We start from the raw sequence: 57671 nt of genomic DNA, 5'->3' as shown, positions 1-57671 counted from the left end.
TTTTGACGCGCTCGGTATTGACCATGTACTGGCGGTTACTGGAGATCCGGCGCGGTTCGGTGATTTGCCAGGCGCCAGTTCGGTGTATGATATGACCTCTTTTGAAATCATACGCATGATCAAGCAATTAAATGATGGTGTCGCATTTTCCGGTAAGCCACTGAAGCAGAAAGCTAATTTTGTGGTAGGTGCCGCATTTAATCCTAACGTCAAGCATTTGGGTAAAGCCGTACAGCGGTTGGAGAAGAAAATTGCCTCCGGAGCCGACTATGTTATGACTCAGCCCGTATACGACCACGAGTTGATTGCAGCCATCGCGGAAGCGACACGACATTTGGAAGTACCGATTTTTATCGGTATTATGCCGCTGGCTAGTGGGCGCAATGCAGAATACTTGCACAATGAAGTACCAGGCATTCAGTTATCCGATGAGGTGCGTGCACGTATGTCTGGTCTTGAGGGTCCGGAAGGACGAACAATGGGTGTGTCTATTGCCAAGGAGCTACTCAATACGGCAATGGAACATTTTAATGGTATCTATTTTATGACTCCATTTATGTTCTATGAAATGACAGCTGAACTGACTTCTTACGTATGGCAAAAATCAGGCCGCGCACAGGCCCCCTTGTTTCGACTATAATAATCAATTACAATAGTATAATGGATGTGATGCCGATGTCATTGAGTATGACCGGATACGGTCAAGCTATCCTTCATTATGAGGGCTATAAAGTGCGCTTGGAATTGAAATCGGTAAATCACCGCTATTGCGAAGTGATGATGAGAATTCCGCGCGAATGGACTCGTTACGAAGATGGCTTGAGAAGAACGGTTCAACAGCAGATTAAACGCGGTCGTATCGATGTCTTTATCCACAGGGAACGTGATGAAGAACAGATGCCCGCCGCGCGGTTAAATGACACTGTGGTGCAGGCTTACCTGCATGCAGCGGAGCAGCTGGCGGATCGTTATGGAGTGAAAGGAACGTTAGGGATAAGCGATATTCTTGCTTTGCCTGACGTTCTGGGTGAGCCTGGAGAGGCTTTCCATGGAGACGAAGAGGACTGGGAAGAGCAACTACAGCGAGCTTTGAATGAAGCTTTGCAAGGTTTACTGGAGATGAGAAGGCGAGAAGGCGGGCATTTGGCGCAAGATGTGAAATCCCGTATTTTACGTCTGGAATCCCTGCATCATGAAATGACGGTGCTGGCTCCTCATGTTGTGAGCGACTACCGTAACAGGCTGAAACACAGGCTTAAAGAGCTTCAGGACGGTTCATTTACGCTTGATGAACATAAGTTCGGAATGGAGATTGCGTTATTCGCGGATCGCAGCAATATTGATGAGGAACTTACCCGGCTTCAAAGTCACTTTGGGCAGTGCAAGGGGTTGCTGCTATCGGACGAGCCGGCCGGTCGCAAATTAGATTTTTTAATCCAGGAAATGAATAGAGAAGTCAACACGATCGGCTCCAAGGCTAATCATCTCAACTTGGTTAATTTGGTCGTTGAGATGAAAGCAGAGCTCGAGAAAATTCGTGAGCAGGCTGCAAATATTGAGTAGCTACCTGGTAGCGGCACGGCTGCAAGAGTCACATGTATAGGGGGAAAGACCTGAATATGGCAATCAAATTGATCAATATTGGTTTCGGCAATATCGTGTCGGCCAACCGAATTATCTCCATCGTCAGTCCGGAGTCTGCTCCGATCAAGCGGATTATACAGGAAGCCAGGGACCGTCATATGCTAATTGATGCTACCTATGGCCGCCGGACGCGGGCTGTTATTATTACAGACAGTGATCATGTAATCCTGTCTGCGGTGCAGCCGGAGACGGTCGCTCATCGCCTATCCACTAAAGATGATGACAATGACGAATAAAAATGGAGTGTACTATGGCTAAGGGATTATTATTTGTAATATCCGGACCTTCGGGTGTCGGTAAAGGGACGGTAGGCAACGCATTGCGTGACAAGCTACCAGAGATAACGTACTCCGTTTCTGCTACAACTCGAACACCTCGTTCGGGTGAACAGGATGGAGTGACCTATTTTTTTAAAACGCGTGAAGAATTTTTGGGTATGATTGAACGAGATGAAATGCTGGAGTATGCTGAGTATGTAGGGAACTATTATGGTACTCCACGTGATTTTGTAGATCAGACGCTTGCGCAGGGAAAAGATATTTTTCTGGAGATTGAAGTTCAGGGAGCGCTAAAGGTTAAAGAAAAATTTCCAGAAGGCATATTCATTTTTCTGCTTCCGCCTTCGCTAGATGAATTAAAGGATAGAATCAGGGGACGGGGCACAGAAACTCAAGCGACCATAGACCACCGTATGTCGGTAGCTGTGGATGAAATGAATCTGTTGCGTCACTATGATTATGCGGTTGTCAATGATGAGATTGATTTCGCTTGTAAACGAATAGAATCCATTATTATCGCCGAACATTGTAAGGTTCATCCTTAAACGAGGGCTTTACATATGCCAAGCGTACCTAAAGAGAAATAATACTGTATAAGCTGAGCTTGAAGGTGTACACTGGAGTTCAGCTTATACAGTCCCAAAACTACATGAAGAGGTGTCTATTCGTGCTGTATCCTTCCATTGATGAAATGATGAAAAAGGCAGATAGTAAGTATTCGTTGGTTGTAGCGGCTTCACGTCGTGCCAGACAGTTGCGCGAGGGTGAAAAGACGACTCTCAAGAATCCTAAATCCCACAAACAGGTTGGAGTGGCGTTGGAAGAGATTTACGCGGATCATCTGCGTCTTGAAAGCGGCGAAGACGAGTAAGAATTATACACAACTATTATAACCGGGCGCAATGCCAATTCCTTTGACAACCGCAAGGTTGTTATTTTTTTAGGTCAGGGGGAGTTAACGATGTTGAAGGGGAAAGTTATTATTCTTGGTATAACCGGTGGAATTGCTGCTTACAAAGGGGCTGCGTTATGTAGTAGGTTGACACAAAAGGGCGCCGATGTTCATGTGATTATGACAGCCTCTGCTAAGGAGTTTATTACCGAGCTTACACTGCAGTCGCTCTCTCGTAATCCGGTGTACAGTGATACGTTTGATGAAAGAGAGCCGTCCGTCGTATCCCATATTCATCTGGCAGATGCGGCTGATTTGGTGCTTGTTGCACCTGCAACTGCGAATATTATTGGAAAAATGGCGCATGGCCTTGCTGATGATATGTTGTCTACAACGTTGTTGGCTACAACAGCGCCTATTATGGTGGCACCTGCGATGAATGTACATATGTACACTCATCCGGCAGTCATGCAAAATATGGAGACGCTTGTATCACGTGGTGTGAAGATGATTGAGCCTGGTGAAGGATTACTGGCTTGCGGTTACGTTGGCAAAGGACGTTTGGAAGAGCCGGACACAATTGTGCAAACGATAGAGCACTTTTTTGATCAGCAAGCCCAGGAACAAAAAAACAACATTAAGTCTGAATCCCGATGGTTTGGTGGCGAATCTGTGGAGGCTCAAGTGCCTGAGTCACCTGTGAATGAGAATGAATCGGTGTTTTTAGGTAAAAAAGTCATTGTAACGGCTGGAGGCACGATCGAGCGAATTGATCCAGTGCGTTATATCACAAATGATTCATCTGGAAAAATGGGCTTCGCCATTGCAAAAGTGGCTCAAAAGATGGGGGCAGAGGTGCACTTGATTGCTGCCAATACCAGTGCGGAACCGCCTGCTGGTATTATGCTTGAAAGAGTCCAGTCGGCTGAAGACATGTACGCAGCTGTATTAAAACAATGGGAAACGAGCGATATGGTCGTTATGGCTGCTGCAGTTGCAGATTATCGACCACGTGAGATAGCACAGACCAAGATCAAGAAAAAAGATAGTGTATTTACGCTAGAGTTAGTGAAGAACGTCGATATTCTAGAATCACTCGGACGGAGTAAGAAACATCAATTTTTAATTGGCTTTGCAGCTGAAACTGAACATTTGGAGACGTATGCGAAAGATAAATTAGAACGTAAAAATTGTGATTTGATCGCGGCAAACGATGTAACTGTGAATGGTGCTGGTTTTGGCGTCGATACGAATGCTGTTCAAATTTATGACCGAAGCGGGATCGTTGAGCGTATTCCTGTACAGTCAAAGGAAGAAGTTGCGCGTAAGTTGCTTACTATAGCCGCGGGACGCATGGGTGGGGTGCTGCATTAATGGAGACGGGCAATTTAGTTGCCAAGGTCATTGTCGATGTACCTGCCAAGGATACGGACCGCACCTTCGATTATCTGATACCGGATTCAATGAGACCTTGGATTGAGCCGGGTAGTCGGGTAGCTGTGCCATTTGGCAAACGGACGGTGCAGGCTTTCGTCATCTCGGTAGTCCCAGCTGAGGAACCACCGAAATACAGGATGAGAGCGATTCAGGAGTTGCTGGATTTGGTGCCACCTTTATCTGCCGACCTAGTCGAACTGGGCAAGTGGATGAGTGAACGTTATGCTTGTAATCAAATTATGGCATTGCAAGTGATGATTCCTACCGCGCTCAAAGGCAAAGCAGAACGTTATATCTCAATTGCGGAACAGCATGAGTTAACGCATCCACAGCGTAGTATACAACCGAATCAGGGCGATGAGCTCGAATGGGCACTTCTGACCGACGATGGTATGAGTGATCCGACAGAGCGTCGGATTGTCAGCTTCATTCAGGAGAAGGAGCAAGTCCCGTTGCAGCAACTCAGTCGACGTTTCCCTGAGGAAGCGGAGGTTATTAAATCACTGTTACGCCGGGGTGTGCTTCAGGAAAGTCAAGTTATTAAAGACAAGCTTGGCAAAAAGACCATGAAATCCGTTGATCTGGCTATCGGCATAGACGAGGCATCAACGGTACTGGAGCAATTTTCTGCCAAAGCACAGCGTCAGCGGGAGGTACTTGCTTTTTTGCTGGAACGTAGCGAGTTTTTGCCTCTGTCGCTCAAGGAAGTCATGACCTCATTGAGTGTGTCTGCTGCAACGGTTAAGGCGCTGGAAGATAAGGGCTATGTGTTGCTGGAGGATGTCGAAGTGTTCCGCGACCCGTACCGGGGCAGACACTTCAAGCCTACAGAGCCACTCCCTCTCACAGCAGAGCAGCAGTCGGTGTATGAACGGATTATTCGCCAGCTGGACACGCGTGAGCAAGGAGCTTATTTGTTGCATGGAGTCACGGGGAGCGGTAAGACGGAAATTTATCTACAGACGATTCAACGTTGTATCGAGCAGAATCGGCAGGCCATTGTGCTGGTACCTGAAATATCGTTAACCCCACAAATGGTTGAGCGTTTTAAAGGTCGGTTTGGCGATCAGGTAGCAGTGATGCACAGTAGGTTGTCTGGAGGAGAACGGTACGATGAGTGGCGCAAAATACGCGAAGGCCGTGTGAAAGTGGCGATTGGTGCTCGCTCGGCAGTATTTGCGCCTTTTCGTGAGTTAGGTCTTATTATTATGGATGAGGAGCACGAAACGTCCTATAAGCAGGAAGAGACACCTAAATACCATGCGCGTGATGTCGCCATTCGCAGAGCCCATCAGCATGGGGCTGTCGTTATTCTCGGCTCGGCTACACCGTCGCTGGAAAGCTACTATGCGGCTCGCTCACAAAGCAACGACGAGTTTGCGCCGTTGCTACTTGAAATGCCAACTCGCGCATTGGGGAACACGTTACCCGAAGTACATATCATGGATATGCGTGAGGAACTGCGTGCTGGCAACCGCTCTATGTTTAGCCGTGCGTTGCATAATGGGATTGCAGAGCGGTTAGAGCGTAAGGAGCAGACGGTGCTCCTGTTGAATCGGCGTGGACACTCCACATTCGTCATGTGCCGTAGCTGTGGCTATGTGGCGGGCTGTCCGCATTGTGATATTTCGCTTACGTATCATCAGCGGTCGAACAATTTACGTTGTCATTACTGTGGTTATTCCGAGCCTGTGCCTCAGACTTGCCCTGAATGCGGTAGTGAGCATATTCGCTATTTCGGTACAGGTACCCAGCGAGTGGAAGAAGAGCTGGCGAAGCTATTCCCCGGTATACGTGTTGTTCGAATGGATGTTGATACAACGACAGAAAAAAATGCCCACGAAAAGCTCCTCAAGCAATTTCGTGATAAAAAAGCGGACGTGCTGCTCGGTACTCAAATGGTTGCCAAAGGCCTGGACTTTCCCGATGTGACACTGGTTGGTGTCATTACTGCGGATTCAGCTCTCAATTTACCGGATTTTCGGGCTGCGGAAAAGACATTTCAGCTGTTAACACAAGTAGCTGGACGTGCTGGGAGACATCAATTGCCAGGGGAAGTATTCGTACAATCCTATACTCCAGAGCATTATTCGGTGATTCACGCAAGTCGCCATGATTATGCTTCTTTTGTGAGGGAAGAATTGAAACACCGCCGCAATTTGCACTATCCACCATATTGCCGTCTTATTTTGGTAACCTTTTCTCATGAACAACTCCCGGTGCTGGTCCGGCTGGCAGAGAATTATTCAGCAACACTACAGGGACGGGCCAGACAACGAGGCTGGTTCGGGAATATGGATCGTCTTACATCGGATGTACTCGACATTTTGGGACCAGTAGCTTCACCCATTTCGAGAATCAAGAATAGATACCGATTTCAATGTATGATAAAATGGCGTGGAAATATCGACGCGATTAGTTTGGCTCAGCAAGTAGCTGATGAAATGGCCGAATCCGCACAGGCGCAAAAGTTGCTGATTAGTCTGGATGTTGATCCACAAATGCTTATGTAGAGCGTTGCCACAAAAGTTATTAGCACAATTAATGCGGACAAGTCGTCCGTACATAGGATAATGTAGCAGTCGCGTTTGTGATGAATACAGTTAAGCCTAAACGAAGGAAAAAGGATAAAGAGGAAGGTGTTCTGTTGTCATGTCAATTAGAATTATAGTGTTGGAGCCGGATGATGTATTGCACAAAGTAGCAAAGGAAGTTACTAAAATTACACCTAACGTGCAAAAGCTGCTCGACGATATGGCAGATACGATGTATGAAGCGGAGGGTGTAGGTCTTGCTGCTCCGCAAGTAGGTATTTTGAAGCGTCTCATCGTTGTAGATGCTGGAGATGAACATGGTTTGATTAAAATGATCAACCCAGAAATCGTGGCCGAAGAAGGGGAGGACTTGGGTCCAGAAGGCTGCCTGAGTATACCAGGGTTGAACGGGGATGTGCGTCGTGCCGAGAAAGTTACAGTCAAGGGACTGGACCGCGAGGGTAAGGCCATTACCGTTACAGCGACAGGATTGCTTTCTCGTGCTTTTCAGCATGAAATCGACCATTTAAATGGAATTTTGTTCACGGATATTGCAGAAAAAGTATATGAGGTTGCGCTGGAACAGCCAGGACCGAACCGTCAGATAGGAGAGTGAGGTTCGATGAGTCAAGACATTCGTATTATCTTTATGGGTACGCCTGAGTTTGCAGTGCCTTCGTTGAACATGTTACTGGATAATGGTTATAACGTGGTCGGTGTGATTACACAGCCCGATAAGCCACAGGGACGGAAAAAAATATTAACGCCTACACCAGTTAAGGAAGCGGCAGAAAAACGCGGATTACCTGTACTGCAACCGACCCGCCTGCGCCAGCCAGAAGCGGTGGCTCAGGTGGCGGAGCTGCGTCCTGATCTGATCGTAACCGCAGCCTATGGGCAAATTTTGCCAAAATCCGTACTAGACCTGCCTCGTTTCGGCTGCCTGAATGTGCATGGTTCGTTACTTCCCCGTTATCGGGGAGGTGCACCGATCCAGCGTGCGATTATTAACGGTGAGACCGTGACGGGTGTGACGCTGATGTATATGGCGGAAGGACTGGATACTGGCGATATGATATCGCGAGTTGAGGTTGCTATAGAGCCAGAGGATACCTCCGGTACGATTTTTGAGAAGCTAAGCGTAGCTGGAGCAAAGCTTTTGCAGGGCGAGCTGCCTAAATTGCTGGCAGGCCAATCAGACCGTACGCCGCAAAACGAGGACGAGGCGACCTATGCTCCGAATCTGAACCGCGACGATGAGCGTATTTCGTGGAGTGACAATGCACAGCAGATATACAACCGGATTCGCGGCCTTGTACCTTTTTCCGGCGCGTTTACGCTTTGGGAGGAAAATGTTTTTAAAATATGGGCTGCTGAGCAGCCTTTCATAAATAATGAAGTGAGTGGCTCAAATGCTCCAGCACCCGGAACGGTTCTTCAATTGACCGCTCGTGGCATTGAGGTGCAGACAGGCGAGGGAACTCTTTGGCTGACTCAGGTTCAACCGGCTGGCAAAAAGGTTATGGATGCCGGAACCTTTGCGCGCGGCGGACAGATGAAGCCAGGCACGGTGCTCGGATGAGCGGGAGTCACTCCCGTCAGGGAGGCAAAGGCAAGGGAGTGGGTGCCAGATCCGGCAATACTCGCAAACAGACGGCGCGGGAAGTTGCACTTGATGTGTTGACCGGTGTGGAGCAAGAGGGTGCGTATAGCAATCTTGAGTTAAATCGTCGACTTCAGCAGGCAGGTTTATCTGCAAGTGACGCTGGTCTGGCGACTGAACTTGTATACGGTACAGTCGCACGCCGAAATACACTTGATTATTTTTTGAATAAATTTGTTCAAAAAGGAACGGCCAAGCTTCAGGCTTGGGTACGTTCGTTGCTGCGGATGAGTGTGTATCAGGTGGTGTATCTGGATCGAGTTCCGGATCATGCAGTCGTTAGTGAAGCGGTGACCATTGCCAAGCGTCGTGGGCATCAGGGGATTTCCGGTATGGTCAACGGCGTGCTCCGCAGCATGCTGCGTGAGCCGGACAAGCTGCGTATTCCTGACGATTTGTCACCAGAGGAACGGATTTCATTAGAACATTCTCATCCACAGTGGCTGGTTAAGCGTTGGATTAAGCAATACGGTGCAGATACTGCTGAGGCTATCTGTCAGGCTAATAATGAGCCCCCTGCGGTCAGCGTACGGGTGAATACGACAATGACCAGCCGTGATCAGCTGCTGGACGAGATGCGCTCAAAAGGACTTGATGCCGTTCCTTCGGCAGTTAGTCCCTATGGGATTGTTGTTCGTAGCGGTGGCAATATGGCGCTTACCTCGTGGTATACGGACGGCTCGCTGTCCGTACAGGATGAAAGCTCTATGCTCGTTGCCGAAGCAGTTGCTCCTGAGCCCGGTATGCTGGTACTGGATTGCTGTGCCGCTCCAGGCGGCAAAACAGCTCATATGGCTGAGCTGATGAAGGATCGCGGTCGGATCGTTGCAAATGATCTGCATGCCCATAAGCATCAATTAATCCGTGAACAGGCTAAACGACTTGGCCTGGATGCCGTGGAAACAGTCACTGGTGATGCGCTAGAACTGAAGGAACGATATGCCCCAGCTTCTTTTGACCGTATTTTGCTGGATGCACCATGCTCTGGCTTTGGAGTAATTCGTCGTAAACCGGACCTGCGTTGGAGCAAAACTGCGCAGGATGTTCGCGACATTACACAGCTTCAGCATGAGCTGCTGGATAGTGTGGCGGGACTGTTGAAGCCAGGTGGCATTCTGGTATACAGTACATGCACGATTGAGCCGGACGAAAATGAAGGACAATTGACTCGGTTTTTAAGCGAACATTCGGAGTATGAATTGGCAGAGGGTCATTCCTTCCCGGACGTGAGCCGCGAAATGGATAGTATACAGGGAGGCTCGGTACAGCTGTTACCGCAGCATTTCCACAGCGACGGATTTTATATCGCGCGCCTACGTCGGGTGAAATAGCGCGGAAGAGAATTCCATGCAGCTGCCCACCAGCATTTCCACATTCCGCCGGAACATTTCCGGCGGTTTTTTGCATGAAGACGAAAAATTTTTACCCCCTCAGGGATTTGTGCTAAAATAGGAAGAATGAAAAATACGATCTGCGATCAAACAGAACTTAATGAAGAAGGAACGGGTGCAAACATTGATGAAACCTTTTATATATGATTTAACTTTGGAGGAGCTTCAGGACTGGGCCAAGAACAATGGCGAGCCTGCTTTTCGTGGAGGACAAATTTTTGACTGGCTGTATGTGAAGCGGGTCAATGATTTCAGCGAGATGACGAATTTGCCCAAGGCGCTGAGAGAGAAGCTTGAGGAGCAATTTAGTTTTGTGACGCTTAGTGAAATTACAAAGTTGGAATCAAAGGACGGTACAGTAAAATTCCTGTTCGGTTTGCATGATGATCATGCCATTGAAACGGTCATTATGAGACACAATTACGGAAACAGTATTTGTGTAACGACACAAGTGGGTTGCCGAATTGGTTGTACTTTCTGCGCTTCGACGCTTGGAGGCCTCAAACGGAACCTGACAGCTGGTGAAATTACTGCACAGGTAGTACAGGCTCAGAAAATTTTGGATAAAACGAATGAACGAGTGAGCAGCATCGTGATTATGGGCTCGGGCGAGCCTTTTGAAAACTATGAAGCGACCATGACGTTTTTGCGTACAATGGTTCATGAAAAAGGTCTGAACATTGGTCAACGTCATATCACAGTGTCGACCAGCGGTATTGTACCGAATATTTATAAATTTGCCGACGAGGATACCCAGATTAATCTGGCAATATCCATTCATGCGCCTAATGATGCACTTCGGTCGAAGCTAATGCCTGTAAATCGGCGTTATCCCTTTAAGGATGTTATGGATTCTCTACGTTACTATCTTGCTAAGACGGGGCGGAGAATTTCGTTTGAATATGCCCTGATTGGTGGGGTAAACGATCAGGCAGAACATGCTGAAGAGCTAGCGGATGTGTTAAAGGACATGCTGTGTCACGTTAATTTGATTCCAGTCAACCATGTGCCTGAGCGCAAGTATGTGCGCACATCGCGTAGCGATATTTTTAATTTTCAACGTATTCTTGCCGAAAAAGGCGTCAATGTGACGATCCGGCGTGAACAGGGTCACGATATTGCCGCTGCCTGCGGTCAGTTGCGTGCAAAGCATATGGAGTTGGGGTGAAACCATTTGATCAAAACAGTTCATGTCAGCCATGTCGGACGTGTACGTTCGGTGAATGAGGATTCTGCCTGGATCAGGCACTTAGAGCAAGGCTATATTCTTGGGATTGTTGCCGATGGTATGGGGGGGCATTTGGCCGGTGATACGGCCAGCCGCCTTGCGGTAGAGACACTTGCCGCTGATTTGGCGACGCTGGAGAGCGGATTATCCGCACATTCTTTGACGGCGGCGCTCAGCGACGCTATTTTGCATGCCAATGAAGTCATCTTCCAGACGGCTGCACGCGATGAGAAGTATCATAATATGGGAACGACAGTTGTTGCGGTTTTACTATACGACGCATCCGGAATTATCGGACATATCGGTGACAGTCGCGCCTATGTCATATCCAAAGGAGCGGTACGTCAGCTTACAGAAGACCATACTTTGGTTAACGAGCTGTTCAAAAACGGTCAGATCAGTAAGGAAGAACGGGAGAACCATCCTCGTCGCAATGTACTGACACGGGCGCTGGGCACTGATTCCGAGGTGAAAGTGGATATTGACTCCATTACGCTGGAAAAAGGCGATGTACTGTTACTGTGTAGCGACGGATTAAGCAATCTGGTAACGGAAGAACAAATCAGTAAAGTAGTAGGTGCCGCAGAGAATCCTTTGGAGGAGCGTGCGGATCGTCTGCTACATCTGGCGTTGCTTGCCGGAGGAGACGATAACATTACTGTAGCTTTGTTTGAATTGCCCGATGACACGGTTTCATTGAATGAAAAGGGGTGTGACGCATGATCGGGCACCTGCTAGGGGGAAGATACGAAATTATTGAGCGTATCGGTGGCGGCGGTATGGCTCTGGTGTACAAGGCTCAAGACATTTTGCTGAATCGCAATGTCGCAGTTAAAGTGTTGCGCCAGCAATTTGTTCATGACGAGGAATTTATTCGCCGGTTTCGGCGTGAGGCGCAGTCTGCGGCTTCGCTTTCGCATTCGAATGTGGTCAGTATTTATGATGTCGGCCAAGAGGATGAAATCCATTATATTGTAATGGAGTGCATCGAAGGTAAAAATTTGAATGAGATTATTAAAGAACGTGCGCCATTGCAAGTGGATGAAGCAGTACGGATTGCTTCCCAGATTTGTGATGCGCTGGAGCATGCTCACCAAAATCAGATCATTCACCGAGACATCAAGCCTCATAATATATTAATTGGACGTAATGGACGGGTTAAGGTAACCGATTTTGGGATTGCTAGAGCTGTTACGTCAACGACCATTACCCAGACGGGTTCTGTTGTAGGTTCTGTTCATTATTTTTCACCTGAGCATGCAAAGGGTGTCGTCACCGGCGAAAAATCGGACTTATATTCTTTAGGTATTGTCTTATATCAAATGCTGACGGCGCAGCTCCCTTTCCTCGGAGAAAGTCCAATTAGTGTAGCGCTCAAGCATTTGCAAGAGGAGTTTGAGGAACCGCGTAAAATTAATCCGTTGATTCCGCAAAGTGTGGAAAATGTCATTCTAAAATCCATGCGCAAAAATCCAGAAGAGCGTTATCAATCGGCAGATGAAATGCTAAAAGATTTGGAAACCTGTTTGCTGCCGGGACGGCGTAATGAATCCAAGCTGGAGTTTACACATTTGGATGATGAGGATCAAACACGGGTTATTCCGGCTATTAAGCCTCAACAATTAGGGATGTCTTCTAGCGGGGAAGATGTACCTGCCCAACCGCGTGAGTCTGAACAGCTTCCGAGCAAGCAATCGTCCAAGAAAAATAGAAAAAAAGCGATTTTGTGGGTAACACTAGTGTTGGTGTTACTTCTGTGCATGGGCGGAGTGGTGTACTATGTGCAAAGTGTACTTGTCGTGCCTGAGGTAAAAGTACCAGGTGTATTGACACAAACAGAAGACCAAGCGAAGGTTAATCTCAGTAAAGCGGGTTTACTCATTGAGGAGCCAATCCAGCATGAATACAAAGAGGGGATCGCGCCTGGAATTGTATTTTATCAAAGCTATCCTGCAGATTCTTTAGTCAAGGAAGGAACCAAGATTAGTCTGAAAGTCGGGATTGCCAAGCCGCTCACCCCAATGCCGGATGTAAAAGGCCAAAGCTACGAGAATGCTGTTAAGCTGCTGACCGCCCAGCAAATTAAGGAGACGCAGATTCAGCAAAATGAGCAGTTCAGTGATCAGGCCGTTGGGACCGTCCTTAGTCAGACTCCAGCTGCAAATGAGCCATTTGATAAGGATTCAGTCCAAGTTGTGCTCACAGTCAGCAAGGGCGCTGACACTGTAAAAATGCCAAGTCTCGTAGGGAAAACGCAGAACCAAGCGGAAAATGAGGTCAAAAAGGCAGGGCTGAAGGTTGGCTCGATTAAAGAAGAATTTAGCTATGAGCAGGAAAAAGGAAGAGTAACCAAACAATGGCCGTCCGAGGCAGGCAGTGAGTTGCCACCAAATACGGAAATTACGTTTTATGTAAGCACTGGTTACCCGCCAGAAGCGATTACGCTGCCATTTAATGTGCCTGTTGCACCGAAGGAAGAGGGTAAAAACAGCAAAATTCGTATTACTTATACGGATGCACGTGGAGAAAATCAGGAATGGGGAAGCCGTACAATTAATACGACACAGGTGTTCACTATCAACCTGCTAATGGCTCCGAACAAAGACAGTGTTGTCTCAGTATTTAGAGATGGTGACTTTATTGATACGTATCCGGTCTCTTATATTGATGCGAAAAATGGAACAGTGACGATGCCTCAAATTGCCCCACCTGCTGGAACTTCACCAACGGATACACCTGATGGTAATTCCTCGCAAAATGGAAGTGGAAACGGCGAGGAAGGTGATAACGGGGGATCTTCTAATGATAGTGGTGACGGTGGAGGCGACTCGAACAATCAGGAGGGCACAGGAGGTAATGGTGACCCTTCCGCCTTTGTTCCTGGAATGAATTCCACGGGGGCTACGCGCAGTGAGTTGGCAGTTAGCCATAAAAACAACCAAGGTCACGCTTCCCACAAAAAGAAGGAAAAAGTGATTGAGGCTGTTCAGCATCAGTAAACGTGCAATAGGAGATGCTTAACCTGCTATACGCAATAAAACTTAAACATTATGAAGGAGGACATCTTACACATGCCTGAAGGTCTGATCGTCAAGGCGCTTAGCGGATATTATTATGTCTCCAGCCTGGATCAGGATGGGCGTCCGGTATCTGGCGAAGCTACGGTACAATGCAGAGCACGCGGCATTTTTAAGAAAAAAGAGATCACGCCTCTTGTCGGTGATCGGGTCGTTTACGAACTGACTGAGAACGGGGAAGGTATGGTCAAGGAGATTAGAAAGCGTACAACGGAGCTGATTCGTCCTCCGGTAGCTAATACCACGCTTGCTGTGCTGCTGTTTTCCTTACGTGAGCCGGATTTAAACCTGCCTTTACTGGATAAATTTTTAGTCCATATTGAGCACGCCGGGCTGGATACGATTATCTGTCTGACTAAGCGCGATTTGTATGAAGGCAGCCCTTCAGAGGATGACACCGTGCTGACCGTTCAGGAAATGTACCGGAAGATCGGTTATGAAGTGCTCGTAACCAGTGCCCGTACCGGAGAAGGAACGGTTGAGCTTAAGAAGCTGTTGGCTGGTCAAATCAGCGTGTTTTCCGGGCAGTCAGGTGTAGGGAAGTCTTCCATGCTTAATGCTTTGGAGCCTGGGTTAACGCTCGAGACGAGCGCCATAAGCATTAAGCTGGGCCGAGGAAGACATACGACTCGTCATGTAGAGCTTATTCCTTTAGACAACGGAGGGTTTGTAGCAGATACGCCGGGGTTTAGCCAGTTGGATTTTCTGGAGCTGGGTGTGGATGAACTATCTCCCTGTTTTCGTGAATTCCAGCAGTATGCGGAAGGATGTAAATTTCGGGGGTGTACCCATATTCACGAGCCTGGCTGTAAAGTAAGAGAGGCCCTGGAAGAAGGACATATTTCACAGGGACGGTATGATAGCTATTTGCAGTTCTATCAGGAATTAAAAGAAAAAAAACGGAGGTACTAAGTTTATGTTAAAAATAGCACCGTCGATTTTATCCGCTGATTTTGCTCGCTTGGGCAGTGAAGTTGCGGAAGCTGCGGCAGGAGGGGCAGACTGGATTCATGTGGATGTAATGGATGGGCATTTTGTATCCAATATTACATTGGGGCCACCTATCGTTCAGGCTATTCGTCCGCATACGACTCTTCCCTTGGATGTTCATCTGATGATTGAGCATCCTGAACGTTATATTGGCGATTTCGTAAAAGCAGGAGCCGATATCATCACTGTTCATGCTGAGGCGTGTGTTCATTTGCATGGTGTCCTTCACTTGATCAAGCAGCAAGGCGCTCTGGCTGGAGTGGCTCTCAATCCGGGTACTTCACCATACGCGATCAAGGAAGTGCTGCCAAATGTAGATATGATTCTAGTGATGACGGTCAATCCTGGCTTTGGAGGACAGTCCTTCATTCCAGAGACGTTGAATAAAATCAGACAAATCCGTGCTTGGTTGAACGAATTGGGTCGTCCAGACGTACATATCGAGGTAGACGGAGGTATTGCGGAGGAGACGGCACCAGCCGTATTTGAAGCGGGGGCTAACGTGCTGGTGGCTGGTAGTGCGGTATTCGGCAGAGCAGACCGCGCAGCGGCTATTGCTACGATTCGGGACAGTGCAGCTCGTTTGTCCAAGTGAAGCTGACCGAAGCATTGTGGATGACTGTCGCGAGCATGGCGACGGGGTTGACCCTTAGCTGTTTCTCGCTTGTGAAGGCTCCTTGGAATGCCGTTCTTTCACTTTTGGCTGTTCTAGTTGTGCTGTTTTATTTTCGTAAAAATGAACGGCGTGGTTTACGAATAGGTTTTGTGGTGTGCAGCGTACTTTATTATATCCTGTTTATTTTCATACTCTCAGCATATCTCTATGTTCGCGGACTTGTCTGATGGTATAGCCTGGGATGGTTGTGCATAAATATGGTTACATGAGCGGGATTCTCATGTAGCCTTTTTTTGTGGGGTAACAACCCTTGACAGGTTGCATAAACTACAGAGAACGGATGCAGGAGGATGATGGGGAGGGTGAGGCATGAAGTTTTACACAATCAAGCTGCCAAAATTTCTGGGTGGATTCGTTAAAGCCATTTTGAATACATTCCAGAAAAACTGAATTCAACGTAATGTAAACACAGGATGCAGGATGAAAGCTAGAGGTACACAGGGCACGCTTCCCGGGCATAACAGATAGGTAGCTCGGTAGTAAAAGATAAGAACGCACGGGAAGGTGCCTGACATTTTGTTCTCCTGAACTAGGCGGATATTACTTTTCGAATAACCAAAAAAGCACCCGTTTAAAACGAGGTGCCTTTTGTTTATAACGATATTTTTTTACGACTACACGCGAGTCACTTTACCGGCTTTCAATGCACGAGTGCTGACATAAACGCGTTTCGGTTTACCGTTAACGAGAATGCGAACTTTTTGTACGTTGACGCCCCAAGTACGGCGATTACGGTTGTTAGCGTGAGATACGTGGTTACCGCTGCCAGGCTTTTTGCCTGTTACAGAACATTTACGAGACATGATTCCACCTCCTATTCTGAAAATAACCAAATTCCATATGGAACGGGTCTCTCTTCAGGCCGACTGGGTCAGCCGGACTTTGTAAGTCACTAACCTGAACAAAACAATACTTAAATATAATATCATAGTCAAAAAAGCTCCGTCAACTGATTCAAAAACTTTATTTATTTCTCTTTCGCATTATAGTACAATATGGGATAGTTATTGTTGCGATTATTTTGTATTTAAATGGAATGTGAATTCTTATTCCAGTCATGCCGGCGGTTCAGAGGCGGGACTATAGTTATCATTCCAGCCGATGATTTATTGTGGGGCAGTTGACTGGTTTTTCATTGTATATGACCTGTAGAAGAACGACCAGACGTGAGTACAAGAGCTTATGAAAGTGTGACATTCGTATTCGTCGTCTGGCTTTAGTATAATTTAATTGAACCTGTAGGCACAGTTGAATAAGGTGTGGTGAAGGTTGATAGTAAAACAAGTGTATTAAGCTAGGAAGGGGAATTCTCTTGAGTAATCGTTCTTTGAATGGAACAGATTTTACCGCAATGGTTTTAGCCGGGGCGGAACAATTACAGCAGCATGCGGAACATGTCAATTCACTAAATGTATTCCCGGTGCCAGACGGTGATACGGGAACCAACATGAATTTGACGATGAGCGCGGGCGTAACGGAATTAAAGAGGGGGGATTCTTCCTCCATCGGTGTCATGTCCGGCATATTATCCAAAGGTTTGCTGATGGGAGCCCGCGGCAATTCAGGGGTTATCCTGTCTCAGTTGTTTCGTGGCTTCAGCCGTTACGCTGCCCCATACGAGGAATTGAATACCCTTCAGTTCGCATCGGCATTGCAGAGCGGGGTGGATGCGGCCTACAAGGCGGTGGTTAAGCCGGTGGAGGGTACAATTCTTACCGTGGCGAAGGAAGCGGCCAGGCATGCTGTGTTTTTCTCGCGCCGGACGAACGATATCACGGAACTGATGGAAGAAGTGCTTGCCAAAGCGAAGGAAACGCTTGCCATGACGCAGGACATGCTCCCTGTACTGAAGCAAGTAGGAGTTGTAGATTCGGGTGGGCAAGGTCTTGTGTATATTTATGAAGGCTTTATGCAGCATCTTGGAAGCGGCTTGGTGACGTCTCCAATTGCAAAAAGTGATAATGCACGCCAGGTTTTTGCTCCTCACGTATCGGAGAGACCTACTGCTCCTGCAGTTGTTCCTTCCCCAGATGCGCCGATTTCTGCGCAAGCGAAGCTCGAAACGGATAATATTGAATTTTTGTATGATATGGAGTTTTTTATTAATCGACAACTGGGCGATGCGCAAGGTACCTATTTTGATGAGGAAGCCTTCCGGAAAGCGTTATCTGTAGATGGTGATTCTATTATCGTGATTTCAGACGATGACGTCATCAAGGTTCACGTGCATTCTAAGGCTCCTGGTGAAGTACTGAATTTGGCACTGCGTTACGGAGAAATTACACAGATTCGTATTTTAAATATGCGCGAGCAGCATCGTGATTTGTTGTCTGCGGGTATGGATGTTGCTCCTGAGCCTGAGTGGTTTGCTGAAATACCAACAGAGCCTGTACGTGAGGAAGAGCCGTCTGAGCCTCCCGCTCATGAACTGGCATCCTTTGGTTTTATAGCTGTGGCTTCCGGTGAAGGAATTGCTGATATTTTCAGAAGTTTAGGCGTCGATGTTGTCCTTGCTGGCGGCCAAACAATGAATCCGAGCACAGAGGACTTCGTTAATGCGGCCCGCTCGATTGCGGCTCAACATATTTTTATTCTTCCGAATAATTCCAATATTATTTTGGCGGCAGAACAAGCACGTGAACTGCTAGAGATGGAACGTTTGGTGTCGGTTATTCCGAGCAAAACAATTCCTCAGGGCATTGTGGCAGCATTTGCCTTCCAGGAGGAAGAGGCTTTTGAGGTAAATCAGGACAATATGCGTGACGCAGTCACCCGGGTGAAGTCTGGGCAAGTGACCTACGCGGTACGGGATACGACGCTTGATGATCTGCATATTACAGCAGGGCACTACATCGGTATTCAGGATTCCAAGATTGTTGCGACCGAGGAACACTTAATGGCAACGTCCCGTCTTTTGCTAGCGAAAATGCTGGTGAATGGCGATGAAATTGTTACGATTCTTACAGGTTCGGACGCGAATCAACAAGACACAGATCAGCTTGTTGCATGGATTGAAGAAAATTATGCGGATGCTGAAGTGGAAGTTCATGAAGGTGGTCAGCCGATTTATCCTTATTTGTTCTCAGTGGAAACCTGATGTGCTTTTGCGCGTCCATGGAAGTCCACTACAAAAGGAGGTCTGACTGATGAGTAGTACCATCATTTTGACGGATAGCACGGCTGATATTCCACCGGAATTAGCAGACCGTCTCGGTATAGTCGTTGTACCACTGACAGTGATGTTCGGCAGCACAACTTACCTGGACGGCATTGAGATGTCAGCGGCGCAGTTTTACAGCGAACTGGTACGGGCTGATGAGCTGCCTACGACTTCACAGCCTTCACCAGCCCGTTTTTTGGAGACATACACGACACTATTGGAGCAATACCCTGAGAGCCAGATTATCTCTATCCATTTATCCTCGGGTGTGAGCGGAACGTATCAGTCTGCTCTGCTGGGCAAATCCATGCTGGAGAAGCATGAACATAGAGTGACTGTGGTGGATTCCAAATCAGCTTCATACGGATACGGTATGCTAGTGGTTTATGCGGCGGAGCTGGCGGCAGCCGGGCACTCCCCGGCTGATATTGTTCGGGCTGTGGAACGTCGTGGAGAGCGCCGTTGTTTGTATTTCCTGGTGGATACCCTGCAATACTTACAAAAAGGCGGACGTATTGGTAAGGCAGCGGCAATGGTGGGCACGTTGCTTAACATTAAGCCGATACTTTCGATTGACAAAGAAGGCATTATTTATTCAGTTGATAAGGCGAGAGGGCATAAAAAAGCGACAGCGAGAATTATTGAACTACTGGAGCGGGACTTAAAAGGCCAAAAAATTAATATTGCTGTGGGCCATACGGCAGATCGCTCAGTGGCAGAAGCGTTCGTGGCTCAGCTGGCAGAGCATTTTGAGCTAGGAGATCGAATATATACTGAACTTGGCGCTGTGATTGGGACCCATGTAGGGCCAGGAACGATTGGCATTTTTGTGTGGCCGGCCGGAGATGAGAGGTAATATGCTGCAATTGGATCAAATACCTTTAAAACAAATACATGGCGTGAGTGCTCTCAAAGAGGGAGAGCTTCACGCTTTTGGCATTTTTAACATACAGGATATGCTGGAGTATTATCCGTTTCGGTATGAAGATTACCGACTGCGCTCGCTAAGCGAAGTGAAGGACGGAGATAAGATTACGGTACAAGCCAAAATTATGGGCATTCCAGTGCTTCAGCGTTACGGGCGCAAATCAAGGTTGACTTGTAAATTGATGGCCGAGGATTGGATGTTTACCGCAACGTGGTTTAATCGGCATTTCATGAAGGAACAGCTAACCTCAGGTCGTGAAATTGTGGTGACTGGTAAATGGGACCTCAAACGTATGCAGATGACTGTTGCAGATTCTGAGTTTCCTGATAAAGGAGTAGCCCGCTCGGGGACACTTCAACCGGTGTACTCTATAGGCGGCAAGATCACCCAAAGCTGGATGCGAAAAATAATGAACCAGACGCTCCAGCAGTTTGGTGAAATGATCCCCGAAATATTGCCTGAGTTGCTTGTACGCAAATATAGTATGATGCCGCGCAAGCAGGCTATTGCGGGTATACACCAGCCTCAGGACAACCGCGAGGGGCAAGAGGCTCGTCGGCGGATGGTGTATGAGGAACTGTTTTTATTTCAGCTGAAAATGCTGGCATTCCGGGCGTTAAATCGCGGTCGTGCGGACGGGGTGGTACATACGGTGGATAACGCCACGATTCGTGAATTTGTAAGGGCTTTGCCTTTTGAATTAACGGATGCACAGAAGAAGGTAGAGCTTGAAATACTGCACGATCTACGCTCACCTAATTGTATGAACCGTCTGCTTCAGGGGGATGTTGGGTCAGGTAAAACAGTTGTTGCTGCCATCGGTTTATTTGCCACAGTACGTTCCGGTTTTCAGGGAGCGCTGATGGTGCCAACCGAAATATTGGCCGAGCAGCACATGCGATCGCTTCACAAGCTGTTTGAGCCCTTTGGAATCAGCGTTGGTCTACTGACTGGGAGTACAACCGGGAAGAAGCGTAAGGAACTGCTAGCTGCTCTCCAAATGGGTCTGCTGGACATTGTAGTAGGCACCCATGCTCTCATTCAGGAGGATGTATATTTTCGTCAGCTTGGGCTTGTTGTAACGGATGAGCAGCATAGATTCGGAGTGAACCAGCGAAGTGTACTGCGTCGCAAAGGCTATAATCCCGATGTGCTGACGATGACGGCCACACCGATCCCTCGTACGCTGGCCATCACTGCGTTTGGCGATATGGATGTTTCTACGTTGTCAGAGCGGCCGAAGGGGCGTATTCCAATTTCCACCTATTGGGTGAAGCACGAACTGATGGATCGGGTACTTGGTTTTATTTCCCGCGAGGTAGACCAGGGACGGCAGGCTTATCTGATTTGTCCGTTGATTGAAGAGTCGGAGAAGCTAGACGTACAGAATGCCATCGATTTGCATATTCAAATGCAGCAGGCTTTTCCACATTACCGCGTTGGGCTATTACATGGACGAATGACTCCCGCAGAAAAGGAAGAAGTTATGCGTTCTTTCTATGCGAATGAAATTCAGTTGCTCGTTTCAACGACGGTTGTGGAGGTAGGGGTAGACGTTCCCAATGCGACGCTAATGATCATTATGGATGCGGATCGTTTTGGACTATCCCAGTTACATCAATTACGTGGACGAGTCGGACGGGGTGCACATGCCTCGTATTGCGTATTGATCGCTGACCCTAAGTCGGAGGTTGGTCAGGAGCGGATGAAGGTTATGACCGATACGGACGATGGTTTTGAGGTGGCTAGACGCGATCTGGATTTGAGGGGGCCGGGTGACTTTTTTGGTACCAAGCAGAGTGGGCTACCCGAGTTTCGTTTAGCAGATATGGTAGCGGATTTTGAGGTGCTGGAAAAGGCGCGTGAGGATGCAACTGATCTAATCAAGGATGCGTCCTTTTGGACATCTCCGCAGTATGAAGCATTGCGCGGTTATTTGCAAAAAGAGCAGATTTTTCAGGGGGATCTCATCGACTAATCCACCATGAATTATGAGATTGTTTTAAACGTTTTAAACAGATAGGCACAATGGACAGGCTGGCCGTCATATATTTGGGAATGACCGAATGATATGGGAGGTGTGGCAACATTGAGCTATCAGCAATATGGAATCAGTCCGCAACTGGTGGAGCGGATTAAGTTGAAAATGAAGAATCGTGCGCTCAAGGAGCGGGTTAAGCAGCAGATTGAAGGTGTGACTAAAGCGGACCTGCAAAATAAAGCTAAGGTGCGTCATCTTGTGAAGTCCACTTCTGCTATTTTAAACGAGCGTTTGACGGCTGCGCAGGAGGAGCAATTGACCGCCTTCGTATTGGCACAAAAAATTGATCCGTCCAATACATTTCATCTAATCAAGCTGTGGGGAATGTTCCGTTGATTGCTATTTGAAGAGGTGCTTCAAAGCGTTCTCCATGTTTTTTTGTGAAGCACAGATAAAAAAAGGATTGCCTGATATCAGGCGATCCTTTTTGGTTTGTTTTAGTTCATTCCCCGGGCAATAGCTAGTGTGCACTTATCATGAGACTTTTTATTTGTAATGACCGCCAATTTTGATAGAGCGTTCCATGGCCTGCCCGGCATCTGTTAACGATGATGCTCGCATGATGATGGACTGACCATACCGATCCTTTAAAGTGTCCGTCACCTTTTCCAAAGCACGGGATCGCTCCTGATCCTCAAATAAATCCAACTGATATAGTTGATCATCCACCAATCCGCTTAAAGTAACCCCTGCGCGCTTCACGGGCATATGATTCCAAAAAGTATAAAAGATTTTTTTAACGGTTTCATATACTTTTTGGGTATGGTTTGTAGGATCGGGTATCTTCATTTGTCGGGAGAACCCAGTTGGTGCCTCGTAGGGACTGCATATACAATGAACAGTCACAACTGAGCCCATATATCCTTTGCGGCGGGCGTCCCGACACACCTCTTCTGTTAGTTCAAGCAGGATGGTTTCCACTTCCGCAGGCTGGAGATAGTCGCGGGGAAGAGTCATCATATGACCGATGGATTTGGGAGGTGTATTAAATGTTTCCGGCTTGACCGGGCTGTGATCGATCCCGTTAGCAGTTCGCCATATCACCTCTGCCTGAATATCGGACTGCTTGCCGAAATGAGACCGGAATCTGTCCTGTAGCCGGGGTAAGGGGGTACGTGCGATATCTCCAATGGTGTGTAGTCCAAGCTTCTCCAAATGCCGTTCCATACGCGAACCAATGCCGAACATAAGACGTACTGGATGAGGCCACAGCAACGCTGCAATATCGGATGTAGGCAACAAGAAAATGCCACTGTCATTTTTTTTAGCCCATATATCTGTCGCGGTTTTAGCCAGCATTTTGTTGGAGCTGATGCCAATTCGAATCCATACTCCTGTTTGTGCCAGTACCTTTTGCTGAATTTCACTTGCAATACTCACCGGATCTCCGAACAGAGAGAGACTTCCGCTCATATCCAGAAACTGTTCATCAATGCTGAAAACTTCAACCAAATCTGTATATTCATTATAGATTTCTGTTATTTTTAATGAGACATCGATATAATGCTGCATACGCGGGCGTACAATGATAAGGTCAGGACATTTTTTCACCGCTTCTCCCAGACGTTCTGCTGTAGATATACCGTATTTTTTGGCCAGCGGACATGCAGCTAAAATAATGCCTGAACGAAGTGCAGGGTCACCGGCCACAACGAGTGGCTTATGTTGGTATTTGGGATCATCTGCTTTTTCGATGCTGGTATAAAAACTTTGGCAGTCCGATAAGAATATGGTTCTATTTCTGCGTTCCTTCAAAAATTCGACCTCCTCTCCTGATAGGTGTTGATCATCCTACCAAAATATTCTTGAATGTATACTCTTATAGTAGTATTATATACAGAACAAGTGTTCCTAATACAAATGTATTTTTTGGAACGTTAGAGTTTACGTAAAACCTAACATGGCGTATCATAATATCTTGAGCAAAAACAAGTTGGAAATGAATGAATATTGAGGGGAGAAAACCATTTTTATGAACCCAAAACGTCGACCATCATCTCAAAAACGCAGTAGGTGGCGTATTTTTGGCAGAGTTTTGCTAATTAATATCAAGTGGTTCTCGTTTGCGGGTGTACTTGGAGTGCTATTTGCTGGAGGTCTTATATCCGGCTATGTAGCGGCACTGGTTCATGATGAACCTGTACGATCACGTCAGTTGATATATGAAAAGGTAAATGAGAACGCTCTGACCAGCTTTGTATTTTTTAATGATCAGGTAACTCCGGTTGGAAGAATGCGCATGGAGGAGGATCGACAGCTCGTTGATCTGAAGGATGTCCCTCAGTCGATTGTGGACGCCCTCATTTCAACGGAAGACAGCCAATTTTATGAGCACCGTGGTGTGGATTTAAAGGGAACAGCTCGTGCCGTTAAGCAGAAGCTTTTGAATGAAAACCGCCAAACAGGCGGCAGCACACTGACGCAGCAGGTAGCCCGAAGGGTTTTTCTCAGTCTGGATAAGACGGACAGCCGCAAGGTGAAGGAAATGCTGCTAGCATTGCGTATGGAACGGTTTATGGGCAAGGATAAAATATTAACGGCTTACTTAAACAAAATGCCTTTTGGTAATGGTTCCGCTGGTTACAATTTATATGGAATCAAGTCTGCTTCGTTAGGAATTTTCAATGTAAGTGATCTACATAAGCTTCATATTGCTCAGGCGGCTTATTTGGCAGGTCTCCCGCAACTGCCATCTGTTTATTCCGCTTTTGATGGTAAAGGGAACTTTGATGAAGAAGGCTTCAATAAAGCGATGGAGCGTCAGCGTGTCGTGTTGGGAAGAATGCTGGCAACAGGTAAACTTACGCTATCCGAATATAATGAGGCGCTTCAATTTGATGTGAAAGCCACTCTTGCGCCACATCGCGAAAAAAGTTATAACACATTCCCTTATTTGATGCTGGAGACAGAGCGGGAAGCCGCCCAATTGTTAGCGCTCCAGCAAAATCCGGATATCACGCCAGCCGAAATTTCCAAGCCTGAGCATGCCGAGCTTCTTCAAAATACGCGAGAAGAGTTGCAAAGGTCCGGATATCGAATTTATACAACGATAAATAAGAAAATTTATAATAATATGCGGCAGATTGCAGCCAATCCACAAAACTTTTCTCCATACAGTAAGAAGAAGGGATTAGAGCAGATTGCAGCAATCATGATAGATCATAAAACAGGGGCCATACTTGGTATGATCGAGGGCAGAGATTTTAATACCGAGCAAATGAACTATGCAACTCAAATGACACGTCAGCCCGGTTCTGCCATGAAGCCTATTGCTGCTTATTTACCTGCTTTGGAAAAGGGCTACACTCAGCCAGCCGGTCTTATTGATGATTCACAAATCATACTGAAAGACGGACGTAAAGGTTATCATATTCCTAAAAATTATAACAGACGGTACGAGGGGCTTATGACAGCCCGTGAAGCACTCAATCGGTCAATCAACATCCCTGCGCTGAGGCTGTTCCTATATGAAGTTAAAATTTCTAACGCTTGGAATTTTGTGCGTTCTCTTGGAATTACGACGATTCAGCCGCAGGATGAACATGCTCAGACAGGGGTTTTGGGTGGACTAAGTAAAGGGGTATCCGTCGAGGAACTGACCGCAGCATATGGAACGATTCCCAATATGGGTGTATATAATGCACCTCATCTGATCAGCAAAATTACGGATGCCAACGGGAAGATCGTATATGAATTTAAACCGCAGACGAGACGTGTATATTCGCAGCAAACCGCATTTTTGATGACGGATATGCTCAAAACGGTTATATCAGATCCGAGGGGAACTGGCAAACGTCTGCAAAATGCTTTTAAAAGCTATGGTGACATTGATATCGCCGGTAAAACCGGTACGACACAAAACTTTGGTGATGTGTGGTTTATGGGGTATACACCTGACGTTACACTAGGCGTCTGGGCTGGTTACCGCCAACAGGTTAATACACTATCTCAAGAAGGCCATTCCAGAGCACAGTCAGTGTGGGCACTGATCATGAATGAGGCGGTCAAGGACCAGCCTGAGCTTTTTAAGAATAAGCACTTTATACAGCCGGAAGGTGTTGTAAGAGTTACGGTTTCTAGCCTTACAGGTAAGCTACCAGGGCGTTATTCCCGTCAATCGGGTCAACTCGTGACTGACTGGTTTAATCAAAAATATGTGCCTACCGAGGTTGGAAGAGAACAGATTCCGCGTTCTGCTAGACCAGTGGTCCCATCCAAACCAGATATCAAGGAAAAAGCAGTCCCAGAGGTTGAGGTCCCTGCAATAGATCAAGAGAAAATTCCACCAGAGGAAACGGATCCTGCTATTCCTGACGCAGACACAGAGGTAGATATGCCTGATGAGAACAACGATGTGCCATCAACAGATACTTCGCAACCTTCTGTTGAAAATGAACAGGAGACTCCTTCTGAATCGGAAAGCCAGAGTGAGACTCCAAAAAACCAATCTGATGAAGTTACTTATCCAGAAATAATATCTGATCAACCCAAAAACTAAGCGACAGGAACGGTTTAGTTTAAAATGCCGTTCCCAACAATGTCTACAGTGACCTGCGGATGAAAACGAACATTGGGGTATTCTTCATTCCAATCTACACTTTTCCATACTACTGGATGATGAGCGATCAACTGTCTGTCTACGCCAAAGGCATCACATCCATTTTCCTGATTGCTTTGAGGATCATCTACAGTCTCTAGCGTTTGCGACAACACGCCTTCAGGAGTGAGATCATAAGCCGATGCATTTGCCAATCGGGCATCCTTCAAATTGTTCTGATCCCAGCAGCCTGTTATAAACATGAGTAGAGCCAGCATTCCAAGCGCTCTGCTCTTTTTTATGTTTCAGGTCCCTCCTTTTTTTTGAAGAGATAGGATAGAATTAGCAGCAGAAAAAGGGAACACATTAGGGGGAAATAAGTAAAATTATTGGGCGTAGAATCAATTCCTAGTTATTATTTGATGATATGCGCCAGCTCTAATGGCAAAATAGCTGGATGAAAAGTAATCGTCGCAATGTAAATGGCAAGCAGCGTAAAAGCGATTAAAAAGCTCGTCATTCGAATCGTTCTTAGAAATGAACTAATAATCCAACGAGCGTGATAATCGTCTGGGCTTTGGTAAAATGCAGAAAAAGAGATGGGAGCTATTAGAGTAGTTGGGCTACCATCAGCCAAAATCGCAATCCGTCCCTCCATTAGATTGGCGGTCACACGATCCGGTCGTTCCGTCTGAGCTATTGAGGGAAGAGAATAAGAATTGTCCTCCTTAAATTCTTGAATAAAACCGGCAGGGAGCCGCCATATCGGAGGAGATTGCTTTAATTCTCGTTTTCACTGCTTTCACCAGCTCAGGATTAGCCAAGTCTTGAACATAGACAATAACGATTTTAGTTCGGGATTTTAGATCCCACATAAAGTAGCGTACAACCAGTGACGGGGTGACAATTTGTTTGCGAATCAGATTCAGATTGATGGATAACTGCTCAAACATTTCTGCTTAATTCAACGGAAGCTGCGTCATGTCCAGCCAAGAGAGCACCTCCTTTTGGATGAGATAGGCATAATGTGTGCCAAATGGACTGAGTTTATCCATGATCTGGTGACTTATCCATTCTTGAATCACCAGATTACAAGGAGGCTTAATCTTGCGTCGGATCAATTCCTAGATAGTGTCCCAGTTTCCGCCGGACCTCGCTGCGAGCAAAGGATGAAAGCATGAAAAATCGCCTTTGATAGCCACGGCATACATACAAAACCTCTACGCCTTCATGATTTCGGATTTCGCTGTAAATTTTAATTCCTAGTGTTTTCATTCGCGCTTTTGTCTCTGCTAATTGAACAGCTACGCGCTGTTGTACTCCAGTCAGGCTACGAACATACAAATCGGGCATTTTTAGAGGAGAGGTATTTATAATACGAATGTCTCGTTCCAGCACATCCAGAACAAGAGTTAAAAGTACACACATCTTGACCAGCCCTGTGTCTTCTTCAGAAGGTAAAGGAGCTTTGCTCTTGTGGTTCAGTATCTTTTGGCTTGGCATAAAAATCTCCTTTACTCCGAGTAAGAATACAATATATAATCAGTATATAGAACGTATGTTCTATTTATACCTCGTCATAGGAATTTTTCCATGGTTAAAGCAATCATCAATTATTGGATAAAGTGATGGGGAGCGATACCCATGTGCCATTATGTAAAGAATCTTACGTTTATCGCCAATGACAGTCAAACAGAGTTTATGTTAAGCTAATGGATAAAAACTTACATAAAAGGGGAGATCGTTCTGACTGCGGTCAGCCTTTACTATTTAACTTAAGAAAGTGGAGAAAGAAGGTATACATATTGTCACGTTCGTTATATGCAGCTTTATTACTGTTGAGCCTCATTTGGGGCGGTTCGTTTATGTTTATCAAGGTGTTGTTGCTACATCAGGTAGGGCCGTGGACTATTGTATTTCTCAGGTCCAGCTTTGGGCTTATTTTTATTGTCTTGTTAATGATACTTATGCGCAGGCCGTTTAAAATCAAAAGCATTCCGTGGAAATCGGTTACTCTGGTAGCTTCGGTCAACATGGTCTTGCCATGGACATTGATCGGTTTTAGCGAGACCAGAATAGCTAGCAGCATGGCTTCTGTATTGAATGCTACCACGCCCATATGGACCATGTTGGTGGGGCTTGTTTTTTTCGGAGCTATTTTTCATCGAATGCAGTGGTTAGGAATGGGTCTCGCTTTTGTAGGAATTATTATTTTATTGGGTATTAATCCTGCATCTATTATTTCTGTTGATCCTGTGGGTTTTGGGTGTATGCTGCTTGCGACTCTTTGCTACGGATTTGGAACACAGCTCTCCAAACGTTTTCTTTCCAATCTTTCCATGTATCAGGCTACCTTTGCGACACTGCTTGGTGCGGCGGTAGGGGGTGGCATTATGATGGCAATGGTGGAGAGACCTGATTTGTCGATTGTTTCTGATTCAGGTGTATTGGGTTCTCTTATAGGACTGGGAGTTTTGGGATCAGGAGTAGCATATATTTTGTTCAACTACATGATTTTGCGGGGGAGTGCGGAATTTGCTTCTTCGGTGACGTATTTTGTACCAGTAAGTGCCATTGTATGGGGCTTTTTGCTCTTGAATGAACATATCGGCTGGAACGTTCTAACCGGGCTGGTCCTTATACTTGGAGGAGTGTTTATGGCCAATCAGCGTAGAACCGCCAAATTAAGTGGATAATAATCTAAACAAAAATAAAATACGATTTGGGTTATATTAAATGTACATTCGCCAAACCTTCGGTATAATGCGTTAATTCACACATACAATAAAGCATGCTCACACATAAAATAAAATATGGTGCAGCAAAAAGCAAGCTGTTTAGCAGGTGACAAGGTGTGGTATAATAAATTATAGAATTATATGTACCACAGAAATGTCGGAGTTTTATTCCACAAAAGAAAGGATCAGGATACCATGTGTCCCCGAAGGATACTTCCCCAAAGGACGATTTGGAAACGATTTGATCTGTCTTATACTTAGCTTTTCCGCGGAGTAACGTCAAGTTGCGAAAGCCAACTCTGCGGAAGAGGGGATTGTACATGCGAAGGACCAAGTCCTCCAGGCACATCTTACCTGGTAGTTTCCGTAAGAGTGGGTTCATCCACATCAAACTTACGAGAAACCGAGGGAGCCTGTATGAGGAAAACTTACGAATCTATCGTGAACAATGGAGCATTGAGACAGATTGCTGTCATGTTGCTCGGAACATGCATTTTAGCTTTTACGTACTATCACATTAATGCCCAAAATCATTTGTCAGAAGGCGGATTTGCAGGCTTGGCCCTGCTGGGACATTACGCGTTTGGCATATCTCCAGCATGGAGTATGTTGCTGCTTGATATTCCCGTCATATTGCTGGCATGGGTACTGAAGGGCAAAAGATTTATGCTGCTTGCGTTAATCGGAGCCGTCGCTTTTTCACTGTTTTATGCAGGATTTGAGAAGTATTCGACTCTGGTTATAGATCTACATGGAAATCTGCTGATAGCTGCTCTACTTTGTGGGGTGCTTACAGGTTTGGGAGCCGGAATCGTACTGCGATTCGGTGGAGCAACCGGGGGCGATGATATCTTATCTCTGCTGATCAGTGAGTGGCGCGGGTGGAAAATCGGCAACGTGTTTATTGTCAGTGACATCATCGTACTGGGATTATCACTCTTGTATCTGCCTATGAAGGAAACAATGTTTACAATACTGGCTGTGTGGCTTGCCGGAAAAATAATTACATGGACGACCACGTTCCAACTGCACCGACCTGTGAAAAAGGTACTGCCAGCGGCTATTCCCGCTAAAAAGGTAGTTGCCAAAACAGTGCCGGTCGTCCACAGCCTTCGTCAATAAGGAAAGGGTGTTACGTTAGGAGAGAAATCTTCTTACGTAACACCCTTTCGCTGTATTCAGCTTCTATCAGGAAGGTTTTAAAGTAGACTGAATGCGTCCGTTTTATATTTTTTCTACTGTTTCTCATCTTGCTCGGCTGGATGATTATCGTTCCATTCCTCGGCTTTGGAAGTGGCAATCGCAATCGAGCGACCTTCTTCGTAGCCGTCACGGAGTAGAGCGTTAGCAATATCAACGGCTTTTTCTCGCACACGAGGTTCCAGGTTTTTCATGGATGGAGGGTAATCATGTTTGTTCCAAGGCATAGTTGCACACTCCTTATAGCAGATGATGTACTATGTATTACCCGTTGTAGGATTAAACAAACGGAAATCAAAGAAATGAATATATTGTAAAATGTATCTTGAGAAAAAGCGTATAATGGTGTGCAGAATACCAGAAAAAGGAGTGAAGCATTTGCTTGCCTGGGGTTTTGTTTTTTTGCTGACTATCATCATTCATACTACAGATAGCTTGTCCTATGCTCTGCGGCTTGGTGGTTTGCGAGCGCGTCGGATTGGATTAGCGTTAACCGTTGCGGGAATGCTGCTGTTGGTTTCACGCACCTCTAACATGGCGCAGGGGCCTTTACTCGGAGGGATGGTCGATCAGGCTAAAGCTGCAGCACAAGTGGGCGGAACGGATATTAGACTGGAACTATATATGCATGGGGTACTGCTGGCAGCAACCGTTGGAACCATACTTGCTATATTACTGTATCCAACAGTGGTACGCATGTCAGCCAGATGGATTGTGCATTTGGAGCATACCGGATCTATTCCGGCTTTGGTGCGTCATTTAATGCTGCGAAGTCGCTGGAAACATGCAGGCTACTACATAAAACGTCCCACCTGGTCCATGCTTACTTCACTGATTAGCGGAGCGATACCCAAGCGTCTAATTATTCTGAATATAACCGTTACTGCGATCTATACAACAGGAGTAGTATCTGCTTTATATGCTTCATTCCTGTGGCCTGCTCAAGGTACAGCAATGTCAATGTCGTCAGGTCTAATCAATGGCGTTGCAACGGTATTATTGACCTTGTTAATTGATCCAAGATTGGCGGTACTGTCGGAGAAAACGCTACGAGGGGAGCTACCCTTAACTCGGATGAACAGTATGTACGGCTGGATGATCATGTCGCGTTTGGCAGGTACTTTATTAGCTCAGCTATTGCTAGTACCGCTAGCAATTTGGCTAGGATGGGTAATGAGTTAATTGCTAGCTTTCGTAATGATGTGCTGCTGCCATATCCCAAAAAAGGGCTGACCCGTGATCATCTATTAAAGATAGATCGCGGGCCAGCTCCAATGATTTTATGGATACTTACTGTTCAAATAATGACTTATATGCTCCGTATCCTTCACGTTCCAAGTCTTCTTGAGGCACGAAGCGGAGCGCGGCGGAATTGATGCAATAACGCAGACCATCTGGACCTGGACCATCATCGAATACATGCCCTAAATGGGAGTCAGCTTCGCGACTTCGCACCTCGGTACGGATCATAAAATGGCTGAGATCGGTTTTTTCTTTGACATTATAGCTGCGCAGCGGACGGGTAAAGCTGGGCCAACCGCAACCTGCATCATATTTGTCCAATGAACTGAACAAGGGCTCTCCTGATACGATATCTACGTAAATGCCTTCACCCTCATGATCCCAAAACTCATTTTGAAAAGGACGCTCGGTCGCGTTTTTTTGTGTTACTTCGTATTGAATAGGCGTCAGCCGATCTTTAAGATCGGATTTATCAATCTTGCCAGACCAATTTTGTTCGATAAAATCTTCACGTCCCGAACCTTTGCGGTAGCGTTTGTAATGAGCGGGGTTTTTCTTATGGTAGTCCTGATGATATTCTTCTGCTTCATAAAAAGTGGTCGCAGGCAGGATCGGTGTAGCAATGGGCTTGTCGAAGCGGCCACTTTGAGCCAAAGCTTTTTTAGAAGCTTCTGCCTTGATTCGCTGCTCTTCATTATGATAGAAAATAACCGTTTGGTAAGATGAACCTCTATCGTGAAACTGTCCACCTTCATCCGTCGGATCAATCTGCTGCCAGAATAGCTCCAACAGTTTTTCATACGGGAAAACTTGTGGATCGAATGTAATCTGTACGGCTTCCACATGCCCCGTTGTTTCAGAGCATACCTCTTCATAGGTAGGATTTTCGGTATGTCCCCCTGTGTAACCAGATCTAACCTTAAAAATACCGGGTAATTCCTCAAAAGGGGAAACCATGCACCAGAAGCAGCCACCTGCAAAAGTTGCTTTTTCTACCGTGTGTGGATTGTTGGTGCTCATATTTGTCACTCCAATCTGAGAATGTTTAATTAGTTGTTATTTAAATAGCTTACAATTAAATTATATACGAGATTTTTGCAAAATCCAACGAAACGTCAGAAACCAAACGGCAGTGTAACTGGCTCTGTCCTCAAAATCGCCATGAAACATCCTACAGAAACGGTAGCAAACTGTCGCATTAAATTCTATTGATGCGTTGAAGCCTTTTTCGGTAGAGTATAAAGCCGCCGCCCACCAATGCAGTATATAGCACCAAAATGAGCAAACCAGTGATTGGGTGTTCTGCAAAGCTGCCGCCAGCATAAGCATACACCGCAATTGCGGGAAGCTTGCCAATAGCTGTACCTAGGATAAAGCTCCAGAACGGAAACCCCGCTACTCCAGCGTATACATTTACCGCTGCCTGGGGGATGACCGGAATCAGGCGAGCCAGCAGAACAGCAGCAAAAGGCTCCCTTTCCATGACCCGATTGAAGCGCTCCAATGCAGGAACCCGCTTCAAATAGGCTCGTCCTTTGTCACGAAACAGGGTACGTACTGCAATGAAAACGACCAGTGCAGCCATGGTAGTGCCTAGCCAGCAAATCAGAGCACCTTGCCAAGGACCTGCGGCATAAGCAATAGAAGCGATAATCAGCTTGTAAGGCACAAACGGTATTAACGCGAATAAAAATGCGAGCAGTAGCAGAACTGGAAAGGAGGTTTGCTTGTCCGCCCAGGCGAGCCAATCATATCTGTAGATAAACGCGATGCAAAGCAGCGAAACATAAGCAGCGGCAAGTAGCCATTTTTTCATTTACATACCTCTTTCAATATCCCTGTACGGCTTATCGCTTATACAGAAAAAAATAGGGTTCACATTCCTAATAATGTGTGCTATACTGCCACTAACAGAATAGTTCCCAAAGGGGAGTAGCTCAACGAGTAAAGTCGTCATTACGGGATTTTTAATCCCCGGCTTTATTGGCAACGTAATGTTGTAAGCGAGACCTTTGCCAGGATTTTAGGAATCCGGGTAAATGGTCTTTTTTTGATGCCAAATTTGGGTCAAGCGCCGTTTCCGGATTCCGTGAAATGGCGCTTTTTTAGTATAAAGCGCTGAACTATGTACAGTATAACAAATAAATAAAAAAGGTGGGAGAAACGTATGGATTTGTTGTCAATTGAGTTTTTAACCGCATTAGTATCCATCATTATCATTGATCTGGTGCTAGCTGGTGACAATGCGATCGTAATCGGTTTGGCGGCTCGCAATGTTGATAAGGCCAATCAAAAGAAGGTCATTATTTGGGGGACGGTCGGAGCGGTCATCATTCGTGTGATTGCTACGGTGCTGGTCACGTATTTATTGCAAATTTATGGATTGCGTTTGATTGGGGGACTCGCACTTATCTATATCGCCTATAAGCTACTGGTCGAAGAGAAGAAGCATGAAATTTCAGCCACGAATCAAATGTGGGCAGCGATCCGCACCATTATTATCGCGGATACGATGATGGGGCTCGACAATGTACTTGCTGTAGCGGGCGCAGCTCATGGAAATATGCTACTCGTTATATTGGGTCTTGCAATCTCTGTTCCAATCATGGTGTGGGGAAGTACGATTATCTTGAAGCTGACAGAACGTTACCCAGTAGTTATTACGATTGGGGCTGCTGTACTTGCTTATACTGCTGCCAAAATGGTGGTGGCGGAACCGTTGATTGCACACTGGTTTATGAACGGGGTCGTTAAATACGGCTTTGAGGTTCTGGTTGTGGTTCTGGTTGTAGCCATTGGGATGCGTGTTAAAAAAATCAAAAGTGAAAAAACAAGAAAGCAAGTGCAGCACGCCTAAGCTAACTTACATTGAGGTAAACTTAGCTGAAGCTGAATGTTCATGCCATAAAGGCTGTTCCGTTATTGTCCAACTGGACCCGGAGCAGTCTCTTTTCTTTACTTGTCAGCAGACTTCCATGTAAACTAGACAACAGATGAATGAGTGATTAGAGGTGGGAATGATATGGACAAGCAAACGAAGACAAGGGTAGCCATTGCGGGACTGGGTGGTATTGCTCGTAAAGTATATTTGCCGTTACTGGCTGCACACCAAGGTGTAGACATTGTAGGTGTCATGAACCGTTCACAGGAGCCGGTAAGTTCCGTCATGGAGCAATATAGGTTGCCTAAAGGAACGACAGATGTGAAGGAGATGCTGGCATGGGAACCGGAAGCTGTATTTATACATGCCGCGACCGAAGCTCATTTTGATCTGGTTATGGCGTGTATTGAAAAAGGGATTGCCGTGTATGTGGATAAACCGTTGTCCTATGATGTTCGTCAGAATCTGGAAATGACCGCTTTTGCGGAAGCACAGGCCGTGCTGCTGGCGGTGGGATTTAATCGGCGTTTTGCCCCGCATTATGTTGCTGCTAAGGCTTGGTTAGAGGAAGCGGGTGGATTCAGTCAATGTGCGGCTATTAAACATCGTACTGGATATGATCGAAGACCGGCGGCACAGACGGTTTATGATGATTTAATTCATATGCTTGACTTGCTTTTGTGGCTGGGTGGCGATGATTATGAACTGCTGCATAGTAGTCTGAATACGACGAGTGAAGGATATATGGATGCTGCGTTCGGGACTGTACGTTTGGGAAATGCCACCGGAAGCTACAGTATGAGTAGACAGGCAGGAGCTGACATAGAAAAACTGGAGCTTCACGGGGCAGGACGGTCTGTTGAAGTAATAAATATGGAACAGGCTGTTTTTATGCAAAAAAATCATTCACCATTAACGCAAGCTTTTGGAAGCTGGGATACGATTTTGGAAAGACGAGGATTCACAGGAGTCGTGAATCATTTTCTGGAGCATATTCATCGTCCGGAGGAGTGTGCTGTACGAGCTGGAAAAGTATTGGAAAGCCATATGCTGGCTGACGAACTGATCAACCGTTTGAGTGATTAATATGGAACGTCCGAACATGATCTTAACAGTCCAGACAGACATCAAGAATTAGGTTGAAGGAGAAATGAATGAATGGAAGAAGATAATCGTGGTAAACAGCTAGAAGAAGCCATCATCGAAAATTATAAGCAAGAAGAAGATATGATGATTCTTGTATTTGCGCAATGGTGTATCAATCACGGGTTGGAGCCAGAGGAATTATATCGTGTAGCGTATCCGCATCAGGATAGCAACGAGCGTCTGCTACGAGTACGCAAATTGACTGTATCGCGTGAAGAAGCGGGTGATATTCCGCTGGATACAGTATTAGGGGTACTATCCATGTTCGGAAATGAGGACTTGGCGATGGTCGTATCCGAGGCGGCTGCCAGCCTTCCGTCGGAACGGAAATAGGGCTAGCCAGAATAAAGGATATACTGTTATCATTTATGGCATCATGGACTCACTATATTTACTTAAGACATTGTTGATGGGGAGGTAAGCTGACGATGGAAGATATACCTGTGCCAAGCACCTGCAAAGGTTGTGAAAGAGATATCTCGATATCGGAAGAGCAAATTACCAGAATTCTAACCAACATGAGACCCAAAATGGAATGTGTAAACGATGAAGTGTACGAAGCCAGACTGTTGGCCTGCTCACAATGTGAAGAGTTAATGTCCGGACATACGTGTGGTATCAGCGGAAGTATTGTTCGTGTACGTGCTTTGGCGGCAGCTCAAAATTGTCCCAGTTACCATGGTTCACGGTGGATAGGAACAGCCTAAAAGATACAATGCTCAGGCTCGGCTGAACCTGGATTACGGGTTAAAGTAGTCATACCTTGGTCTGCCTTAATGGCAGGCTTTTTGGTTTGATTGGACCTTTTCTTAACGATTGACAAAAAGTAGACAATAAAATATATTAAACACGTGAAATATTTTTGTTTAATTATTAATATTTATATTAATATTTACTAAAAGTAATGATGCGTAAAAATTAAGATCGAAAGAAAATCGGTGGTATGAGTGGTATTTAGACCAAAATGAAAGCGCAAACATTTGTGCGGGTGTTCCAACAATCTTAATATTTTTGGGGAGGGTTTGTTGTGAAGGGTTCTATTGTTGTTAATACCGATTGGAAACAAGGCATTATTAATAAAAACATTTATGGACAATTTGCTGAGCATCTTGGACGTTGCATTTATGAAGGCATATGGGTTGGAGAGGACTCACCGATTCCGAACACAAACGGAATTCGTAATGATGTGGTGGAAGCGCTGAAAAAGCTGAATATTCCTGTGCTGCGCTGGCCGGGAGGCTGTTTTGCCGATGAATATCATTGGAAAGATGGTATCGGACCCAAAGGAAATCGTAAGAGAATGGTAAATACGCATTGGGGCGGTGTGGTTGAAAATAATCATTTTGGCACACATGAGTTTTTTCAATTGTGCGAGCTGTTAGATGCAGAGCCTTATATTTGTGGAAATGTCGGCAGTGGTACAGTTCAGGAAATGTCGGAATGGGTAGAGTACATGACCTTCGATGGAGAGTCCCCAATGGCTGCATGGCGTCAGGAAAACGGTCGTGAGAAACCATGGAAGCTCAAATATTTTGGAGTGGGTAACGAAAACTGGGGTTGTGGCGGTAACATGCGCCCAGAATATTATGCCGACCTGTATCGCCGCTATCAGACATATGTCCGTAACTATGGCGAGAACCGCATTTATCGGATTGCAGGTGGGGCGAATGTGGACGATTATCGTTGGACCGAAGTGTTGATGCGTGAAGCTGGGCATCTTATGGACGGTTTGAGCCTGCATAACTATACGATCCCGGGAAACTGGGAAGGGAAACGGCAAGCACTCGGCTTTGATGAAGCGGAATGGTTCGAGACGATGAAAAAATCACTGCACATGGATGAATTGATTACTCGTCATTCTGCTATTATGGACCAATATGATCCTGACAAAAGGGTCGGACTGATTGTCGATGAATGGGGAACTTGGTTCCTGACTGAGCCAGGGACCAATCCGGGCTTCCTGTATCAGCAAAATACGATGCGCGATGCGCTGGTAGCTGGGCTGCATCTACACATTTTCCATAATCACCATGACCGAGTACAGATGACGAATATTGCTCAAATGGTCAATGTTTTACAAGCAATGGTTCTGACCGAAGGTCCTGCTATGCTGTTGACGCCGACATACCATATATTTGAAATGTTTAAGGTGCATCAGGATGCGCAAGCACTGGCTGTTCATGTAAAGGTAGGCGATTATGAATATGACGGGGATTCCATTCCGCAAGTAAGCGTGTCCGCCTCCAAGGCGCAGGATGGTAATATTCATATCAGCTTTTGCAACGTCCATCCGGGCGTGTCGGCAAACTTGAATTTGGAGCTAAGAGGACTGGAAGAGGTTAAAAAGATCAGTGGTGTTGTCCTTGCCAACGACGATATGCAGGCACATAATACGTTTGATCAGCCAGAGCGTGTGAAAAAGGAAGCTTTCACATCCTATCAGCTTCAAGGTCAGCATTTGGATGTTACACTGCCACCAATGTCAGTAGTGATGCTTACAATTGCTCCGTAAAAAAGCTGGGTCGCAGTATGTTAGCAGTATCCACTATTATTGGTTATGAACAAAGAGAGCGTTCAGGTGAACGCTCTCAGATTGTCGAGAAACCCCGTCATTTTGAGACGTGGGTTTCTTTTTTACATCATAATGCTTTGGTCTCTGGAGAAGCAGGGGGGGTTACCCCTGTTTCTCCAGGCGATCTAGGTGGATCGCCATCTTCTTCATGTTCTGCACGGCTGCCGTCATAAGGGCTTGTTCCCTGACGTTTGGAAGACCGCGCAAACGGCAATAGCGAAACCCATGGAGCTCTTTGGCATCCGCGAAGCTTCGCTCAATCGTCTCTTTTCGTTTGCGGTACAGCTTTTTACCAGATGGGCTCAGCCGGTTGCTCCGTACCCACTCTTTGCTGTCTTCCCAGACATGCCGAGTCACCACTTTGCGGTGGTTTCGAGACTGGGTACACTGACTTAGCAGTGGGCAATGCTGGCACTGAGCTGGGTCAGAGGCATACTGCCGGTATCCCTTACGGTCCGTCGTTCGGTAGGGCAGTTCCTGTTGGGCTGGGCATCTATACGCATTGCGTTTGGCATCGTATTCAAACTTCCATTTCGGAAACAGTCCTTGTCTGGGATGGAATCTTCGGTGAGCAATCACGGCAAAAATCTTTCGGTTCTGCAAACCTCGGCAAATCGGCGTTGTTAAATAACCTGAATCTAGTGCAACAGCTTCTACTTGAAAACCAAAACGTTCTCTTTGGCGATCCAAACGGGACAAATAGGGGACAGAATCATGTACATTCCCTGGTGTCACATGCACGTCCGTAATCAGATTGTACTTCATATCCACCGTGCGGTGGTCCAGATAGAAGAAGCCTTCGGGCTTGCCATCACGGATCATATAGCCGCTGTCCGGGTCTGTTTTGCTCACTTTAATTTCTTTTTCTTCGTTCACTTCCTCTCGGGATTTTAAGGCTTTTTTCCGTGGTTTCTCCGGTCATCCTTCACCGCTTCGTTCAGCTCGTCCATATAGTCTTTAGTATTCTGCAACACTTGTTCTTTGGTGTACTGGTGCCTGTTAGCATTGGCTTTGACGTGTGTGGAATCGGTGACGAGAACACGCCCACCCACCATTCGATGAGAGATCGCCTGCAGCACAATTTCATCGAAGATATCTTGAAAGATCGTGGTGTCTTTAAAGCGAGTGCGACGATTCCAGCTAATCGTCGTATGGTCCGGAACTTTATCCGTTAAGCCCAACCCCAGAAACCAACGATAAGCTAGGTTCGTCTGAATTTCTCGCTCAAGTTGCCGTTCTGAGCGAATGCCATAGAAATAACCGAGAAAGATCATTTTAAACAATACGGTAGGATCAATGGCAGGACGCCCGTTGTCTGCACAATACAGTGGTCGAACTTTATCATCGATAAACGAAAAATCGATATACTTATCTACTTTGCGGAGCAAGTGATCTTGAGGAACCAGATCTTCGATGGAAACAAATTCGTAGGATTGTTGTTTTTCGCGGTTGGAGCGTAGCATATCAACACCATCCGTTCTACAATAGTTACCTATATTATACAACATTAACGCGGTGTCGTCTTAAACAAAATTAACATAAAATAGGCTGTCGAGACTTTCTCGACAGCCTGAGAGCGTTCAGGTGAACGCTCTCTTTGTCCTACAATTGCTCGCGGTGAATCACCCTGAATTCTTTGGGCGACATACCGAAGCGGGAACGAAATACACGGTGAAAATACGTGTAATTTGCAAATCCTGACGATTCGGCGGCTTGTTCCAGTGACATGGGACTGAAAATGATTCGTTCTCTCGCCATGTTAAGCCTGATGTCCAGCGTGTACTGCATAATGCTCGTATCGAATGTTTCCTTAAACAGATGTACTGCTCGGGATACGCTGATACCGACGTGTGAAGACACGTCATCCAGCTTGAAGTTAGAGGATGCATTTTCTTCAATATAATTTTTAATCTGATACGCAAGATAGTTATGATGGGTAGCGATAGGATGATCGGATAGCATACGGTCAAACTCCAAACATAAAATGCGCATGTAATAACCTGATATTTCCGGGTAAGGATTAGAAATACGTCGCTGCTCCATCACAAGCTGACGAAATAGACCAAGCAGGGCTTCTGTGAGCTGAACCTTAATTCTGTTGGGTCGTTTATGATGGTTCCACCACTCATCTACCCAGGAACCACCGAAAAAAATGTGATAATCTCCGCTTTCCACGACCAGCTCTCCCATGGGATTCAACTCACTATGAATATCCAGTTCATAAGGCTCGGTAGGATTGAATAACAGTAGGTCACCTGCCTCAATCCGTGTCATTTCCCCGTTAATGCGGGCTTGGCAACGTCCATCTGTTTGCAAACGGAATAAATAATTTTTGATCCCCTCAGGCTGGTTCGAATAAAAGGGCTTTCGATGGAAGGAATAGCCTGCGGTAAGAACCTGACAAGGCTCGACGATAGACATGATGATGACTCCTTTGGGCATATGGCTGTTTCAAATATTGACCAGATTGTTCATGTTTTAATCATATTATTCATTTTAAACGAAACAGAAATAGAATACTATGTGAACTGTAAAGCTTACATGTTAGATGAGAAAGTACATGTTGGAGGCCAAGGAGTGTGACGACGTGGAACGAATGAAGGCCGGGATTATCGGATGCGGTACTATTAGCTCGGTATATCTTGAAAATCTCCAAAAGAGCCCACTCATTGAAGTGGTGGCCATCGCTGATTTACTGGATGAGAGGGCAAAGGAGAGGGCCGATAAATTCAACATTGAAAACGCATACAAATCGGATGAATTACTGCGCCAGCCTGAAATTGAGCTTGTATTTAATCTGACCGTGCCTGGCAGCCACGTATGGTCAGATATAGCGATACTAGAGGCAGGCAAGCATGTGTACAGTGAAAAGCCTTTGGCGCATTGAAATTCACGGACCATCGTGCCAATGCTGAGCTGGCCTACCATGTGTTAGAAGCCATGCATGCTTTTCAGCACTCATCATTGGAAGGCAATACATTACGCTGGTAAGTACGTTCAAGCCGGACGAGGATGTGTATTATGGAACAGATATAATGGTTCCTAACTTAAAGAGGTGAAGGGTAATGGCTAAAGTAGGATTGCAATTGTACACCGTAAGGGAAGAGCTTGAACAGGATTTTGAAGGTACATTGCGCAAGGTAGCTGAGCTTGGCTATAAAGGAGTAGAATTTCATACCTTTTTCGGACGCAATGCCAAGGATGTCAGAGCGCTCTTGGATGAACTGAATCTGGAAGTTGTCGGAACTCATGTACAATATTCTCGCTTGCTGGATCATTTGGATGAGGAGATTTCATACCACAAAGAATTGGGCAATAAGTACCTAATCGTTCCTTATTTAACCGAAGAACAGCGGGAGTGGGATGAACTTTTTGCTAATTTAAATCGTATTGGTGAAAAAGTGAAGGAACAGGGTTTGATACTGGCTTATCATAATCATGATTTTGAATTAACAGAAAAGATCAATGATCGCCCAGTATTCGATGCTTTATATGATGCAGTTTCCGATGATTTGTTACAGGTCGAAATGGATACTTGTTGGGTATACTACGGGGGCTATGATCCAGTGGAATACATCGGACGTTATAATGGACGCCTGCCTATCATTCACTTAAAGGATATGGCACGTGACGAGCAGCAAAAAGCAGTGACTGTAGAGCTTGGCAAAGGCGAAGTGCAGCTTCAGGCCATTACAGACGCCGCTATTCAGGCAGGTGTGGATTGGGTCGTCGTGGAACAGGATTTCTGCTCAAACCCTCCAATCGAAAGCATTGAAACCAGCATTAAATGGCTCCAACAATACGCAGCTCAGGGAGGAAATATTCATGTCTAAAACACTTAAAATCGGGATTATTGGTTGTGGAGGCATTGCCAACGGCAAACACTTGCCGAGTCTTGCCAAGCAGAAGCGTGCGGAGATCGTTGCATTTTGTGACATCATTCAGGAGCGCGCTGAAGAGGCAGCAGAAAAGTTTGGTGTTGATGGCTCGCAAGTTTATAGCGATTACCGTAAGCTGTTAGAAAATAAGGACATTGAAGTCGTACATGTATGTACACCTAACGACTCGCACTCGGAAATTACCGTAGCGGCGCTTGAGGCAGGTAAGCATGTGCTGTGTGAAAAGCCGATGGCTAAAACTGCTGAGCAAGCACGGGAGATGCTTGATGCGGCCAACCGCACAGGTAAGAAGCTGTCCATAGCGTATCAAAACCGTTATCGTGATGACAGTTTGTACCTGAAGCAATTAGTCGAGCAAGGAGAGCTTGGAGAAATTTATCTGGGCAAAGCCATTGCTCTACGCCGTCGCGCGGTTCCGACTTGGGGAGTATTCTTGGATGAAGAGAAGCAGGGCGGTGGTCCTCTTATTGATATTGGCACGCATGCACTAGACCTGACACTCTGGCTGATGGATAATTACAAGCCTAAAAGCGTACTAGGTTCAACTTTCCATAAGCTAGGGGATCGTAAAGATGCGGCAAATGCCTTTGGGCCTTGGAACCCTGAGGAATTTAAGGTAGAGGACTCAGCTTTTGGTTTTATTACGATGCAAAATGGAGCTACGATTGTACTGGAATCCAGCTGGGCATTGAACGTTGTAGAGTTTGGCGAAGCGAAGACACTGTTATGCGGTACCGAAGGCGGAGCCGATATGCAGGATGGATTGCGCATTAACGGAGAAAAGAACAGCCGTTTGTTTGATACGAAAATAGATCTGGATGCAGGTGGTGTTGCCTTTTACTCTGGAGAGACGGAAAATGAAGCAGACCGCGAAGCCCGCCTGTGGATCGAATCTATTCTGGACGACAAAGAACCTCTTGTGAAGCCGGAACAGGCACTGGTTGTTACTGAAATTTTGGAAGCTATCTATGAATCGGCACGTACGGGAAAAGCTGTCTATTTTGACTAAGCCGTAATTATCCCGAATAGACCATCGTTATAATGAAAGCAGCTTTTTTCACATATGATACAGGGGGGATTTCTTTTGAAACTTGGAGTATTTATGGTGTTGTTCGGTGGCCGTTCGCTGGAGGAAGCGTTGGATTATGTGGCTTCTCAAGGATTGGATGCTGTAGAAATCGGTACAGGCGGCAACCCGGGGGATAAGCATTGTAAGCCGGATGAATTGCTGGAGAATGATGCAGCGCTCAAAAATTTTAAAAAGGCAGTAGAGTCCCGCGGACTAACGATTAGCGCACTTAGCTGTCACGGCAATCCTCTTCATCCGCAAAAGCATTTGGCCCAGGCTGATCATGATACGTTTCTTAAAACCGTTCGATTGGCAGAAAAGCTGGAAGTTCCAGTTGTGAACACTTTCTCCGGCTGTCCGGGAGATCATGAGGATGCGAAATATCCAAACTGGCCTGTGGCTCCGTGGCCTAATGATTTTCAAGAAGTGTTGAAGTGGCAATGGGAGAATAAAATTATTCCTTACTGGACCGAGACGGGGAAATTTGCAGCAGATCATCATGTTAAAATTGGATTGGAGCTACACGGAGGCTTCTCCGTTCATACACCAGCGACCTTGCTTCGTTTACGTGAAGCTGCGGGAGAGGTTATTGGTGCTAATCTCGATCCGAGCCATATGTGGTGGCAGGGAATTGACCCTGTGCAGGCAGTTCAAATTTTGGGCCGAGAGGGAGCTATTCACCACTTTCATGCCAAGGATACGACGATTGATCCGATTAATGTAAATAAATATGGACTTACCGATATGCAGGAATATACGAAAATGCTAGATCGCGCTTGGCAGTTCCGTACTGTGGGTTATGGACATGATGTAAAAACCTGGGCAGATATTATCAGTGCTCTGCGCCTGGTGGGATACGATCATGTAGTGAGTATTGAGCATGAAGATGGTCTGATGTCCGTGGAAGAGGGCTTTACTAAGGCTGTCCACAATCTTCGCCAGGTACTGATTGAAGAACCGCTGAGCGAGATGTGGTGGGTCTAACCTAATAGGGGGAAATGTTGATGATTAACGTCACCATTTGGAATGAATTTTTGAACGAAAAGTTGAATGATGAAGCCAAACAGATATACCCTGACGGGATACACAAAGCGTTGGCTGACGGCCTGGCAGGAGAGGGATTTGCCATTCGAACAGCTACACTGCGTGATGATGCAGAGCATGGTTTGGGAGAAGAAGTCTTGAATTCCACAGATGTGCTGCTGTGGTGGGGGCATAAAGCCCATGATCAGGTGAGCGATGAAGTTACGGCGCGTGTTGTCAAGCGAGTGCAGGAAGGAATGGGCTTAATCGTGCTGCACTCAGGCCATTTTTCCAAGCCATTCAAAGCCCTGATGGGCACTAGCTGCGATCTGAAATGGAGGGTGGCAGGTGAACAGGAGATTATTTGGTCGGTGAATCCGTCACATCCCATTGCAGAAGGCATTGACGCCAAAATATTGTTGAAGCAGGAAGAGATGTATGGCGAGTTCTTTGATATTCCTACGCCGGATGAACTGGTATTTGTTAGTAACTTTGAAGGCGGCGAAGTATTTAGAACCGGATGTACCTTCCGCCGAGGTAGCGGTAAGATATTCTATTTCCGCCCAGGCCATGAGACCTATCCGACTTATTACCAGCCTGACATTTTGAAAGTTATTGCAAACAGCATTCGTTGGACTTCTCCGACAAGTATTAACAAACCAATATATGGTAGAAGTGAACCAGTAAGACCTCTCGGTGGAGTGTTGGTATAATGACAATCATCACATATTGATGAGCTGTATAATGAACAGATTGATAGGCGGAACCTCTTGGGATTCCGCCTTTTTGTATTTAACGATTTAGACATATACCTGCTGTGTTGGTTTGTTGTATAATCAGTTTTGGTCATGGCAACTTTATCGGCGCAGGTATTTAATTTAAGAAGAAAGTGTTTTCTTTCGGGATAAAGTATGCTAAAATGATATATACTAACAAAAGGAAAGCTTTATCAAACCGAAATGCAAAAGAAGGTGAAAAATTTGGAAAGTCAACCGCAATATACAAAAATGTGTCCGCGTTTTGAAACCGCCTTTTCATGTTTGGGCAAGCGTTGGAATGGATTAATTATTCAATCCATGATGAGCGGTCCTAAGCGGTTTAAGGATATTTCCAATCTGATTCCCACAATGAGTGACAAAATGTTATCAGAGCGGATGAAAGATTTGGAAAATGAAGGAATTCTTACACGTCATGTATATCCAGAAACTCCTGTCCGCATTGAATACGAGCTAACAACCAAAGGCCGTGCACTTCAGCCGGTTATGGAACAGATTCAATTTTGGGCTGAGGAATGGATTAGATGAGCACCAAACTAAATAAGTGTTTTTCATAGCAAAACAGCCTTTTCCTAGAAAAAAGGCTGTTTTTTATATGCGTTTAGGACTACTTATCCATTTTGCAGAAATGATGTGCTTAGGCAGCACGACTTAATAGCCTTTGACGCGCCCTGCAACTGAGAATAATGCTGCTGTTGCACGGCGAGGCACACGGGTTTGAATATCCAGCGCGGCCGAACGGAATGTACCCAGACAGGAATGACAAAGTCTCCCTGCATAAATAGGGGAACGGCAGGACTCACAAGGATAATCAAGCTGACTGTATGTGGAGGGAAATTTGCCTGCTCTTACCCAATCTGTGAGCAATTCTATAGGTGTACCAGTTACGTCACTGAGCTGGCGAGTATGAGTAGAAGGATGCTTCCATAGATAGTTAGAACAACGATCCAAGAATATATTTTCTTCCTGAATACAAGTACTACAGAGGTTTCTAAGGTTTTGACGAAAAACGGAACCGCATTTTGGGCAATTAGAAGTATGTATCTCCATAGAAACCAGTCCTTTGTATCGAAATAAAGTGAAATTTTAAAATTTATTAGTTACATATTACTATGACATTATACCTATATCAATCTTTATTTATAGAATCTTTGACCTTTAAGTGTATGTTAAAATCTGTGTTGACATGACTCTATTACTTATGTATCATCACTTACATAAAGTTACTTGATGAATAAAATAAATTGTTTATGATAAGGGGATCTTTATATGATGCCATCTTTATTTTTGGCCCATGGCTCACCGATGCTTGCTATTGAACAGACGGACTATACTTCATTTTTAGAGCAACTGGGGAAAAGTATTCGTCCTAAAGCAATAGTTATCTTTACTGCTCATTGGGAAACACAAACGTTGACAATCAGTTCGATGGATGACGTGTACGATACCATTTATGATTTTGGCGGTTTTCCACCGGAACTGTACACAGTGAAATATCCAGCACATGGTTCTGTGGAACTGGCCAATAAGCTGAAAAAATTATATGAACAAAAGGGCATTGACGTAGAAACTGATCGGGTGAGGGGATTGGATCATGGATCTTGGACATTGTTGTATCGTATGTATCCTGAGGCAGACATTCCGGTAGTTCAGATCTCTGTAAATCCATATCTCTCGCCCAAAGCACAATATGCTATTGGTGAAGTGCTGCGAGGACTGGGAGAACAGGATATTCTGGTCATTGGTAGTGGAGTGACTGTTCATAATCTGCGTATCGTCAAATGGGGGGAAACGAAAACAGAACCTTGGGCTATAGATTTTGATGATTGGATTATTGAAAAAGTACAAAGTAGAGATATAGAGGCTTTGGATCACTATGAAAGCGAAGCACCGTATGCTCGCCAGGCCGTACCCAGAGCAGAACACTTTGTACCGTTGTTTATTGCAATGGGGGGTGGCAATCCTGCAAACAAAGCCAAGGTTATCCATAGAAGCTATGAGATGGGGAATTTAAGTTATCTATGCTTACAGTTTTAAAGAGTGTTGCCAGAAGAAGGACTGTCATTAAAATGCTTCGCTACTGCTCCTGTATAAGTAGGGGAGTGGAAATAAATTAGGGAGTGTTATAAGCTATAGTGGCTTATAACACTCCCTTTTACATAAAAAAACGATTTATTATATCCGGCAAATCTCACGAGGGCATAGTTCACAATGACATACACCTTGCAGCATTTCCAAATCTTTGACAACAATCATACCATTATCATATTCAACTGCATTTTTCTTACGTAGATCACTAAGCATCCGGTTTACGCTTTCCCGGGTCGCACCGATCATATTTGATAAGTCAGTATGAGTAATTTTTTTATGAATCAGGATATGTTCGCCGTGAGGCTCACCATAGGTATTGCATAGACGAATGAGCGTTGAACATAAAGCGCCTGGCTTGCCGTACATCATCAAATCGCGGAACTTAGTCTGAGTAATGCGGTGATGTGAACCCATCCATTTCATAAAGTCAATCGCAAAATCACAATGCTGGCAAATAAGCAGTTCCAAATCTGTATGATCGATTACGCCAATATCACTGTCTTCCAGAACCTCAGCAGAAAAGGAATGCTTAGTACCGAAAAATGGATCGGCTTGACCAACAAGATCGCCGCTTTGATACATATATAGAATAAGTTCCTTGCCCTCATCCGTTGTTTTGGTTACTTTCACGCGTCCGCGCTTAATATAAAACAGCTTATCCGCTGTATCTCCTTCCCAGAACAGATGCGAGCTTTCTGGCATAACTCGATCTTTCATCATTACTTGCAATCGGTTGAAGCTGGCCTCCGAGAAGCAACAGGTGTTGCCGCGGGCTTCCATTACATTTGTAGGGTTTCTCATCGTCCATTTCCCCTTTGTATCCTATGTTTTTTATCTGCAACTTGATCAATTCAAATTCATTATATACTTGTGCAATGAGTTTTTGGGGCAAGAAGAGGGGGTAAAAGTGGCAGAATTCCAAACTTTGTGATTTAATTCACTTCATAAAATAAAATTTTAAATAGATTGTGAAAAAAATCACAATATATCTTGAAAAGCTGTGTTACGATCAGTGCGTGAACAAGAGATAGTACACGAGATAACAGGAGGATGAGGGAAATGGCTGTTAAAAACGAGGTTATTCAAAAAGAGCAAAGCGCAGAGCAGTATATTCAAACGCTGATTGACCGGGGGAACCGGGCACAGCAAGCTTTCATGAGTATGAATCAGGAACAGATTGACGAAATCGTACAAGCTATGGCACTCGCAGGGATGGATAAACACATGTACCTGGCGAAGTTGGCTGTTGAAGAAACAGGACGCGGTGTGTACGAGGACAAAATCACCAAAAACATGTTTGCAACAGAATATATCTATCATAGTATCAAAAATGAAAAAACCGTCGGTGTCATTGAAGACAATGATTTTGACAGTTTTCAAAAGATAGCAGAGCCAGTCGGTATTATCATGGGGATCACTCCAGTGACAAACCCGACTTCGACTACGATGTTCAAAGCGCTGATTGCCATTAAAACACGTAACCCAATCATTTTCGGTTTCCATCCATCTGCTCAATCGTGTAGTGCGGAAGCAGCCCGCGTCTTGCTCGAAGCAGCTGTTAAACATGGTGCTCCGGCCGATTGTATTCAATGGATTGAAGCACCTTCGATGGATAAGACCAATGTATTGATGAACCACCCTGATGTGGCGCTAATTTTGGCAACTGGTGGATCAGGCATGGTTAAGGCAGCTTATAGCTGCGGTAAACCAGCACTTGGTGTAGGTCCTGGTAACGTGCCTTGCTTTATTGAAAAAACAGCAGATATCAAACAGGCCGTGAACGATCTTATCCTCTCGAAATCTTTTGATAACGGTATGATTTGTGCTTCGGAGCAAGCGGTTATTATCGAAGAGCCAATCTTCGAACAAGTGAAAAAATTGATGATCGCTAACGGTTGCTATTTTGTAAATAAAGAAGAAGCAGCTAAGCTCACTCAAGGAGCTATGAATGTCGAGAAATGTGCAGTGAACCCAGCTATTGTCGGGCAGTCTGCTGTGAAAATTGCTGAAATGAGTGGTATTACAGTACCAACAGGAACTAAAATTTTGGTCGCTGAGATTGAAGGGGTAGGAACAAAATTCCCATTGTCTGCGGAAAAATTGAGTCCTGTATTGGCTTGCTATAAAGTAAAAAATGCGGAACAAGGTATTCAACGCGCTGCTGAAGTCGTGGAATTCGGGGGCATGGGTCACTCGTCCGCTATTCATTCGAACGATGAGGATGTTATCGCTCGGTTTGCAAACCGTTTGCAAACAGGACGTATCATTGTAAATGCACCTTCCACACATGGTGCGATTGGCGACATTTACAACACCAATCTTCCTTCGTTGACACTTGGTTGCGGTTCGTACGGTCGTAACTCGACTTCGTCGAACGTATCGGCAGTCAATCTGATTAATGTGAAAAGGGTGGCGAAACGGACGGTGAATATGCAATGGTTCAAAGTACCTTCCAAAATCTATTTTGAAAAAAATTCGACACAGTATCTTGCTAAAATGCCTGATATCACACGTGTAGCTATTATCACAGACCCTATGATGGTACAACTGGGATATGTAGATCGTGTTATTCATTATCTGCATCAGCGCCAAACACCAGTAGCTATCGAAGTGTTCTCTGAAGTAGAGCCAGATCCATCGACAGTTACGGTAGAACGTGGTACTGAAATGATGAGACGTTTCCAACCGGATTGCATCATCGCACTGGGCGGCGGTTCGCCAATGGATGCCGCTAAAGGCATGTGGATGTTCTATGAATATCCAGATACTGATTTCAATAACTTAAAACAAAAATTCATGGATATCCGTAAACGGATTTACAAGTACCCACGTCTGGGCCAAAAAGCACAATTTGTAGCTATCCCTACAACATCGGGTACAGGTTCCGAAGTTACATCGTTCGCAGTAATTACGGACAAAAACCTGGGCGACACGAAGTACCCACTGGCTGACTATGAGTTGACTCCTGATGTGGCAATTATTGACCCAGTGTTTGTATATTCGCTGCCTAAAACAGCTGTAGCGGACACAGGTATGGACGTTCTGACACATGCTATCGAGGCTTACGTGTCCGTAATGGCTAATGACTACACAGATGGTCTGGCAATTAAAGCCATTCAATTGGTATTCCAATACCTAGAACAATCGGCTCTGACCGGTGATAAGCTGGCTCGTGAAAAAATGCATAATGCTTCCACACTTGCTGGTATGGCGTTTGCTAATGCATTCTTGGGCATTAACCACAGTCTTGCACATAAATGGGGTGGACAATACCATACAGCGCATGGCCGCACGAATGCCATTTTGATGCCGCACGTTATTCGTTATAATGCGAAAAAACCGACAAAATTTGCTTCGTTCCCTAAATATTCGCACTTTGTTGCGGATGAGCGTTATGCAGAAATCGCGCGCATACTGGGACTGCCTGCACGCACCACCGAAGAAGGGGTTAACAGCTTGATCGAAGCGATCCGTAAAATGAACAAAACACTCGGTATCGAGGAATCGTTCCAACAAATCGGTTTCGATGCGAAAGATTTCGAATCACGTGTAGATTATCTGGCTGACCGCGCATTTGAAGATCAATGTACAACTGCGAATCCTAAGTTGCCACTGGTTACTGAGTTGGCTGATGTCTATCGCAATGCCTTCTACGGACGTTTTGACCAATAATATAATAGGTAAGAAGAGGCTTGTGAAAAAGCATTTTCTCGTTCAATACCGATGCAGGCTCTCTATATAGAGGGCCTGTTGGTTTGGGAAGGGAGGTGAACGGCAAGGCTAAGGATATAGGCGCGAAGCTAGGGAAAATAAAGTGACAAAAATCACTCATATTGTGATTTTTGTCACATACTACACTCTATCATTATTCTACAATAAGGGTGTAAGAGAGGTCCCGACACTGAGCGTAAGGCATCGGTGAACAGGCCGGGCTCAAGAAATAGCTTTATCGTGAAAAAAATCACAAGTCCGGAAGACCAAACAATTTGGAGGGATTTACATGTCGGTGATTGAGAGAGAATTACAAGAGCAACAATCTGGCTGGAGAGGTTTTAAAAAAGGCAAATGGACTAAAGAAGTCAACGTCAACGATTTTATTGAAACCAATATCTTACCTTATGTTGGCAATGAAGAATTTTTGGTTGGTCCTACGGCCAACACAACTGCATTGTGGGATATTGTATCCGATCTTACCAAAAAAGAGTTGGCAAACGGCGGCGTGCTTGATGTAGACGTGAATACGCCATCCACTATTATTTCACATAAACCGGGTTATCTAGACCGGGATAAAGAGCAAATTGTCGGTGTACAAACAGATGCTCCATTCAAACGTTCTTTACAGCCGTTTGGCGGAATTCGAATGATGATCGACGCTTGCAAAGCCTATGGTTTTGAAGTGCCAGAAAGTATCATTGATATCTTCACTCATATTCGTAAAACTCACAACCAAGGTGTATTTGACGCTTATACAGATGAAATGAGAGCGGCTCGTAAAGCTGGTATCATTACTGGTCTGCCAGATGCATACGGCCGTGGTCGTATTATCGGTGACTATCGTCGTGTAGCTTTATACGGTGCAGACTTCTTGATCCAAGATAAAAAGCTGCAACTGAAAAGCCTTGAAGTTGATTCCATGGAAGAAGACGTAATTCGTCTGCGTGAGGAAATTTCCGAGCAAATTCGTGCTTTGAATGAACTGAAACAAATGGCTGCTGAGCACGGTTTTGATATTTCAAAACCTGCTAACAATGCGAAAGAAGCTTTCCAATGGGTATATTTTGGATATCTTGCAGCAATCAAAGAACAAAATGGTGCAGCAATGTCCTTAGGACGTGTATCTTCCTTCCTTGATATTTACTCTCAACGTGATATGGAAGAGGGTACAATGACAGAAGAACAAGCTCAAGAACTGGTCGATCATTTTGTTATGAAATTGCGTATTGTTAAGTTCTTGCGCACACCTGACTATAATGAACTGTTCAGTGGAGATCCAACTTGGGTTACTGAGTCCATTGGTGGTATGTCCGTAACTGGAGAAACTCGGGTAACTAAAAACAGCTTCCGTTTCCTGCACACCCTCTACAATCTGGGACCTGCACCGGAACCGAACCTGACTGTACTGTGGTCGGAAAAATTGCCTGAAGGCTTCAAAAAATATTGTGCGAAAGTTTCTATTGAAACTAGCTCCATTCAGTACGAGAATGACGATCTGATGCGTCCGATTTATGGAGACGACTATGGTATTGCTTGTTGTGTATCGGCAATGAAAATCGGTAAACAAATGCAATTCTTTGGTGCTCGTGCTAACTTGGCTAAAGCTCTGCTGTATGCAATTAACGGTGGTAAAGATGAAAAATCTGGCGTCCAAGTAGGGCCTGAATTCCCAGCCATTACAGGTGAAGTTCTGGATTATGAAGAAGTGTTGAGTCGCTTCAAACCTATGATGGAATGGTTGGCCAAACTGTATATGAACACTTTGAATGTTATTCACTACATGCATGATAAATATAGCTACGAACGCATTGAAATGGCGTTGCATGATCGTGATATTCTCCGCACCATGGCTTGTGGTATTGCGGGTCTGTCAGTTGCTACCGACTCCTTGAGTGCCATTAAATTTGCAAAAGTTAAACCAATCCGTAACGAAAAAGGGATTGCTGTTGACTTTGAAATTGAAGGCGAATACCCTTGCTACGGTAACAACGATGACCGTGTAGATAACATCGCTGTGGAACTGGTAGAGAGCTTCATGAGCATGATTCGCAAGCATAAAGCTTATCGTAATGCGCTTCCTACTCAATCTGTACTGACTATTACTTCTAACGTGGTGTATGGTAAGAAAACAGGTACAACACCGGATGGACGTAAAGCAGGCGAACCGTTTGCACCAGGGGCAAACCCAATGCACGGCCGTGATAAAAAAGGTGCTTTGGCATCTCTGAGTTCCGTAGCCAAATTGCCTTATGAACACAGTCTGGATGGTATCTCGAACACCTTCTCTATCGTGCCTAAAGCACTGGGTAAAGAAGAAGAAACACGCAAAACAAACCTTGTTTCGATGATGGATGGCTATTTTGGAAGCCACGCACATCATCTGAATGTCAATGTGTTTGCTCGCGAACAACTGTTGGATGCAATGGAACACCCAGAAAACTATCCACAGCTGACGATCCGTGTTTCCGGTTATGCCGTTAACTTTATCAAGCTGACTCGTGAACAACAATTGGATGTTATTAACCGTACTTTCCACGGTACAATGTAAATAAGTATTACAATGACGCACGCATAGCGGATGCGGGAAGGATGATGCAACATGTTGAAAGGACACATACACTCATTGGAAACCTTCGGGACCGTCGATGGTCCCGGCATCCGCTTCGTGCTCTTTATGCAAGGATGCTTGTTGAAATGTCAGTATTGCCATAATCCGGACACTTGGGCCTTGAATGAAGGCAATCCAATGACCCTAGAGGAAGTATTGGCTGAAATTGAACCGTATTTAGCCTATTACCGTTCTTCGGGAGGCGGATTGACCGTATCCGGTGGAGAACCGACATTGCAAGCTCATTTTGTAGCAGAGCTGTTCAAAGAAGTGAAACGTCGCTGGAATTTGCACACGACACTGGACAGTAATGGCTTTAATGATGCGGGCCGTATCCATGATCTGCTGGACGTAACAGACTTGGTGTTACTTGATATTAAGCATATTGACAACGACAAGCATATTAAGCTTACAGGCAAGTCCAACGACCGTATGCTAAGCACAGCTCGCTGGTTGTCTGAGCAAGGGCGTAAAATGTGGATTAGACACGTATTTGTACCGGGTATTCATGATGACGAGCAAGATTTATTGAATTTGGGACGGTTTATCGGAACGTTGAACGGAGTCGAGAAATTCGAAATTTTACCTTACCATCAAATGGGTGTTTATAAGTGGGAAATGCTCGGTAAGGAGTATCCGTTGGAGGGAGTTCCATCTCCTACAGACGAAGAAGTTCAACGTGCTTACCGACTCATTGAAGAGGGTCGTCTGGAGACTGCAGGAAAGAATGCTGTCTGTCGTCCATCATAATGTAAATGGTGCAAAAGCTATTTCTTAGTAATGAAGCCGCCGCCACATCAGGTCAGATGGGTGGCGGTTTTTTGTTGTTGAATTTTTTGCAGTCACAGGAGAAAGTTCCCTTTTTTTCATGATAAGCAAAATTTCCAGAAACTTTTTAACAACTGACGCGTCTAATAGTATGACTTTTTACGGGAATGATAATAATTTGGTGATAGAAGGAGACAGACAATGAATTTCAAGAAATGGACCATGCTCACCGCTTTGGCGGTAGCTCAGGTGGCCGCAGTAGCCCCTGTAGGAGCAGAAGCAGCATCAACAACCGTTCAATCCACCGATTCGGTTAGCGCACAGCAGGCTCAGACCAATGTTGCTGATTCCAGCGTTCAGAATAGTATCGGAGCTCAAGAGGGAACAGGCACACAAAACAACACGGTAACACCAGATAACACAGGCGTAACCAATGATCCATTGACTGGCCTGCCTACGGATACAACCAACGGATCGAACGTATCCAATGATGTATACGGTGGAGACGGAACGATCACCAATCCTGGTGGAGCTCCAACAAACATGGGGGCTAATCAACTGATTTTGTATTTAAACAGTGCGAAAATGGAACAAAACGGACAGGTATATACGGCAACTCAGCCGATGACTGTTAAGGACGGAGTTTCCTATGTAGCTATCCGTTCTCTTGTCAGCCGTGTCGGATTGCAGTTTAGTTATGACACTGCCACCAAAGAAACCGTAATCACACAAGGAACAAATGTCCTGCGCTTCAAAACAGACAGCAAGGTTTATACGGTTAACGGTGAAGCCAGACAAATGAAGGGACCGGCTTTTCAGCAAAAGAACGTATTTATGGTGCCGTTGACCTCGATTACACAGGCCTTAAATATTCCTTATACTGTGAATAATACGACTAAACAAGTTATCATGGATTTGAATCAGAAGCCTAAAGCTTCCTTCACGGTTCAGCAAAAAGATATCTATGCGGGCGAAACCCAAGTTACGTATTTGACGAAGGAATCTTCTCCTACAGGTCTACCGATTGTGAACCAACGTTGGGAAGGTAAGCAGGACGTATTTCAGGAGCCGGGTACATATGTAGTTACCTATTCTGTTCTTGACTCAGCTGGAAACTGGAGTGATCCTTACTCAGTTACAATTACAGTAAGACCGCCGAACCAACCGCCAGTCGCTCTGTTTACTACAGATAAAAAAGAGTACAAGATGGGTGAAAAGATCACCATTACGGACCTGAGTACGGATGATGAGAATGCTATTACTAAGCGTGATTGGGAGAACAAGAAACTTGCCTTCTTCCAACCAGGTGATGTAACGATTACGTTAACCGTGACTGATAAGCACGGCGCAACAGGTACCAAAAGTGAAACGATTAAAATTACGAATGAACTGCTGTACAACGAAGATGATTTCAATAAAATCTTCACACCATATGGTGATAAATATACAGTAGACGGCAGTCAGGTGCCTACCATGGCTACCATTCCTTTGACAAGTACATCTTCACCGCGTCTTTTGATCCGTGCTAACAGCCCGGAACGTGTATTTCAGGACGGAATTGTGTATCAGGAAACCGGATCAGGAAGCACGCGCATACTCGTCCATCATGTGAATGAAACGGGTCGAGATGTGAAAATGTACGTGATTGCAACCAACAACAATATTACTCCTGCCAACATGAATGTCGAAAATTCCGGTTTTGCCGGACCATCTGAATTTGCAACGGCTGCGGGTAAAGTCTCGATTCAACGATATTTTCAATCCATGCAGGATGGAAGCAAGCGTTCTAGCACAGTTCTAAATCCTGGCGAAAGCCGCGTTATTTTACAGGATCTGAACGCACAAAAAATCAAGCAAAAACAAGTCATTTCTCTGTTATCCGATTTATATACGGATCAACCTATTCAATACACGGTTATTGTGTTAGATGCAAATACAGATCCGTTGACCGTGTTGCCTACTTTGGCAAAACTGCCTAAGGACGGTATTCATAACCGTGGAACGTACGCTAATTCGGATATCTCACTCAATTATACCGAAGAGGTTGGTAAAACAGCTCAACGTATCGTTCTTGGCGATAATAAGGTAGACCCGAACCTGATTGGTACGGATGGTCTGGACGGCTCTTCTGCTTCCAATGCCGGTAATTTTGGTGTTGTATATAAAGTTAAATTGGATCATGTAGCGCCGTATTCACTGATTACGTTCAACCCGCGTGGAGGCGAATATTCCGGCTATGCGATGGTAAACAATCAGGTTGTGGGTATCCCGACAAACGGCTCGGTATGGGCTCCAAATGAGATGAGTGTGCTGTATCGCACAGGGCATATTGAGGAAAGTGTAGAGATGTATTTCACTGCTGCTGCAGGAAGTAACTTGCCGGTTTCCGTAGTAGTTATGCCTTTACCAGCTATTAAAAATTAATATGAATTAACCGGTACTGTTTACCGGCTTAGACCTTGGGTCTCGTCATTCACCGTTTAAAAGTCGATGTCACTTGCAGAATATAGGCGTTCTCCTGCTGCGAATTTGATCGTAGCGCTGGAGAGCGTCTTTTTCTTATGTATAGATGCGAATATCTCTTATAATATTGACTTTAATCGTGGTATAATAAATAGATGCAAGCCTAAGCCTGCATCAGAAAACCTGAAACTACAGACAGGGGAGGGTGAAACGCATGCTGACAAAGGATGAGATTATTGCAACAATGTCCGCTCAGGGGCTGCGTATTACAGATCAGCGCAAAACGTTGGCCACGTTATTTTCCGAGAATGAAGGGTATCTGTCCCCCAAAGACGTTTATGAATATATGGGTAAGAAGTACAGTGGACTTAGCTTTGATACAGTTTATCGTAATTTGCGTGTAATGCAGGAATTGGGTGTGCTGGAACAGGTATCTTTTGAGGATGGAATGAAGTTCAAGGTGAGCTGTAATGAGCATCATCACCATCACCATATGATTTGCTTGAGCTGTCAGAAAACATTACCGATTTCTTTTTGCCCAATGCAAATGACGGATACAACGGATCAATTCCAAATCGTCGAGCACAAGTTTGAAATTTTTGGTTATTGTAAAGAATGTCAACAGAAGAATGGACATACTGATAGTAATTCGGATGGGGGATTCAGACAGACGAGCAGTCACACTCACAGCCACGGGGGCTACTGAAATGAAAATCACCACACGCAGAGTGGTACAGGCTCCGATTAAGTTTTATCGTTCCTATATTTCACCGTTAAAGCCGGCTACCTGCCGATTCTATCCAACGTGTTCAGCGTACGCGTTGGAGGCGGTAGAAGTGCATGGTGCGCTCAAAGGTTCATGGCTTGCTACTAAGCGTATAGCCAAATGCCATCCCTTTCATCCAGGAGGCGTAGATTTGGTTCCTCCTGCAAAAAAGGAGACAGACAGGTCTAGCGAAGATCGTTTGGCTACTCATTCCGAGAAGAGTCTGACTTGACAGCGCT

Annotated in this window: 54 protein-coding genes and 1 pseudogene (1 of these 55 cut by a window edge); 42 read left to right on the top strand and 13 right to left on the bottom strand. The window is 45.4% G+C overall.

The genetic code is table 11. The features are described from left to right. The 16 genes from MKX46_RS05395 to spoVM all read left to right on the top strand — a co-directional run. Positions 1–640, top strand: the end of a protein-coding gene (locus MKX46_RS05395) for a bifunctional homocysteine S-methyltransferase/methylenetetrahydrofolate reductase (RefSeq protein ID WP_341070973.1). 1247 nt of this gene lie to the left of the window's left edge; only the last 640 of its 1887 coding nucleotides appear in the window; its start codon lies off the left edge, out of view; it ends in the stop codon at positions 638–640. Positions 641–675: 35 nt separating this feature from the next. Then, entirely contained in the window at positions 676–1563 is an 888-nt protein-coding gene (locus MKX46_RS05390) for a YicC/YloC family endoribonuclease (protein WP_029517198.1), read from the top strand. Between the two features lie 56 nt (positions 1564–1619). Beyond that, entirely contained in the window at positions 1620–1880 is a 261-nt protein-coding gene (gene remA / locus MKX46_RS05385; RefSeq protein ID WP_005548256.1) for an extracellular matrix/biofilm regulator RemA, read from the top strand. 14 nt (positions 1881–1894) lie between these two features. Then, positions 1895–2467: a guanylate kinase gene (gmk, locus tag MKX46_RS05380; protein WP_013310894.1), complete on the top strand. Its 573-nt coding sequence runs from the start codon at positions 1895–1897 to the stop codon at positions 2465–2467. 122 nt (positions 2468–2589) lie between these two features. Then, positions 2590–2793 (top strand): DNA-directed RNA polymerase subunit omega, encoded by a 204-nt coding sequence (gene rpoZ, locus MKX46_RS05375; RefSeq protein WP_013310893.1) that lies wholly within the window; start codon positions 2590–2592, stop codon positions 2791–2793. Between the two features lie 90 nt (positions 2794–2883). Continuing rightward, complete coding sequence (coaBC, locus tag MKX46_RS05370; RefSeq protein ID WP_341070972.1) at positions 2884–4188, top strand: bifunctional phosphopantothenoylcysteine decarboxylase/phosphopantothenate--cysteine ligase CoaBC; 1305 nt, start codon at positions 2884–2886, stop codon at positions 4186–4188. Further along, positions 4188–6764: a primosomal protein N' gene (gene priA / locus MKX46_RS05365; RefSeq protein ID WP_029517200.1), complete on the top strand. Its 2577-nt coding sequence runs from the start codon at positions 4188–4190 to the stop codon at positions 6762–6764. Before coaBC ends, priA begins: the two co-directional genes overlap by 1 nt. Before the next feature lie 139 nt (positions 6765–6903). Further along, on the top strand, positions 6904–7401 hold the full coding sequence (gene def / locus MKX46_RS05360) for a peptide deformylase (RefSeq protein WP_029517201.1): 498 nt from the start codon (positions 6904–6906) through the stop codon (positions 7399–7401). A 6-nt stretch (positions 7402–7407) separates the two neighbouring features. Beyond that, positions 7408–8367, top strand: coding sequence for a methionyl-tRNA formyltransferase (gene fmt, locus MKX46_RS05355; protein ID WP_029517202.1), 960 nt, complete (start codon positions 7408–7410; stop codon positions 8365–8367). Then, positions 8364–9779 carry a 16S rRNA (cytosine(967)-C(5))-methyltransferase RsmB gene (gene rsmB / locus MKX46_RS05350; protein WP_029517203.1) on the top strand — a complete coding sequence of 472 codons (1416 nt, stop codon included), beginning with the start codon at positions 8364–8366 and terminating at the stop codon, positions 9777–9779. Before fmt ends, rsmB begins: the two co-directional genes overlap by 4 nt. A 187-nt stretch (positions 9780–9966) precedes the next feature. After that, positions 9967–11007, top strand: a complete 1041-nt coding sequence (gene rlmN, locus MKX46_RS05345) for a 23S rRNA (adenine(2503)-C(2))-methyltransferase RlmN (protein ID WP_029517204.1) — start codon at positions 9967–9969, stop codon at positions 11005–11007. A gap of 6 nt (positions 11008–11013) precedes the next feature. Continuing rightward, complete coding sequence (locus tag MKX46_RS05340; protein WP_069012748.1) at positions 11014–11790, top strand: Stp1/IreP family PP2C-type Ser/Thr phosphatase; 777 nt, start codon at positions 11014–11016, stop codon at positions 11788–11790. Continuing rightward, positions 11787–14066 (top strand): Stk1 family PASTA domain-containing Ser/Thr kinase, encoded by a 2280-nt coding sequence (gene pknB, locus MKX46_RS05335; RefSeq protein WP_341070971.1) that lies wholly within the window; start codon positions 11787–11789, stop codon positions 14064–14066. The genes MKX46_RS05340 and pknB overlap by 4 nt, the downstream gene beginning before the upstream one ends. Before the next feature lie 72 nt (positions 14067–14138). Continuing rightward, on the top strand, positions 14139–15056 hold the full coding sequence (gene rsgA / locus MKX46_RS05330; RefSeq protein WP_340932558.1) for a ribosome small subunit-dependent GTPase A: 918 nt from the start codon (positions 14139–14141) through the stop codon (positions 15054–15056). Positions 15057–15060: 4 nt separating this feature from the next. After that, entirely contained in the window at positions 15061–15729 is a 669-nt protein-coding gene (rpe, locus tag MKX46_RS05325) for a ribulose-phosphate 3-epimerase (protein ID WP_029517208.1), read from the top strand. Positions 15730–16119: 390 nt separating this feature from the next. Then, complete coding sequence (spoVM, locus tag MKX46_RS05320; protein ID WP_010345573.1) at positions 16120–16200, top strand: stage V sporulation protein SpoVM; 81 nt, start codon at positions 16120–16122, stop codon at positions 16198–16200. A 224-nt stretch (positions 16201–16424) separates the two neighbouring features. On the opposite strand, the gene rpmB is transcribed toward spoVM, so the two are convergent. After that, a complete protein-coding gene (rpmB, locus tag MKX46_RS05315) occupies positions 16425–16613 on the bottom strand; it encodes a 50S ribosomal protein L28 (protein ID WP_013310881.1) in 189 nt (62 codons plus the stop codon). Positions 16614–17122: 509 nt separating this feature from the next. Between rpmB and MKX46_RS05310 the strand changes: the two genes are divergently transcribed. The 4 genes from MKX46_RS05310 (at position 17123) to MKX46_RS05295 (ending at position 22275) form a co-directional block, all read left to right on the top strand. Next, the gene (locus MKX46_RS05310; protein ID WP_069012746.1) at positions 17123–18907 is read left to right on the top strand and encodes a DAK2 domain-containing protein; all 1785 of its coding nucleotides are present in this window, start codon (positions 17123–17125) and stop codon (positions 18905–18907) included. 49 nt (positions 18908–18956) lie between these two features. After that, positions 18957–19826 (top strand): DegV family protein, encoded by an 870-nt coding sequence (locus MKX46_RS05305; protein ID WP_069012745.1) that lies wholly within the window; start codon positions 18957–18959, stop codon positions 19824–19826. A gap of 1 nt (position 19827) precedes the next feature. Then, positions 19828–21876 (top strand): ATP-dependent DNA helicase RecG, encoded by a 2049-nt coding sequence (gene recG, locus MKX46_RS05300; protein ID WP_341070970.1) that lies wholly within the window; start codon positions 19828–19830, stop codon positions 21874–21876. Positions 21877–21987: 111 nt separating this feature from the next. Further along, positions 21988–22275, top strand: coding sequence for a stage VI sporulation protein F (locus MKX46_RS05295; protein ID WP_013310877.1), 288 nt, complete (start codon positions 21988–21990; stop codon positions 22273–22275). A 150-nt stretch (positions 22276–22425) separates the two neighbouring features. Here MKX46_RS05295 and MKX46_RS05290 read toward each other — a convergent pair whose 3' ends face one another. Then, the gene (locus tag MKX46_RS05290; RefSeq protein WP_341070969.1) at positions 22426–23694 is read right to left on the bottom strand and encodes a DNA polymerase IV; all 1269 of its coding nucleotides are present in this window, start codon (positions 23692–23694) and stop codon (positions 22426–22428) included. A 217-nt stretch (positions 23695–23911) separates the two neighbouring features. On the opposite strand from MKX46_RS05290, the gene MKX46_RS05285 reads away from it, so the two are divergent. Then, positions 23912–26437: a transglycosylase domain-containing protein gene (locus MKX46_RS05285; RefSeq protein WP_341070968.1), complete on the top strand. Its 2526-nt coding sequence runs from the start codon at positions 23912–23914 to the stop codon at positions 26435–26437. A gap of 14 nt (positions 26438–26451) precedes the next feature. On the opposite strand, the gene MKX46_RS05280 is transcribed toward MKX46_RS05285, so the two are convergent. From MKX46_RS05280 to MKX46_RS05265, 4 genes are all read right to left on the bottom strand, one after another. Beyond that, entirely contained in the window at positions 26452–26754 is a 303-nt protein-coding gene (locus MKX46_RS05280) for a Ger(x)C family spore germination C-terminal domain-containing protein (protein ID WP_029517214.1), read from the bottom strand. Positions 26755–26891: 137 nt separating this feature from the next. Next, the gene (locus MKX46_RS05275) at positions 26892–27176 is read right to left on the bottom strand and encodes a spore germination protein (protein WP_341071900.1); all 285 of its coding nucleotides are present in this window, start codon (positions 27174–27176) and stop codon (positions 26892–26894) included. 28 nt (positions 27177–27204) lie between these two features. Further along, a complete protein-coding gene (locus tag MKX46_RS05270) occupies positions 27205–27429 on the bottom strand; it encodes a spore germination protein (protein WP_341070967.1) in 225 nt (74 codons plus the stop codon). A 148-nt stretch (positions 27430–27577) separates the two neighbouring features. After that, on the bottom strand, positions 27578–27979 hold the full coding sequence (locus MKX46_RS05265) for a hypothetical protein (RefSeq protein ID WP_049816977.1): 402 nt from the start codon (positions 27977–27979) through the stop codon (positions 27578–27580). A 302-nt stretch (positions 27980–28281) separates the two neighbouring features. On the opposite strand from MKX46_RS05265, the gene MKX46_RS05260 reads away from it, so the two are divergent. Further along, on the top strand, positions 28282–29172 hold the full coding sequence (locus MKX46_RS05260) for a DMT family transporter (RefSeq protein WP_029517216.1): 891 nt from the start codon (positions 28282–28284) through the stop codon (positions 29170–29172). 459 nt (positions 29173–29631) lie between these two features. Further along, positions 29632–30336, top strand: coding sequence for a YitT family protein (locus MKX46_RS05255; RefSeq protein WP_029517217.1), 705 nt, complete (start codon positions 29632–29634; stop codon positions 30334–30336). A 113-nt stretch (positions 30337–30449) separates the two neighbouring features. Here the strand turns inward: MKX46_RS05255 and MKX46_RS05250 are convergent, their stop codons facing one another. Continuing rightward, on the bottom strand, positions 30450–30641 hold the full coding sequence (locus MKX46_RS05250; protein ID WP_341070966.1) for a hypothetical protein: 192 nt from the start codon (positions 30639–30641) through the stop codon (positions 30450–30452). Positions 30642–30792: 151 nt separating this feature from the next. Between MKX46_RS05250 and MKX46_RS05245 the strand changes: the two genes are divergently transcribed. Further along, a complete protein-coding gene (locus tag MKX46_RS05245) occupies positions 30793–31596 on the top strand; it encodes a lipid II flippase Amj family protein (protein WP_029517219.1) in 804 nt (267 codons plus the stop codon). A 108-nt stretch (positions 31597–31704) separates the two neighbouring features. On the opposite strand, the gene msrA is transcribed toward MKX46_RS05245, so the two are convergent. Beyond that, on the bottom strand, positions 31705–32676 hold the full coding sequence (gene msrA / locus MKX46_RS05240; protein ID WP_341039561.1) for a peptide-methionine (S)-S-oxide reductase MsrA: 972 nt from the start codon (positions 32674–32676) through the stop codon (positions 31705–31707). 178 nt (positions 32677–32854) lie between these two features. Further along, entirely contained in the window at positions 32855–33472 is a 618-nt protein-coding gene (locus tag MKX46_RS05235) for a TVP38/TMEM64 family protein (protein WP_341070965.1), read from the bottom strand. 351 nt (positions 33473–33823) lie between these two features. On the opposite strand from MKX46_RS05235, the gene MKX46_RS05230 reads away from it, so the two are divergent. The 5 genes from MKX46_RS05230 (at position 33824) to MKX46_RS05210 (ending at position 38195) form a co-directional block, all read left to right on the top strand. Next, positions 33824–34513 (top strand): TerC family protein, encoded by a 690-nt coding sequence (locus MKX46_RS05230; RefSeq protein WP_029517222.1) that lies wholly within the window; start codon positions 33824–33826, stop codon positions 34511–34513. Between the two features lie 165 nt (positions 34514–34678). Then, positions 34679–35623: a Gfo/Idh/MocA family protein gene (locus tag MKX46_RS05225; RefSeq protein WP_341070964.1), complete on the top strand. Its 945-nt coding sequence runs from the start codon at positions 34679–34681 to the stop codon at positions 35621–35623. Between the two features lie 72 nt (positions 35624–35695). Continuing rightward, a complete protein-coding gene (locus MKX46_RS05220) occupies positions 35696–36016 on the top strand; it encodes a hypothetical protein (RefSeq protein ID WP_013310862.1) in 321 nt (106 codons plus the stop codon). Between the two features lie 95 nt (positions 36017–36111). Next, a complete protein-coding gene (locus MKX46_RS05215) occupies positions 36112–36390 on the top strand; it encodes a hypothetical protein (RefSeq protein WP_029517224.1) in 279 nt (92 codons plus the stop codon). Positions 36391–36710: 320 nt separating this feature from the next. Further along, entirely contained in the window at positions 36711–38195 is a 1485-nt protein-coding gene (locus MKX46_RS05210) for an alpha-N-arabinofuranosidase (RefSeq protein WP_341039559.1), read from the top strand. A gap of 162 nt (positions 38196–38357) precedes the next feature. On the opposite strand, the gene MKX46_RS05205 is transcribed toward MKX46_RS05210, so the two are convergent. Together MKX46_RS05205 and MKX46_RS05200 are read right to left on the bottom strand one after the other, a co-directional pair. After that, positions 38358–39718, bottom strand: a protein-coding gene (locus MKX46_RS05205; RefSeq protein ID WP_241113430.1) for an IS1182 family transposase whose coding sequence is annotated in 2 segments (ribosomal slippage) — positions 38358–39151 and positions 39151–39718 — 1362 coding nt in all. Because the reading frame shifts where the segments join, the coding sequence is not laid out codon by codon here. Between the two features lie 139 nt (positions 39719–39857). Then, the gene (locus tag MKX46_RS05200) at positions 39858–40676 is read right to left on the bottom strand and encodes an AraC family transcriptional regulator (protein ID WP_340885784.1); all 819 of its coding nucleotides are present in this window, start codon (positions 40674–40676) and stop codon (positions 39858–39860) included. A 166-nt stretch (positions 40677–40842) separates the two neighbouring features. Here MKX46_RS05200 and MKX46_RS05195 point away from each other — a divergent pair. The 6 genes and pseudogenes from MKX46_RS05195 to MKX46_RS05170 form a co-directional block, all read left to right on the top strand. Then, positions 40843–41136 (top strand): annotated as a pseudogene (locus MKX46_RS05195) (Gfo/Idh/MocA family protein); the annotation flags it as partial. Between the two features lie 184 nt (positions 41137–41320). Beyond that, complete coding sequence (locus tag MKX46_RS05190) at positions 41321–42088, top strand: sugar phosphate isomerase/epimerase family protein (RefSeq protein WP_029517228.1); 768 nt, start codon at positions 41321–41323, stop codon at positions 42086–42088. Beyond that, positions 42081–43163, top strand: a complete 1083-nt coding sequence (locus MKX46_RS05185) for a Gfo/Idh/MocA family protein (RefSeq protein WP_029517229.1) — start codon at positions 42081–42083, stop codon at positions 43161–43163. Before MKX46_RS05190 ends, MKX46_RS05185 begins: the two co-directional genes overlap by 8 nt. A 75-nt stretch (positions 43164–43238) precedes the next feature. Next, positions 43239–44207, top strand: coding sequence for a sugar phosphate isomerase/epimerase family protein (locus MKX46_RS05180; protein ID WP_029517230.1), 969 nt, complete (start codon positions 43239–43241; stop codon positions 44205–44207). A gap of 20 nt (positions 44208–44227) precedes the next feature. Next, positions 44228–44959 carry a ThuA domain-containing protein gene (locus MKX46_RS05175; protein WP_341070963.1) on the top strand — a complete coding sequence of 244 codons (732 nt, stop codon included), beginning with the start codon at positions 44228–44230 and terminating at the stop codon, positions 44957–44959. A 246-nt stretch (positions 44960–45205) separates the two neighbouring features. Next, positions 45206–45550, top strand: coding sequence for a winged helix-turn-helix transcriptional regulator (locus tag MKX46_RS05170; protein ID WP_340955834.1), 345 nt, complete (start codon positions 45206–45208; stop codon positions 45548–45550). Between the two features lie 123 nt (positions 45551–45673). Here the strand turns inward: MKX46_RS05170 and MKX46_RS05165 are convergent, their stop codons facing one another. Then, positions 45674–45973 carry a hypothetical protein gene (locus tag MKX46_RS05165; RefSeq protein ID WP_223821919.1) on the bottom strand — a complete coding sequence of 100 codons (300 nt, stop codon included), beginning with the start codon at positions 45971–45973 and terminating at the stop codon, positions 45674–45676. Between the two features lie 318 nt (positions 45974–46291). Here MKX46_RS05165 and MKX46_RS05160 point away from each other — a divergent pair, with 318 nt between their 5' ends. After that, positions 46292–47059 (top strand): DODA-type extradiol aromatic ring-opening family dioxygenase, encoded by a 768-nt coding sequence (locus tag MKX46_RS05160; protein WP_340932533.1) that lies wholly within the window; start codon positions 46292–46294, stop codon positions 47057–47059. A 138-nt stretch (positions 47060–47197) separates the two neighbouring features. On the opposite strand, the gene MKX46_RS05155 is transcribed toward MKX46_RS05160, so the two are convergent. Then, positions 47198–47914 carry a Crp/Fnr family transcriptional regulator gene (locus MKX46_RS05155; protein WP_013310849.1) on the bottom strand — a complete coding sequence of 239 codons (717 nt, stop codon included), beginning with the start codon at positions 47912–47914 and terminating at the stop codon, positions 47198–47200. 258 nt (positions 47915–48172) lie between these two features. Here MKX46_RS05155 and adhE point away from each other — a divergent pair, with 258 nt between their 5' ends. From adhE to yidD, 6 genes are all read left to right on the top strand, one after another. Beyond that, on the top strand, positions 48173–50785 hold the full coding sequence (gene adhE / locus MKX46_RS05150; protein ID WP_069012737.1) for a bifunctional acetaldehyde-CoA/alcohol dehydrogenase: 2613 nt from the start codon (positions 48173–48175) through the stop codon (positions 50783–50785). 328 nt (positions 50786–51113) lie between these two features. Then, positions 51114–53375, top strand: a complete 2262-nt coding sequence (gene pflB, locus MKX46_RS05145) for a formate C-acetyltransferase (RefSeq protein WP_029517234.1) — start codon at positions 51114–51116, stop codon at positions 53373–53375. A gap of 51 nt (positions 53376–53426) precedes the next feature. Continuing rightward, the gene (gene pflA, locus MKX46_RS05140) at positions 53427–54185 is read left to right on the top strand and encodes a pyruvate formate-lyase-activating protein (protein ID WP_029517235.1); all 759 of its coding nucleotides are present in this window, start codon (positions 53427–53429) and stop codon (positions 54183–54185) included. Between the two features lie 219 nt (positions 54186–54404). Then, complete coding sequence (locus MKX46_RS05135; protein ID WP_341070962.1) at positions 54405–56627, top strand: copper amine oxidase N-terminal domain-containing protein; 2223 nt, start codon at positions 54405–54407, stop codon at positions 56625–56627. Between the two features lie 253 nt (positions 56628–56880). Next, complete coding sequence (locus tag MKX46_RS05130) at positions 56881–57372, top strand: Fur family transcriptional regulator (protein ID WP_039270917.1); 492 nt, start codon at positions 56881–56883, stop codon at positions 57370–57372. A gap of 1 nt (position 57373) precedes the next feature. Continuing rightward, a complete protein-coding gene (gene yidD, locus MKX46_RS05125) occupies positions 57374–57664 on the top strand; it encodes a membrane protein insertion efficiency factor YidD (protein WP_029517238.1) in 291 nt (96 codons plus the stop codon). Positions 57665–57671 lie beyond the last annotated feature (7 nt).

Origin of the sequence: Paenibacillus sp. FSL P4-0113 (assembly GCF_038009305.1) — a bacterium.
Lineage (GTDB): Bacteria > Bacillota > Bacilli > Paenibacillales > Paenibacillaceae > Paenibacillus > Paenibacillus polymyxa_D.
This window is presented reverse-complemented; position numbering and strand designations above follow the sequence as displayed.

What these genes read in the sequence shown, in the direction of transcription:
- MKX46_RS05390 (WP_029517198.1), top strand. Translation starts at nt 676, where the DNA reads ATGTCATTGAGTATGACCGGATACGGTCAAGCTATCCTTCATTATGAG.
- remA (WP_005548256.1), top strand. Translation starts at nt 1,620, where the DNA reads ATGGCAATCAAATTGATCAATATTGGTTTCGGCAATATCGTGTCGGCC.
- gmk (WP_013310894.1), top strand. Translation starts at nt 1,895, where the DNA reads ATGGCTAAGGGATTATTATTTGTAATATCCGGACCTTCGGGTGTCGGT.
- coaBC (WP_341070972.1), top strand. Translation starts at nt 2,884, where the DNA reads ATGTTGAAGGGGAAAGTTATTATTCTTGGTATAACCGGTGGAATTGCT.
- priA (WP_029517200.1), top strand. Translation starts at nt 4,188, where the DNA reads ATGGAGACGGGCAATTTAGTTGCCAAGGTCATTGTCGATGTACCTGCC.
- def (WP_029517201.1), top strand. Translation starts at nt 6,904, where the DNA reads ATGTCAATTAGAATTATAGTGTTGGAGCCGGATGATGTATTGCACAAA.
- fmt (WP_029517202.1), top strand. Translation starts at nt 7,408, where the DNA reads ATGAGTCAAGACATTCGTATTATCTTTATGGGTACGCCTGAGTTTGCA.
- rsmB (WP_029517203.1), top strand. Translation starts at nt 8,364, where the DNA reads ATGAGCGGGAGTCACTCCCGTCAGGGAGGCAAAGGCAAGGGAGTGGGT.
- rlmN (WP_029517204.1), top strand. Translation starts at nt 9,967, where the DNA reads ATGAAACCTTTTATATATGATTTAACTTTGGAGGAGCTTCAGGACTGG.
- pknB (WP_341070971.1), top strand. Translation starts at nt 11,787, where the DNA reads ATGATCGGGCACCTGCTAGGGGGAAGATACGAAATTATTGAGCGTATC.
- rsgA (WP_340932558.1), top strand. Translation starts at nt 14,139, where the DNA reads ATGCCTGAAGGTCTGATCGTCAAGGCGCTTAGCGGATATTATTATGTC.
- rpe (WP_029517208.1), top strand. Translation starts at nt 15,061, where the DNA reads ATGTTAAAAATAGCACCGTCGATTTTATCCGCTGATTTTGCTCGCTTG.
- spoVM (WP_010345573.1), top strand. Translation starts at nt 16,120, where the DNA reads ATGAAGTTTTACACAATCAAGCTGCCAAAATTTCTGGGTGGATTCGTT.
- rpmB (WP_013310881.1), bottom strand. Translation starts at nt 16,613, where the DNA reads ATGTCTCGTAAATGTTCTGTAACAGGCAAAAAGCCTGGCAGCGGTAAC.
- MKX46_RS05305 (WP_069012745.1), top strand. Translation starts at nt 18,957, where the DNA reads ATGAGTAGTACCATCATTTTGACGGATAGCACGGCTGATATTCCACCG.
- recG (WP_341070970.1), top strand. Translation starts at nt 19,828, where the DNA reads ATGCTGCAATTGGATCAAATACCTTTAAAACAAATACATGGCGTGAGT.
- MKX46_RS05285 (WP_341070968.1), top strand. Translation starts at nt 23,912, where the DNA reads ATGAACCCAAAACGTCGACCATCATCTCAAAAACGCAGTAGGTGGCGT.
- MKX46_RS05280 (WP_029517214.1), bottom strand. Translation starts at nt 26,754, where the DNA reads ATGCTGGCTCTACTCATGTTTATAACAGGCTGCTGGGATCAGAACAAT.
- MKX46_RS05270 (WP_341070967.1), bottom strand. Translation starts at nt 27,429, where the DNA reads ATGTTTGAGCAGTTATCCATCAATCTGAATCTGATTCGCAAACAAATT.
- MKX46_RS05265 (WP_049816977.1), bottom strand. Translation starts at nt 27,979, where the DNA reads ATGCCAAGCCAAAAGATACTGAACCACAAGAGCAAAGCTCCTTTACCT.
- MKX46_RS05255 (WP_029517217.1), top strand. Translation starts at nt 29,632, where the DNA reads ATGAGGAAAACTTACGAATCTATCGTGAACAATGGAGCATTGAGACAG.
- MKX46_RS05250 (WP_341070966.1), bottom strand. Translation starts at nt 30,641, where the DNA reads ATGCCTTGGAACAAACATGATTACCCTCCATCCATGAAAAACCTGGAA.
- msrA (WP_341039561.1), bottom strand. Translation starts at nt 32,676, where the DNA reads ATGAGCACCAACAATCCACACACGGTAGAAAAAGCAACTTTTGCAGGT.
- MKX46_RS05235 (WP_341070965.1), bottom strand. Translation starts at nt 33,472, where the DNA reads ATGAAAAAATGGCTACTTGCCGCTGCTTATGTTTCGCTGCTTTGCATC.
- MKX46_RS05230 (WP_029517222.1), top strand. Translation starts at nt 33,824, where the DNA reads ATGGATTTGTTGTCAATTGAGTTTTTAACCGCATTAGTATCCATCATT.
- MKX46_RS05225 (WP_341070964.1), top strand. Translation starts at nt 34,679, where the DNA reads ATGGACAAGCAAACGAAGACAAGGGTAGCCATTGCGGGACTGGGTGGT.
- MKX46_RS05220 (WP_013310862.1), top strand. Translation starts at nt 35,696, where the DNA reads ATGGAAGAAGATAATCGTGGTAAACAGCTAGAAGAAGCCATCATCGAA.
- MKX46_RS05215 (WP_029517224.1), top strand. Translation starts at nt 36,112, where the DNA reads ATGGAAGATATACCTGTGCCAAGCACCTGCAAAGGTTGTGAAAGAGAT.
- MKX46_RS05200 (WP_340885784.1), bottom strand. Translation starts at nt 40,676, where the DNA reads ATGTCTATCGTCGAGCCTTGTCAGGTTCTTACCGCAGGCTATTCCTTC.
- MKX46_RS05190 (WP_029517228.1), top strand. Translation starts at nt 41,321, where the DNA reads ATGGCTAAAGTAGGATTGCAATTGTACACCGTAAGGGAAGAGCTTGAA.
- MKX46_RS05185 (WP_029517229.1), top strand. Translation starts at nt 42,081, where the DNA reads ATGTCTAAAACACTTAAAATCGGGATTATTGGTTGTGGAGGCATTGCC.
- MKX46_RS05175 (WP_341070963.1), top strand. Translation starts at nt 44,228, where the DNA reads ATGATTAACGTCACCATTTGGAATGAATTTTTGAACGAAAAGTTGAAT.
- MKX46_RS05170 (WP_340955834.1), top strand. Translation starts at nt 45,206, where the DNA reads ATGCAAAAGAAGGTGAAAAATTTGGAAAGTCAACCGCAATATACAAAA.
- MKX46_RS05160 (WP_340932533.1), top strand. Translation starts at nt 46,292, where the DNA reads ATGATGCCATCTTTATTTTTGGCCCATGGCTCACCGATGCTTGCTATT.
- MKX46_RS05155 (WP_013310849.1), bottom strand. Translation starts at nt 47,914, where the DNA reads ATGAGAAACCCTACAAATGTAATGGAAGCCCGCGGCAACACCTGTTGC.
- adhE (WP_069012737.1), top strand. Translation starts at nt 48,173, where the DNA reads ATGGCTGTTAAAAACGAGGTTATTCAAAAAGAGCAAAGCGCAGAGCAG.
- pflB (WP_029517234.1), top strand. Translation starts at nt 51,114, where the DNA reads ATGTCGGTGATTGAGAGAGAATTACAAGAGCAACAATCTGGCTGGAGA.
- pflA (WP_029517235.1), top strand. Translation starts at nt 53,427, where the DNA reads ATGTTGAAAGGACACATACACTCATTGGAAACCTTCGGGACCGTCGAT.
- MKX46_RS05135 (WP_341070962.1), top strand. Translation starts at nt 54,405, where the DNA reads ATGAATTTCAAGAAATGGACCATGCTCACCGCTTTGGCGGTAGCTCAG.
- MKX46_RS05130 (WP_039270917.1), top strand. Translation starts at nt 56,881, where the DNA reads ATGCTGACAAAGGATGAGATTATTGCAACAATGTCCGCTCAGGGGCTG.
- yidD (WP_029517238.1), top strand. Translation starts at nt 57,374, where the DNA reads ATGAAAATCACCACACGCAGAGTGGTACAGGCTCCGATTAAGTTTTAT.